Annotated in this window: 62 protein-coding genes, 1 tRNA gene and 1 pseudogene (1 of these 64 running past the window's edge); 27 read left to right on the top strand and 37 right to left on the bottom strand. The window is 39.3% G+C overall.

The features are described from left to right. Both LS74_RS05885 and LS74_RS05880 read left to right on the top strand, forming a co-directional pair. Positions 1-401, top strand: the 3' portion of a protein-coding gene (locus LS74_RS05885; protein ID WP_034584868.1) for a DUF4878 domain-containing protein. It extends 4 nt beyond the left edge of the window; the window shows 401 of its 405 coding nt (coding positions 5-405); the start codon falls outside the window, past its left edge; its stop codon occupies positions 399-401. After that, on the top strand, positions 379-1,002 hold the full coding sequence (locus tag LS74_RS05880; protein WP_052086344.1) for a C40 family peptidase: 624 nt from the start codon (positions 379-381) through the stop codon (positions 1,000-1,002). Before LS74_RS05885 ends, LS74_RS05880 begins: the two co-directional genes overlap by 23 nt. Here the strand turns inward: LS74_RS05880 and LS74_RS05875 are convergent. Further along, on the bottom strand, positions 999-2,045 hold the full coding sequence (locus LS74_RS05875) for a type I restriction endonuclease (RefSeq protein ID WP_034584865.1): 1,047 nt from the start codon (positions 2,043-2,045) through the stop codon (positions 999-1,001). The genes LS74_RS05880 and LS74_RS05875 overlap by 4 nt on opposite strands. A 98-nt stretch (positions 2,046-2,143) precedes the next feature. Between LS74_RS05875 and LS74_RS05870 the strand changes: the two genes are divergently transcribed. After that, positions 2,144-2,416, top strand: a complete 273-nt coding sequence (locus tag LS74_RS05870; protein WP_034584862.1) for a helix-turn-helix domain-containing protein — start codon at positions 2,144-2,146, stop codon at positions 2,414-2,416. On the opposite strand, the gene LS74_RS05865 is transcribed toward LS74_RS05870, so the two are convergent. Genes LS74_RS05865 through LS74_RS05850 form a run of 4 tightly spaced genes read right to left on the bottom strand, consistent with a single transcriptional unit; the run spans position 2,413 to position 6,462 of the window. Next, the gene (locus LS74_RS05865; protein WP_034584859.1) at positions 2,413-3,807 is read right to left on the bottom strand and encodes an FAD-linked oxidase C-terminal domain-containing protein; all 1,395 of its coding nucleotides are present in this window, start codon (positions 3,805-3,807) and stop codon (positions 2,413-2,415) included. The two genes, LS74_RS05870 and LS74_RS05865, sit on opposite strands and share 4 nt — an antisense overlap. 2 nt (positions 3,808-3,809) lie before the next feature. Further along, the gene (locus tag LS74_RS05860) at positions 3,810-4,559 is read right to left on the bottom strand and encodes a plasminogen-binding N-terminal domain-containing protein (RefSeq protein WP_034584856.1); all 750 of its coding nucleotides are present in this window, start codon (positions 4,557-4,559) and stop codon (positions 3,810-3,812) included. Between the two features lie 11 nt (positions 4,560-4,570). Beyond that, positions 4,571-5,206, bottom strand: coding sequence for an NUDIX domain-containing protein (locus LS74_RS05855; protein ID WP_034584854.1), 636 nt, complete (start codon positions 5,204-5,206; stop codon positions 4,571-4,573). Then, positions 5,203-6,462: a peptidoglycan DD-metalloendopeptidase family protein gene (locus LS74_RS05850; protein WP_034584852.1), complete on the bottom strand. Its 1,260-nt coding sequence runs from the start codon at positions 6,460-6,462 to the stop codon at positions 5,203-5,205. Before LS74_RS05850 ends, LS74_RS05855 begins: the two co-directional genes overlap by 4 nt. A 162-nt stretch (positions 6,463-6,624) precedes the next feature. Here LS74_RS05850 and LS74_RS05845 point away from each other — a divergent pair, with 162 nt between their 5' ends. From LS74_RS05845 to LS74_RS05825, 5 genes are all read left to right on the top strand, one after another. Next, positions 6,625-6,816 (top strand): hypothetical protein, encoded by a 192-nt coding sequence (locus LS74_RS05845; protein WP_034584849.1) that lies wholly within the window; start codon positions 6,625-6,627, stop codon positions 6,814-6,816. Between the two features lie 76 nt (positions 6,817-6,892). After that, positions 6,893-7,105, top strand: a complete 213-nt coding sequence (locus tag LS74_RS05840) for a flagellar biosynthesis anti-sigma factor FlgM (protein ID WP_034584846.1) — start codon at positions 6,893-6,895, stop codon at positions 7,103-7,105. Positions 7,106-7,175: 70 nt separating this feature from the next. Then, a complete protein-coding gene (locus tag LS74_RS05835; protein ID WP_034584843.1) occupies positions 7,176-7,601 on the top strand; it encodes a hypothetical protein in 426 nt (141 codons plus the stop codon). A gap of 8 nt (positions 7,602-7,609) precedes the next feature. Beyond that, complete coding sequence (gene flgK, locus LS74_RS05830) at positions 7,610-9,430, top strand: flagellar hook-associated protein FlgK (RefSeq protein ID WP_138128912.1); 1,821 nt, start codon at positions 7,610-7,612, stop codon at positions 9,428-9,430. A gap of 30 nt (positions 9,431-9,460) precedes the next feature. Further along, positions 9,461-10,225 (top strand): EI24 domain-containing protein, encoded by a 765-nt coding sequence (locus LS74_RS05825; RefSeq protein WP_034587062.1) that lies wholly within the window; start codon positions 9,461-9,463, stop codon positions 10,223-10,225. Here LS74_RS05825 and LS74_RS05820 read toward each other — a convergent pair. From LS74_RS05820 to LS74_RS05770, 11 genes are all read right to left on the bottom strand, one after another. Continuing rightward, positions 10,209-11,927 carry a lipoprotein N-acyltransferase Lnb domain-containing protein gene (locus tag LS74_RS05820; RefSeq protein WP_034587059.1) on the bottom strand — a complete coding sequence of 573 codons (1,719 nt, stop codon included), beginning with the start codon at positions 11,925-11,927 and terminating at the stop codon, positions 10,209-10,211. The genes LS74_RS05825 and LS74_RS05820 overlap by 17 nt on opposite strands. A gap of 2 nt (positions 11,928-11,929) precedes the next feature. Continuing rightward, the gene (locus tag LS74_RS05815; RefSeq protein ID WP_034587057.1) at positions 11,930-12,337 is read right to left on the bottom strand and encodes a hypothetical protein; all 408 of its coding nucleotides are present in this window, start codon (positions 12,335-12,337) and stop codon (positions 11,930-11,932) included. A 116-nt stretch (positions 12,338-12,453) separates the two neighbouring features. Beyond that, on the bottom strand, positions 12,454-12,849 hold the full coding sequence (locus tag LS74_RS05810; RefSeq protein WP_034587055.1) for a hypothetical protein: 396 nt from the start codon (positions 12,847-12,849) through the stop codon (positions 12,454-12,456). Then, positions 12,833-14,515, bottom strand: a complete 1,683-nt coding sequence (locus LS74_RS05805) for an AAA family ATPase (protein WP_034587053.1) — start codon at positions 14,513-14,515, stop codon at positions 12,833-12,835. Before LS74_RS05805 ends, LS74_RS05810 begins: the two co-directional genes overlap by 17 nt. After that, a complete protein-coding gene (locus LS74_RS05800; RefSeq protein WP_407920974.1) occupies positions 14,502-15,785 on the bottom strand; it encodes a MiaB/RimO family radical SAM methylthiotransferase in 1,284 nt (427 codons plus the stop codon). The genes LS74_RS05805 and LS74_RS05800 overlap by 14 nt, the downstream gene beginning before the upstream one ends. Before the next feature lie 66 nt (positions 15,786-15,851). After that, a complete protein-coding gene (locus LS74_RS05795) occupies positions 15,852-17,498 on the bottom strand; it encodes a mechanosensitive ion channel domain-containing protein (RefSeq protein ID WP_034587050.1) in 1,647 nt (548 codons plus the stop codon). Continuing rightward, positions 17,495-18,541, bottom strand: coding sequence for a 3-dehydroquinate synthase (gene aroB / locus LS74_RS05790; RefSeq protein WP_034587049.1), 1,047 nt, complete (start codon positions 18,539-18,541; stop codon positions 17,495-17,497). The genes LS74_RS05795 and aroB overlap by 4 nt, the downstream gene beginning before the upstream one ends. Continuing rightward, positions 18,541-19,977: a COG3400 family protein gene (locus LS74_RS05785; protein ID WP_034587048.1), complete on the bottom strand. Its 1,437-nt coding sequence runs from the start codon at positions 19,975-19,977 to the stop codon at positions 18,541-18,543. Before LS74_RS05785 ends, aroB begins: the two co-directional genes overlap by 1 nt. Positions 19,978-20,060: 83 nt before the next feature. Then, positions 20,061-20,750, bottom strand: coding sequence for an MqnA/MqnD/SBP family protein (locus LS74_RS05780; RefSeq protein ID WP_034587046.1), 690 nt, complete (start codon positions 20,748-20,750; stop codon positions 20,061-20,063). Between the two features lie 9 nt (positions 20,751-20,759). Beyond that, positions 20,760-21,017 (bottom strand): HP0495 family protein, encoded by a 258-nt coding sequence (locus LS74_RS05775; protein ID WP_034587044.1) that lies wholly within the window; start codon positions 21,015-21,017, stop codon positions 20,760-20,762. 17 nt (positions 21,018-21,034) lie between these two features. Beyond that, the gene (locus tag LS74_RS05770; RefSeq protein ID WP_034587042.1) at positions 21,035-21,439 is read right to left on the bottom strand and encodes an acyl-CoA thioesterase; all 405 of its coding nucleotides are present in this window, start codon (positions 21,437-21,439) and stop codon (positions 21,035-21,037) included. 158 nt (positions 21,440-21,597) lie between these two features. Here LS74_RS05770 and LS74_RS05765 point away from each other — a divergent pair, with 158 nt between their 5' ends. Beyond that, positions 21,598-21,810 carry a hypothetical protein gene (locus tag LS74_RS05765; protein ID WP_138128908.1) on the top strand — a complete coding sequence of 71 codons (213 nt, stop codon included), beginning with the start codon at positions 21,598-21,600 and terminating at the stop codon, positions 21,808-21,810. On the opposite strand, the gene LS74_RS05760 is transcribed toward LS74_RS05765, so the two are convergent. From LS74_RS05760 to LS74_RS05730, 7 genes are all read right to left on the bottom strand, one after another. Then, on the bottom strand, positions 21,807-22,118 hold the full coding sequence (locus tag LS74_RS05760; RefSeq protein ID WP_138128906.1) for a hypothetical protein: 312 nt from the start codon (positions 22,116-22,118) through the stop codon (positions 21,807-21,809). The two genes, LS74_RS05765 and LS74_RS05760, sit on opposite strands and share 4 nt — an antisense overlap. Further along, a complete protein-coding gene (locus LS74_RS05755; protein WP_034588808.1) occupies positions 22,108-22,977 on the bottom strand; it encodes an autotransporter outer membrane beta-barrel domain-containing protein in 870 nt (289 codons plus the stop codon). Before LS74_RS05755 ends, LS74_RS05760 begins: the two co-directional genes overlap by 11 nt. A gap of 26 nt (positions 22,978-23,003) precedes the next feature. Further along, positions 23,004-25,718 carry a hypothetical protein gene (locus LS74_RS05750; protein WP_034588804.1) on the bottom strand — a complete coding sequence of 905 codons (2,715 nt, stop codon included), beginning with the start codon at positions 25,716-25,718 and terminating at the stop codon, positions 23,004-23,006. A 17-nt stretch (positions 25,719-25,735) separates the two neighbouring features. Beyond that, entirely contained in the window at positions 25,736-27,370 is a 1,635-nt protein-coding gene (locus tag LS74_RS05745) for a S6 family peptidase (RefSeq protein WP_138128904.1), read from the bottom strand. Positions 27,371-27,520: 150 nt separating this feature from the next. Continuing rightward, entirely contained in the window at positions 27,521-27,790 is a 270-nt protein-coding gene (locus tag LS74_RS05740) for a S6 family peptidase (RefSeq protein ID WP_034587346.1), read from the bottom strand. Positions 27,791-27,932: 142 nt separating this feature from the next. Further along, a complete protein-coding gene (csx20, locus tag LS74_RS05735; RefSeq protein WP_034587344.1) occupies positions 27,933-28,328 on the bottom strand; it encodes a CRISPR-associated protein Csx20 in 396 nt (131 codons plus the stop codon). After that, a complete protein-coding gene (locus LS74_RS05730; RefSeq protein WP_236096833.1) occupies positions 28,325-29,884 on the bottom strand; it encodes a CRISPR-associated DxTHG motif protein in 1,560 nt (519 codons plus the stop codon). Before LS74_RS05730 ends, csx20 begins: the two co-directional genes overlap by 4 nt. Positions 29,885-30,057: 173 nt before the next feature. Between LS74_RS05730 and LS74_RS05725 the strand changes: the two genes are divergently transcribed. The 12 genes from LS74_RS05725 (at position 30,058) to LS74_RS05680 (ending at position 40,002) form a co-directional block, all read left to right on the top strand. Beyond that, the gene (locus tag LS74_RS05725) at positions 30,058-30,399 is read left to right on the top strand and encodes a hypothetical protein (protein ID WP_236096832.1); all 342 of its coding nucleotides are present in this window, start codon (positions 30,058-30,060) and stop codon (positions 30,397-30,399) included. Next, positions 30,396-31,385, top strand: a complete 990-nt coding sequence (locus LS74_RS11345) for a hypothetical protein (protein WP_236096831.1) — start codon at positions 30,396-30,398, stop codon at positions 31,383-31,385. The genes LS74_RS05725 and LS74_RS11345 overlap by 4 nt, the downstream gene beginning before the upstream one ends. Beyond that, positions 31,351-31,644: a hypothetical protein gene (locus LS74_RS11340; protein ID WP_236096830.1), complete on the top strand. Its 294-nt coding sequence runs from the start codon at positions 31,351-31,353 to the stop codon at positions 31,642-31,644. Before LS74_RS11345 ends, LS74_RS11340 begins: the two co-directional genes overlap by 35 nt. Positions 31,645-31,699: 55 nt before the next feature. Continuing rightward, positions 31,700-32,467 (top strand): Cas10/Cmr2 second palm domain-containing protein, encoded by a 768-nt coding sequence (locus LS74_RS05715; RefSeq protein ID WP_236096829.1) that lies wholly within the window; start codon positions 31,700-31,702, stop codon positions 32,465-32,467. Between the two features lie 31 nt (positions 32,468-32,498). Then, entirely contained in the window at positions 32,499-33,017 is a 519-nt protein-coding gene (locus LS74_RS05710; RefSeq protein WP_138128900.1) for an RAMP superfamily CRISPR-associated protein, read from the top strand. Beyond that, positions 33,014-33,781 carry a hypothetical protein gene (locus LS74_RS05705; RefSeq protein WP_052086419.1) on the top strand — a complete coding sequence of 256 codons (768 nt, stop codon included), beginning with the start codon at positions 33,014-33,016 and terminating at the stop codon, positions 33,779-33,781. Before LS74_RS05710 ends, LS74_RS05705 begins: the two co-directional genes overlap by 4 nt. Continuing rightward, positions 33,726-34,448, top strand: a complete 723-nt coding sequence (locus tag LS74_RS05700) for a hypothetical protein (RefSeq protein WP_138128898.1) — start codon at positions 33,726-33,728, stop codon at positions 34,446-34,448. Before LS74_RS05705 ends, LS74_RS05700 begins: the two co-directional genes overlap by 56 nt. After that, positions 34,441-35,757 (top strand): RAMP superfamily CRISPR-associated protein, encoded by a 1,317-nt coding sequence (locus LS74_RS05695; protein WP_034587341.1) that lies wholly within the window; start codon positions 34,441-34,443, stop codon positions 35,755-35,757. Before LS74_RS05700 ends, LS74_RS05695 begins: the two co-directional genes overlap by 8 nt. Continuing rightward, entirely contained in the window at positions 35,738-36,172 is a 435-nt protein-coding gene (locus LS74_RS05690) for a TIGR04423 family type III CRISPR-associated protein (protein ID WP_034587339.1), read from the top strand. The genes LS74_RS05695 and LS74_RS05690 overlap by 20 nt, the downstream gene beginning before the upstream one ends. Then, on the top strand, positions 36,165-36,707 hold the full coding sequence (locus LS74_RS11335) for an RAMP superfamily CRISPR-associated protein (RefSeq protein ID WP_236096828.1): 543 nt from the start codon (positions 36,165-36,167) through the stop codon (positions 36,705-36,707). The genes LS74_RS05690 and LS74_RS11335 overlap by 8 nt, the downstream gene beginning before the upstream one ends. Further along, entirely contained in the window at positions 36,661-37,938 is a 1,278-nt protein-coding gene (locus LS74_RS05685) for a TIGR03986 family type III CRISPR-associated RAMP protein (RefSeq protein ID WP_236096840.1), read from the top strand. The genes LS74_RS11335 and LS74_RS05685 overlap by 47 nt, the downstream gene beginning before the upstream one ends. Positions 37,939-38,592: 654 nt before the next feature. After that, positions 38,593-40,002 (top strand): sodium-dependent transporter, encoded by a 1,410-nt coding sequence (locus LS74_RS05680; protein WP_034585945.1) that lies wholly within the window; start codon positions 38,593-38,595, stop codon positions 40,000-40,002. A gap of 8 nt (positions 40,003-40,010) precedes the next feature. Here LS74_RS05680 and carA read toward each other — a convergent pair whose 3' ends face one another. The 4 genes from carA to LS74_RS11665 all read right to left on the bottom strand — a co-directional run bounded on the left by carA (position 40,011) and on the right by LS74_RS11665 (position 45,197). After that, a complete protein-coding gene (gene carA / locus LS74_RS05675) occupies positions 40,011-41,156 on the bottom strand; it encodes a glutamine-hydrolyzing carbamoyl-phosphate synthase small subunit (protein WP_034585942.1) in 1,146 nt (381 codons plus the stop codon). After that, positions 41,153-41,704: a DUF507 family protein gene (locus tag LS74_RS05670; RefSeq protein ID WP_034585939.1), complete on the bottom strand. Its 552-nt coding sequence runs from the start codon at positions 41,702-41,704 to the stop codon at positions 41,153-41,155. The genes carA and LS74_RS05670 overlap by 4 nt, the downstream gene beginning before the upstream one ends. A 64-nt stretch (positions 41,705-41,768) precedes the next feature. Next, positions 41,769-43,781, bottom strand: coding sequence for a transglycosylase domain-containing protein (locus tag LS74_RS05665; protein ID WP_034585936.1), 2,013 nt, complete (start codon positions 43,779-43,781; stop codon positions 41,769-41,771). A 33-nt stretch (positions 43,782-43,814) separates the two neighbouring features. Continuing rightward, a complete protein-coding gene (locus LS74_RS11665; protein WP_034585933.1) occupies positions 43,815-45,197 on the bottom strand; it encodes a methyl-accepting chemotaxis protein in 1,383 nt (460 codons plus the stop codon). A 259-nt stretch (positions 45,198-45,456) separates the two neighbouring features. On the opposite strand from LS74_RS11665, the gene fur reads away from it, so the two are divergent. Both fur and LS74_RS05650 read left to right on the top strand, forming a co-directional pair. Further along, positions 45,457-45,912, top strand: a complete 456-nt coding sequence (fur, locus tag LS74_RS05655) for a ferric iron uptake transcriptional regulator (RefSeq protein ID WP_034585930.1) — start codon at positions 45,457-45,459, stop codon at positions 45,910-45,912. A gap of 110 nt (positions 45,913-46,022) precedes the next feature. Further along, positions 46,023-46,098: transfer RNA gene (locus LS74_RS05650), tRNA-Lys, on the top strand. Positions 46,099-46,113: 15 nt separating this feature from the next. Here the strand turns inward: LS74_RS05650 and LS74_RS05645 are convergent. From LS74_RS05645 to LS74_RS10890, 5 genes are all read right to left on the bottom strand, one after another. Beyond that, positions 46,114-46,791, bottom strand: coding sequence for a hypothetical protein (locus LS74_RS05645; protein ID WP_034585927.1), 678 nt, complete (start codon positions 46,789-46,791; stop codon positions 46,114-46,116). 6 nt (positions 46,792-46,797) lie between these two features. After that, on the bottom strand, positions 46,798-48,093 hold the full coding sequence (locus tag LS74_RS05640; protein WP_034585925.1) for a hypothetical protein: 1,296 nt from the start codon (positions 48,091-48,093) through the stop codon (positions 46,798-46,800). A gap of 18 nt (positions 48,094-48,111) precedes the next feature. Continuing rightward, positions 48,112-49,350 carry a threonine ammonia-lyase gene (ilvA, locus tag LS74_RS05635; protein ID WP_034585923.1) on the bottom strand — a complete coding sequence of 413 codons (1,239 nt, stop codon included), beginning with the start codon at positions 49,348-49,350 and terminating at the stop codon, positions 48,112-48,114. An 11-nt stretch (positions 49,351-49,361) separates the two neighbouring features. After that, on the bottom strand, positions 49,362-50,288 hold the full coding sequence (locus LS74_RS05630) for a DMT family transporter (protein WP_034585921.1): 927 nt from the start codon (positions 50,286-50,288) through the stop codon (positions 49,362-49,364). 199 nt (positions 50,289-50,487) lie between these two features. Beyond that, positions 50,488-50,649 (bottom strand): hypothetical protein, encoded by a 162-nt coding sequence (locus LS74_RS10890; protein ID WP_167480467.1) that lies wholly within the window; start codon positions 50,647-50,649, stop codon positions 50,488-50,490. A 42-nt stretch (positions 50,650-50,691) separates the two neighbouring features. On the opposite strand from LS74_RS10890, the gene flgH reads away from it, so the two are divergent. After that, the gene (gene flgH / locus LS74_RS05625) at positions 50,692-51,405 is read left to right on the top strand and encodes a flagellar basal body L-ring protein FlgH (protein WP_201274713.1); all 714 of its coding nucleotides are present in this window, start codon (positions 50,692-50,694) and stop codon (positions 51,403-51,405) included. Between the two features lie 100 nt (positions 51,406-51,505). Further along, positions 51,506-52,204: a pseudaminic acid cytidylyltransferase gene (gene pseF, locus LS74_RS05620; RefSeq protein WP_002955746.1), complete on the top strand. Its 699-nt coding sequence runs from the start codon at positions 51,506-51,508 to the stop codon at positions 52,202-52,204. A gap of 53 nt (positions 52,205-52,257) precedes the next feature. On the opposite strand, the gene LS74_RS05615 is transcribed toward pseF, so the two are convergent. Further along, the gene (locus LS74_RS05615; protein WP_002955747.1) at positions 52,258-52,740 is read right to left on the bottom strand and encodes a DUF4136 domain-containing protein; all 483 of its coding nucleotides are present in this window, start codon (positions 52,738-52,740) and stop codon (positions 52,258-52,260) included. Positions 52,741-52,889: 149 nt separating this feature from the next. Here LS74_RS05615 and LS74_RS05610 point away from each other — a divergent pair, with 149 nt between their 5' ends. Next, positions 52,890-53,096, top strand: coding sequence for a hypothetical protein (locus LS74_RS05610; protein ID WP_084584215.1), 207 nt, complete (start codon positions 52,890-52,892; stop codon positions 53,094-53,096). A gap of 246 nt (positions 53,097-53,342) precedes the next feature. Here the strand turns inward: LS74_RS05610 and LS74_RS05600 are convergent, their stop codons facing one another. The 4 genes from LS74_RS05600 to LS74_RS05585 all read right to left on the bottom strand — a co-directional run bounded on the left by LS74_RS05600 (position 53,343) and on the right by LS74_RS05585 (position 56,892). After that, positions 53,343-54,242: a toxin-antitoxin system YwqK family antitoxin gene (locus LS74_RS05600; protein ID WP_034585918.1), complete on the bottom strand. Its 900-nt coding sequence runs from the start codon at positions 54,240-54,242 to the stop codon at positions 53,343-53,345. A gap of 61 nt (positions 54,243-54,303) precedes the next feature. Further along, complete coding sequence (locus tag LS74_RS05595) at positions 54,304-55,890, bottom strand: UDP-glucose dehydrogenase family protein (protein ID WP_034585915.1); 1,587 nt, start codon at positions 55,888-55,890, stop codon at positions 54,304-54,306. 15 nt (positions 55,891-55,905) lie between these two features. Then, positions 55,906-56,463 (bottom strand): hypothetical protein, encoded by a 558-nt coding sequence (locus tag LS74_RS05590; RefSeq protein ID WP_034585912.1) that lies wholly within the window; start codon positions 56,461-56,463, stop codon positions 55,906-55,908. A gap of 150 nt (positions 56,464-56,613) precedes the next feature. Then, positions 56,614-56,892, bottom strand: a complete 279-nt coding sequence (locus tag LS74_RS05585) for a DUF362 domain-containing protein (RefSeq protein ID WP_002955648.1) — start codon at positions 56,890-56,892, stop codon at positions 56,614-56,616. A 280-nt stretch (positions 56,893-57,172) separates the two neighbouring features. Between LS74_RS05585 and LS74_RS05580 the strand changes: the two are divergent. Continuing rightward, positions 57,173-57,671: pseudogene (locus LS74_RS05580) on the top strand (glycosyltransferase family 4 protein); the annotation flags it as partial.

Below are 57,671 nucleotides of genomic sequence, written 5' to 3'. Positions count from 1 at the left end.
ATACACTCAAAAAATTGGCAATGACTTTGGCTTTTGGTGCAGTAGCACTTTTATTTACAGCTTGTGGAAGTAGTGAGCCTAAAGATGTGGCTGTGGAATTTGTTGAAAATGTCTATAAGGGTAAGGGTGATAACCTACTCAAATATGTCTATTTGTCCGAAAAAGATGAAAATACAACTGGTGTTAAAGAAATGGCAGAAGGCAAGCTCAAGGCTGCTGCTGGGCAAGCTGCACAAAAAGCAGAAGATGCAGGTGGGCTAAAAAGTGTGGAAGTAGTGTCTGAAGAGATTAAGGAAAATACAGCAACGATTAATTTGCGTATAAATTTTGGTAATGGCAATGAGGATTCAGAGCGTGTAAGACTCATCAAAGATAAAGATGAATGGAAAATTAAGCTCTAAATTCCTACTTTTTGGGGGCATTGGTAGCTTCTGCCTTTGTCTCTATCTTTTTTATTTATTTTATCCGCGTATTAGTCCCCCACTTACACTTTCCCAAAGGCTACTTGACAATATCCCAAAGCTTGAAGTAGGTGATGTTATTTTCCGCAAAGGCACAGGAATGGAAAGTTTTGTGATAGAAAAGCTTAGTAATCACCGCTATACGCATATTGGTTTAGTCATATCCACACAGCCCATTATCATTCTCCACGCAAGTGCTGATGATAATCCAAAAAAGCCCAACCGCGTTATTCTTAGCTCATTTGATGAGTTTCTCTCCCACGCTCAAAACATTGCTATCAAACGCTATCCTTTAAGTGAAAAAATGCGAGAGACAATTCTCCTTGAAGCTCCGCTGTGGCTTGATAGAGAGTTTATCTTAAGCACAGATTCTAATGCGTTATACTGCACAACACTTTTAGAATCTATCCTTTCTCCCCACATCACTTTAAACGCACAATATGAAGAGATTGACTTCCCCGCATTTCAAGGCAAATATCTTTTCCCAAAAGCATTTTATGAAGATCTAGAATCTACGCTTGTTTATGAAAGCGGATATTAGGCTTTTCTCATCTCATAGGCAATCAGTATCTTATCTTTCAACTCATACATTTTTTCTATATTTTCTAGCTTATGATTTGATCCATCAGGAAAGCCAATAGACTTTTTGTTGTCATTAAAGTAGAGACGACAAATCCATTTTGTTACCTTTCCTTGATAATTGACACCAAAATAACTTAAAGTATCCTTATATTGAATCTGTGTCAAATCAACACCAGCACTACCTAAAATAGATTTAATGATATAGAAACCTTGCAGTTCTTCTTCCGTAGCGATAATCTCTTTATCGTCTTTTAAGTCCAAGGTTTCTTCTTCATCGTTAGCATTTTGCAGATTATTTTTAATATTAGAAATCTTTTCATACGCCATATCACTAACAATCTCTTTCAATGATTTTTTGATATGGCTGCGAAATTCCTCTATAACCGATTTTGTCATATTGCGTTCAGTTAATTGCTTAGCAAAAAAAGTTACAAATTCATCATTTGGCTCATTAATTTGCTGCTTAAAAATATCCTGAATGCTACGATAATACTTTTTCTCTATCGCAACCCCAAATATATCATCAACATTTAATTCAGAATACATAAAGCGTTTTAAATCTTTAATGTCCCGAGGTTTCAATTTTTCAAGATTTATGATGAGAAAAGGAATCTTATCCATAAGATTTGCTTGTTCAATATCAGTAAAAAATCTATATTCTATCCCATTTGTTAAAATAGCAAACTTTATGCTAGGAGCAGTGTTAAAATATCGCAATAATTGACTATTATGATAATCCAAATTTTCAGAATGATTTTTTGCCTCTATCAAAATAAAGGGTTGTCCATCTTTAAAAATAGCATAATCCACTTTTTCACCCTTTTTAATACCTACATCAGCAGTATATTCTGGGACAACAACATTTGGGTCAAAAACATCATAACCCAATGCCTTTAAAAAAGGAATGATGAATGTCATCTTGGTGGCTTCTTCTGTCTTTACAAGAACTTTTCTTTCTGAAATTGTATCTATAATGGCATTAAGTGCATTTTCAAAATCCATCTATACTCCTTACCTTTTATACTCTATCATAATAGAGTGAAATGCAATTCTAAAACAAATAAACTTAAGAAAATCTATAATGATAGAGTTTCTTAAGTATGGAAAAACACAAAATTGATTTTTTTGAGGATATAGATAAAGAGCAGATTCAAAGCTTTTACCATCGTATCGCAAACAATGTCGCTAGAATCCGTAAAGAAAAAGGCGTTTCACAACTTGAGCTTAGCCTAGCTATAGGCTACAAATCCGTATCGCTTATAGCCGGAGCTGAAGCCAAATATAAAAATATTCATTTCAACCTTGAACATCTCTACAAAATAGCTCAAGTCTTGCAAGTAGATATAAAAGATTTTTTTGATGAGACAAACTAGCCCATACTCAAGCCCATTTTACCCGGATTAAGAATATTATTTGGATCAAATGCTTTTTTGATATTCGCAAATAAATTCATCTCCGCTTCACTAAAGGCTAAACGCATAAAAGGGGCTTTTGACAAGCCTATGCCGTGTTCCCCGCTAAGTGTGCCTTCAAGCTCAATGGCGATTTTAAAAATCTCCTCTATACACGCATAACCCCTTTGCATAGATTGTGCATCATTTGGATCGCTCACCATTACATTCACATGCACATTCCCATCGCCCGTATGCCCAAAGCAAGGAATCTTAAAGCCATATTCTTTGCTTAGAATCCCAATGCGTTTAAGTAGCTCTGGCAAGGCTGAACGCGGCACGGTAATATCTTCATTGAGCTTTTTCTTGCCATAAATCGTGATACTTTGGCTGACATTCCGCCTTGCAAACCACAAATCCGCCGCTTCATCATCGCTTTGAGCGATTTTAAACTCCACACAACCATTTGCCTTAAAGCACTCCTGCAAAACTTCAAGCTGAAAGTCTAACTGCTCTAATAAATCCCCATCAACTTGCGTAATGAGAATAGCCCCTGCTTGAGTTGGCAGCCCCTTGTGGAATCGCTCCTCAACCGCACAAATACTCAAATTATCCAAAAACTCCATTGCCACAGGTGTAATGCCACTTGCCATACTCTTATACACTGCATTCATCGCCGATTCTATATCAGCAAACACGCCCATAGCCGAGCGTGTGAGCTTTGGCTTGGCAATGAGCTTAAGTGTGATTTCTGTAATAACAGCTAAAGAGCCTTCACTTGCTATTAAGATTCCAGCAACATTGAATCCTGCTACATCTTTGATCGTCTTTTTCCCAGCGCGAATCACATCGCCATTAGGCAAAACCGCACGCAAAGCCATTACATAGTCCTTTGTGATTCCATATTTTGCCGCTCGCATACCTCCGGCATTTTCGCTTACATTCCCCCCAAGCGTGCTGTATTCTTGACTTGCAGGATCTGGCGGATAGAATAAGCCCTTTGCCTCTACCGCTTCTTGAAACGCCTTATTAACTACGCCGGGTTGCACTCTAGCGATAAGATTTTTTTCATCAATTTCTAAGATTCTATTAAAATGCTTTTCTAATGCTAAGATTATTCCGCCTTTGACCGGCAATGCCCCACCGGTAAAGCCACTCCCCGCCCCTCTAGGAATAACTGGGATCTTTTGATCATTGCAATAGGCTAAAACCGCACTGACATCTTGCTCATTTCTAGGAAACACCACCGCATCAGGCTCATAACGCTCCCTTGTCGCATCATAGCAATACGCCACCAAATGTGCCTTGTCATCATAGCAGTTCTCTTCCCCTACCATTTGCTTAATGGCTTGAATGTGTCGCTTGTGTAGCATAATCACTCCTTGTTTGTGGAATCAAAAGCTTTGATACTTGGGCTTAAAAGCTCATCATAATATTTAAAATATTGACGCGAATCTTTTGGACGCAACTTACTTGCGAGTGATCCGGTGTCAATATTGGCAATGCGTGAGAAAAATGGTGCTTGTGTTTTTTCTAGCAAAGGCTTGCTAAAGGGCTGCACTTCAAGCAAAGCAAAACTCTGGCAATCAAGCACATTTAGCCCATTTGACGCCAAAATATACACAAGCCCTATGCTATATGCGTTACAAAATTCACGCAAATGCTTGGACTTTGGGTCATTAATGCCATCTTTTGCCAAAAACGCCGCAAACAAATCAATATGCACAAAATGCGTTGGATTGACAGATAGAATCTTATTGTAACTCTCTTGGTCTGGAGCAATAGCAATGGCTTTATTATAAAATCCGCCAAAAATCACCTTATCATCTTTTGTTGGTGTAGCTTGTGGTGTGGGGAGATATTTTTGTGCGATATTTTCAAAAGGAGCAAATCTCGCATACGCATTGCCACTCTCAATCCGCTCAATCACGGCACTTGCGATAATGACATTATAATCCCCATTTTGTGCCAAAACTATCCCACTTTGCCCCACTCTCAATCCATTAGCCTCAAAGGTGAGTATTTTGCCCTTCACTTCTGCTATATTTTTTGACACAGGCTCAAGATTGAGTGCAAAGCCCATACTCACCACACACACGACACCTAACCACAATCGCCACAACATAAATGCTCCTTCTATTTATTCACACATCTTTTATTTCTTAAAAACCACATCACACCAAAGGCTAAGCCGGGTGTTTTAATCTTGCTTTCATCATATAAAAACTGCTCTAAACAATCCACCTTAACAAACACAGATTCAATCACCTCTCCATCAATACCCCCACCTGTGCTAACCCTATCATTTTCATTAATTTCAGCATAAAAAAGGCTTTGTTTTGCCCCGCTATGCCCCACCGCTGTGGCAAAAGAAGTGATATATTCTAGGTTATTTACCTTATATCCACACTCTTCTTCTATCTCTTCTTTAGCGATTTGCTCCACGCTCTTGCCCTTTTTATCCACAAGCCCAGCACATAGCTCATAAGTGTAACCAACCTCATCTTGCCCAAAAGTCTTTGAATCTGAATCTGTCCCAGATTCTAAATGTGATTCTCCAAAATGACGCACAAATACCGGCGGACGAAACTGCTTAACAAACAACAAACTTTGCTTTTGTGTGTGATAGAGCAAAACAGAAACAGAATCTAGACTATGGATAAAATCCCAACTGCGTTTTGCCCCATTTTCCACATAAAGCATACGGCGAGGTTTGACATAGGCTGAATCCACACATTCACAAAAGCTTATATCCGTAATGATAGACTTCATTGCGTTTGCTTCCCTTGTGGATTTTGCCGTGTAGATTCAGCAGAATCGGCAGAAGTGCTAGATTCGCTAGATTCAGTAGAATCTTCGTCTGCTTCACTCGGTGTAAGACTAAAGCTTTCATTTGCTACAATGCTATTGCCACCTTTTTCCAACACCTCTTGCAGAAGTGGGATAAAGCTTTCACTCACAGCCATAAATTTCTCTTTTTCCTTACCTTGTAGCTCTTTACTTACCGCCTTGACACTTGAAAGCGGATTGATAGGCACATTATTGCGATACAGCCCAAAATGTAAATGTGGTCCTGTGCTTAAGCCTGTTGAGCCAACGCGTCCTATAAGCTGCCCTCGTTTGACTTTTTTGCCACTTTTCATACCTGAAGCAAAGGAATTCATATGTGCGTAAAGGGTTTTAAGATTATTCTCGTGGCGGATTTCAATAAGATTCCCATATCCGCCCCGCTTACCTGCAAAAATCACAACCCCATCAGCAGCTGCGACAATAGGTGTGCCTTTAGGTGCGGCATAATCCACCGCATAATGCGGGCGAATCGTGCCTAAAATCGGGTGTTTTCTGCCAAGTGAAAAGCGTGAGCTAATCCTTGCTCCAGCCACCGGCGTTTGTAGCAAAAAGCCTTGAATCTCCTTGCCGTCCTTATTGTAGTAACGCCCATTATTGAATCTAAAAATGTAATGTGGCTTTTTGTTGATCTCCACAACCGCAGCTTTAATATTTGCATTTTTAAGCGGTTTGCCTAAGCGATATTTGCGATCATAAATTACTGCTAGTCTATCGGCCTTTTGGATAGAGCGAAAATTGACACTATTTTTGTATGCGTTTAAAAACTCACTCACAAGCCCATTATCGCGTGTCATCTCAAGTAAATCTTGATAGGGGGAACTTTGAATAGAAAGACTGATTGTTTGCTCTTGTTCAAAATAAATCATCGGTGTAAAATCAAGCTTAAACTCGCCATCTCGCTTAAAAATATGAATCTGCATACCATCGCCTATGGGAATAAGTGCCTGTAATAATTCCTCATTATCATCTAAAAGTGTGTAATATGTAACACCCGCATATACCTCCGAAGTCAGCTCTCTATCTTTTGGAGGGAGATTGTAATATACGCTTGTTGGAATATTATATTTTTGAAAAAAAGCAAAAAATGTATATCCACTCTCCCAAATTTGGCTATATGCAGTCGCTCCAAAGCTTAGACTGCTCCACAAACTTAACAATACAATCGCTTTTTTCACCATAGAATACCTTAATAAAATGATTTGGGGTTTTAAAATTGCTCTTTTTAAAATGCTGGATTCTAGTATAAAAATTTTAATAAAAAATGCTAGAATACGATTTTACACTTTTGGCATTCTTTTTGCTGTCTCTTTTGTAGCAGGAGTATTTTTAAGGAGTGAAATATGAGCATAGGCTTGAAAAATTGGCTATTCCCTACCATTAGCTTTGTTGCATTTTTGTATGTGATGCTACTGCTTGGGATTTGGACATATCGCGTTGATGCCAACAAGCCTTTGTTTAGCTCTGATGGAAGCTCTAAGGGTGTAACAACACTCAAAGACTTTAAGCAAGAAATGCAAGGCTATGTAAAATAAAGAGTGTCAAACAGCTAAAGTTTTTTAAACATTAGCCGATTTGGCATTAATCACACATCAATAAAAGGGGTGTCTTATGGTAAATGGTATCAATACAAGCATAAAAGCAACAGCAGCTCTCAACAGAGATTTAATCTCAAAACAAAATGAGAATAATGAAGTCAAAGAAAAAGAGCAAGTACAGCTCTCTCGTGCTGAACAAATCAAAGAGCAAATCAAAAATGGCGAATACAAGATTGATTTGCAACAAACTTCCGAAAAAATGGCATCAAATTTGCTTAACCTTTAAGAACTCTATCCATTGTGGCTTGTTTGTCTAAAAAAGCAGGTTAGACAATGGATCTTTGAAGGATTAGGCTATGCTACACACTTATATTAATGGCGCGATCGCTGATTTAGAAGCACTCATAGAATTAACACAACTTGATAACGCCGACATTCAGGTGGCAAACCACGAAGCGATTTTTGCTAGAGTAGAACAAAAGGATTCTCTTGTAAAAGAATTTGAAAACAAAAAATCGCTCTTGCAACAAGAAATGCTTTTACTTTGTGAAAAAAATCCACATAAATCACTCCAAGATCTTTTGAGCGAAGAAACTAGCATATTGCTTGATACAATGCGTGCAAAGTTAGAAGAGCTAAAAACCCTTAATGCCAATTACGCACGAAGTGTGTTTGCTGTGGCGGAGTTTTATAACTCCCTTATCCAAAGGGTTATCCCACACGAAAACAATGGCTACGGGCATAACCGCCCACAAAGCCATATTCTTAAGATTCAGGCATAGGCTAGATTATGGGCGGCATTCTCTCATCTCTCAATACTTCCTACACAGGCTTACAAGCCCATCAACTTATGGTTGATGTAACAGGTAATAACATCTCAAATGCAAGTGATGAGTTTTATAGTCGCCAACGCGTGCTTGTCCGCCCAGAAAAACCTCTATATTTTCAAGATTATAATCTCGGCAGGGGTGTGAGTGTAGAGACGATTCAAAGAATCCACGATGAATTTGTCTTTAATCGCTACCGCAAAGCCGCAGAAGAAGCACAATACTATGATACGCATTTCACAACCTTGCGTGAAGCTTCAGCCTTTTTCCCCGAAGTTGATGGTGTGGGAATCTACAATGACTTAGAAGAGTATTTTAACTCGTGGAAAGACCTAGCTAAAAACTCCACAGACCCAGCTCAAAAGCAAGTCCTTGCTAAAAACTCCCAAGTGCTTAGCACAAATATTAAAGACACAAGAGCTAGGCTTGTGCGATTACAACAAAAAGCAAGTGAAGAGCTTGAAGTAACGATTAATGAAGTTAATCGTATTGCCAAAGAAATCGCCCACATTAATGGCAAACTCAAAGAAATGGAAGACCAAAGAGAGTTAAAACAAGCCAATGAATTACGCGATAGACGCGATGAGCTAGAATACAATCTCCAAACGCTCGTAGGGGCAAATGTCTTTAAAAATCATCTAGATTCTAACGCTTCCATACACCCAAAACTTGCGGATTTTGATGATGAGTATGTGTTAAATATCGGTTTTGGTTTTAATATCGTTGATGGGGCGATGTATCACCCCATTGTGCTTAAAAAAGATGATAATCATCTCAATTTAAACCGCGTATATTTTCAAGGCGATGATTTCAAAACCGTTGAAATCACAGATAAAATCGTGCAGGGCAAAGCCGGCTCACTCATTAGCCTATATAATTCCGGGGCAGATGGCACAAGAGTAGGTAAGATTCAAGATTATATCAATCATTTGGATATTTTCGCAAAAGGCTTTATTGAAGCGACAAATAGCATTTATTCACAAAGTGCGGCAACGCAAATCCGCAGTGATAAGCTTGATGTGTGGAGCTTGAATGCCCTTGTAGATAGCAACTATAATATTAAAGAGGGAAGTTTTGATGTTGTTGTATATAGCACACAGGGTGAAGAAATTGCACGCAAAACCATCACTATTGATAGAATCACCACAATGCACGATGTGGTAAAAGCTATTAATGAAAACACCGATGATAATAATGATAATAACGCCCTAAATGATGTTGATGACTATTTTCGCGCGTATTATGATAATGGCACAAAGGAGTTTAGTATCCTATCAAAGAATCCATCGCAAGGCTTGTATGTGGCGATTCAGGATAATGGCAGTAATTTCACCGGGGCTTTTGGACTAAATAAGTTTTTTAATGGAGAAGACGCACACGATATTGCCTTAAATCAAGAATATGCTAAAGATGCCACGCTTATACGCCCTTGGCTAACCCCTGTAAATGGGAACTTTGATGTGGCAAATATGATGCAACAGCTCCAATATGATGATGTAGATTTTTATGTCAATAAGTATGAAAAAAAGCAGATGAGAATCCCAGAGTATTTTCAATTCCTAGCCGGACGCGTGGCAAACCAAACCGAAGCCGCACAACGCACAAAAGAGACTAAAGATTCTGTCCTATCCGCTGTGAAAAAGGAGCATTTAGCCATCTCGCAAGTAAGCCTTGATGAAGAAATGGTAAATCTCATTAAATTCCAAGGCGGCTATGCGGCAAATGCTAAAGTCATCACAACTATTGATCGTATGATAGAAACCCTGCTTGGTATCAAGCAATAAGCGTGAAACCTTAACTATGCGGACTGCTTTATGACACCTTCTTTATTTACACTCTTTGGCAAAAGTATCAACGACTTTTTTTTCGCTAAGATTCTAACACTCACCCTTTTCCCCGCACTCTTTGGCATTATGCTTTGGGGCGGTGTGCTTTATATTTTTGGCAATGAAATTTACACCTATCTTTCACAAATGCTTTTAGGCTTTATGCCCGATTGGCTCAATACACAAGGCACGGCACAAAGCATTTTAAATGGCATTATCCATTTTAGCCTATCCTTTGCTCTTTATACTTTGTTTGGAATCTTTTTTCTTATAGCGATTTTGCTTACAAATATGCTTTTTTCCATTTTCTACACGCCCTTTATCGTGGAATATGTGCGGGTAAAAAGCTACCCCCACTTACCAAAGGCGGAGTTTGGCTCACTGCTTGAGTGTATTCTTGTGTTTATTAAAAATTTTTTGCTTTTTGCGTTTTTAGCCCTTATCTCACTTCTGCTATATCTTGTGCCATTTATTGGCTCACTGCTTGGCTCTTTTGCATTGTTTATCGTGTGGTATTTGTTTTTTAAAAAGACAACTTTTTATGATGTGGGTAGCTCGAGTATGGAAGAATCTAAATTTCAATATATCAACCAAACGCGTTTTTTTACAAATCACGCCTACGCCCTAAGCGCTTATCTCTTAAACTATGTGCCGTTTTTTAATTTTTTCCTTATGCCATTGCAGATTCTCCTTATCACACATTACTTTTTCACAAGACTAGATGAAATGCAAAGCATTAAAAATTCACGCTAACGCCACTTTGCCAACTCACATAATCGCCGTATTTGAAAGTATCTAGCCATTGTATTTGTGCGTAAAAATCCCACTGCTTATAAACATTAAACCCCACAAAGCCGCTTGCTTGCTGTGTATAGCCCCTTTGATTGGTAATATCTATAAAATAATCATAATTGCCAATAAGCCTTAGCTTCTCAAATCTCCCCACAATCCCAAAATGTATATCTACAAATGCGTTATGATTTTTCACATAGTCATAGCCCACAAGCGGTAAAAGATACACACTCAAATTACCCACATAGCTACCAAACCCGGCTCCAAATGAAAGCTTGGGCTTTAAGCGTGTATGTGTGATTTCATCAAATGGATTTTCAAAACTCACATCAATATATTTTGATAAGCTCTTCGTGCGGTATGAATCTGCTACCGAAAACAAATGCAACGCTTCTATTTTATCAATAAAAATGGAGCTATTCTCAAGATTCACATAGCCCTTTACACTCATAAGGCGAGATTCTATCAACTCTTTGTAAGCATTGTTTGCATTTGTTATATCAGCATAAATAGGCGAAAAATACATACCCATCATTGAATGACTAGCCCTAGATTCATAGCTTAATGAGAATTTTGCACTATCACGCGCTTTTAAGATTTCATTATAACCATATTTATCGCTAAAAGCCTTTTTCCCCTGTGGAATCTCCACGCTCACATTGTCCAAAAGCCCCGCATTTTCCAAGCTCTTAAGATACTCCACAGGCGTTTGATATGGTTTTAACTTTTGTGTATCAAATGCCTCATTTGCCACACTTAACACACTTTTTAAAGCGTCATTACAATTATGTGTGATGAAAGCATACTCCACAGGAATATCTTTAAGCTCCCATAAATGTGCCAAAAGCAAAGCCTTAGATTCTAAATCTAGCTTTAGTCCTAGCTTCCACAAGCTCCGCTTTTCATTTTCAAGATATTCAAATGTATTATTATCAAGTGGTTGCAACGCATAAATACCACCAAGATTCCCCATTAATGCCCGAAAATACATAATAGGATTAAGCCCAAGCTCCGCATTAGCAAAAAAGCTTAATGAATAGCCCAAATACTGCCCTTTTTGTATGTGTAAATCACTTCTCCCCTTAAATGTTTTGTGTAAATCCGCCTTTGCTTCCCCCTCTAAAGCTAGAAAAATATGCCCCATAGCCGAGCCCGGATATATATCACTCTCCGCAGCAAAAATGAGTGAAATTCTATCGCTTGGCACAATCTCCAAGAACTCTTCATATTCCGCACAATGCGTTGTTTTAACCATCTCTTTTAATTGTGGAAAAAACCGCGATAAAAACATTGATCTTGCAGGATAAGAACATAAAAAAGATGAAGTATTTGTTGTGTTTGTATGAGCAGATTCTACATCAATGCCAAATGCCTGAAGTGTTGAAAGAAGCTCGGCTTGGGGATTTATCGCACCCAGCGGAGAGAGAAAAAATCCAGAATCCTGCCTTATAAGCGATGTTTTACCGCGATAATGTAAAAGCTTTTTCCACTGAGAAAGCGAAGCAATAGAATAAAGCGAATAAGAATCTTTGGTGTAGGTTAAATCCCCTTTAGAATTAAGCGTAGAATCTAAAGGGCTTAACCCAAAAGTATATTGCGGAACAAGAACAAGTAGCAAAAACAATAAGATTCTCGCTACCATTTTATACAAGCAAAAAAGCAAATTTAGCTTTTACAATTTGCTTTTTTCTCCACAGGCACGATAAAGTTAGGATTACTATAACTCCACATACCACCGGTAATAGCATCTGTGGTAGAGCCTGTTGTCCCACCCCAAAGAATATTGCCCCAGAACCAACCGCTCATTTTGTTTTTACCAGCAATGACGAGCTGTGTGCTTTCATAGCACGAATTATCCTGCCCACGCACTTCTACAACGGCACCTTTAGCACGGGATATTTTAACTTCACCGGGCAGATTCACCTTTGTCCCATTAATCGTAGCAACAACAACTTGACCATTACTTGTTGTAATAGCCACTCTTTGTTTTGTTTGATTTGAAATCGTTGCACACCCTCCAAATCCTAACGCCACAACCGCCACAATGGCAATCCATTTTGCACTTTTTATCATACAAACTCCTTGTAAAAATTATTTGCAAATTAGTTTGCAAAATGGCATTCTATTTTTTTTTGGTTGGCTGAATCTTAAAAGATAAAAGAAGAAAAGTAGAATTTTTCCTTAAGTTGTTACATAAATTTACAATGCTTATAATATCTCACAACACCGCAACTCGCAAAAAGCTCCATAGATTCTATACTGCTTTCACGCCCCATATATATGTCTATATCCACATTTGAATCCACTAAACTAAGCAAACTATGCAGTTCAAGCGGTGGGGCAAAAAGTATAAGATTCTGTACTCTTAGAATCTTTTGTGTCGCCCCCTTTGTTTGCCTATGCTCCCCATATTTTTCCAAACGCTCTAATGTCCGCTCCACCGCCCTTTTTGCTGAATCCACACGGGGAGACAAGCCAAACGCCCCATAGCCTATAATCACATAAGGGTTTAGCCCCGCTCTTGCTAGAATCTGCTCTAGGATTCTAGCCCCAGCCTGATTGGCACTTTCACAAACTTGCTTCATAAATGGCTTTTATCTCTTCTTTACTCAAACGCTCCTTACTCAAAAGCTCCCTTGCCACTTTTTCAAGCAAGGGCTTAGCATTTGTAAGAAACTCGCTCATTTCCTTTTGTGCTGTGTCTAAGATATACGCCACATCGCTCACATCGCCCAAAAGTCGCTCCGCCATACCATATTCCGCACACATCTGCGTAGCAATCTCTTTTGCCCTAGCCACATCATCTTTCGCATTGCTAAAACTTTGCTGATAAATAAGCTTTGTGGCAATATTCCCAGCTAATGCCACCTTAATCTTACTCATAAGCTCTTGTTTGCTAATCAATTCCTTATCCACCTGCTTAAAGCTCTCCCCCACAAGCCCAATCTTATCAAAATCAACCTCTAGCCAATACGCACTCAACGCCTTTGCCCCTTGATAAATAGCTAGAATCTCCTTTTCTTTCTCGCTCAAACTCAACGCCTTCTTTTTCCCCACAAGCACCTTATCTTTTGTCGCCAAAATATCTTCCTGTGTTATCTCTTGTCGTTTATGTCGCAGTGCATTTAACGCACTCTCATTAACCAATGCCGCTAATGCCGCCCCGCTAAAGCCCACGCACAAACGCGCAATGTGATGAATATCTAGGCTATGCTTTTTGCCACGCAAATACAGCTCCAAAATAGATTCTCGCTCCTGTAAATTAGGCAATTCCACATAAATGCGTCTATCAAACCGCCCACTCCTTAATAACGCCTCATCTAGCACTTCAATCTTGTTTGTCGCGGCAATCACAATCACCCCACTTGAATCTTCAAATCCGTCCATTTCGGTTAAAAGCTGATTGAGTGTCGCTTCACGCTCATCACTCCTAGTATTGCCCCTTGCTTTCCCCACCGCATCAATCTCATCAATAAATACAATGCTCGGTGCATTTGCCTTTGCTTTTAAAAATAGCTCTCTTACGCGTTTAGCACCCATTCCTGCATAAATCTGCACAAAGCTAGAGCCACTTTGATAGAAAAACGGCACCCCTGCTTCCCCCGCCACAGCCTTAGCAATCATCGTTTTTCCCACACCCGGCGGTCCTACAAGTAACACTCCCTTAGGCAGAGCTATGCCTAAATCCTGATAGAATCTAGGATTTTTAAGATAATCAATAATTTCTAATAACTCCTCTTTAACTTCACTAATCCCAGCAACATCTTTAAATCTCACTCCAGAATCTAAAGGCATATATGTTTGCACACCAAGAGATACAGACGATTCCACAGGTGTTTCGCTTTCACGCAAAAACTCCGCCCTTTTGTTTTCACGCATTTTTGGCTTTTTAAACAATAATCGCAATGCTTGAAACAGCACCGCTAAACCCAAAACTAGCACAATCACTATGCCAAGATCGCCCAAAATCTCACTAAAAAAATGCTGATTTTTGATTGTTACAGGTTTATCTAACGCCCATAGTTTAGAATCTAAGCCCTGCTCATAAGCCTTATACCGCTTGTTTTCAAGTGTAAAATAAATATATTGTGTATCATAGATAATATCACTCACGCTTTGATTTGTAAGCAAACGCTCCGCCTCCTTAGCACTCACAAGTTCTACATTATCTTTTAATACCAGCACCAAGCCTAGTGCGATAACAAGCACAAGCCCTATAAGCCCTATAATCAAACTTTTAGATTTTGCCATTATTCTGCTCCATTGCTATATCATAGTCCTTAAAAGTCAGCCACTGCCCGATAAGATTATCCTTTTCACTCTCAAATCGCATACGATTAAAAAATTCATCTAGCCCAGTATAGACAAAGCCCTTGCTAGATTCTGTATTACTAGATTCTATTTTGCTTTCACACAGCACATTAAGCGGAGCCTTATGGGCTTTTCTAAATGCAACATTATTTTGTGCCACAATGTCTTTAAGCGTATGCAATCTTTGCTTACTCACATCGCCTTTAATGTCATTTTTCATCTCACTAGATTTTGTGCCATCGCGTTTGCTATATACAAAGGGGTGCAAATGTGTGAGTGGAAAAAGCTTAAAATTTGCTAATGCCTCTTCCCACACCGATTCACTCTCCCCCGGATGCCCCACGATAAAATCACTCCCCAAGCAAAAGCCTTTTTGAGCGAAATAATTAAAAAGCTCCAAATCACTCTCCACACGATTATGCCTATTCATAATCTCTAGCATTGTATCGCTTGTATGTTGCAAAGCAATATGCAAATGCTTCTCCATTATAGGCAGCTCTAGCACTTCTTTGAACTCACTATCAATTTGACTAGGCTCAAGGCTACCTATACGCAAACGCCTTAACACCCCTAGATTATAAATCTCTCTTATAAGCCCTGCTAGATTAGAATCTAAATCCCTGCCATAGCTCCCCACATTTGTGCCTGTTAGCACCACTTCGCTAATGCCAGATTCAGCTAAAGTAAGAATCTGCTTTAAAATCTTATCCTTTGGGTATGATCTCGCCTTGCCTCGCACACTAGGGATAATACAATAGCTACACGCAAAATCACAGCCCTCTTGAATCTTCAAAAACGCTCTTGACTTCCCTGCAAACTCGGTTACAATCGTACTATCAATATGCTCCGGGCTATCTTCTTTATGAAAAAACCGCTCTTTATTGTGAAGTAACTCGCTGATATTTTCCTTAAAACTATGGGCAAACACCCCATAAGCAAGATTCTGTGAAAAGACTTCCTGCCCCCTTGTGCCAACGCCACAGCCTGTAAAATACACCTTTTTATTTAAATCTCGCATTTTATGCAAATAGCCACGCACACCAGCATCTGCCCCATTTGTTACCGTGCAGGAATTCACAATCACAATATCCGCTTCGCTCTCACACTCCACGCATTCAAACTGCCCTAAGTTACTTTTCATCACCTGCGTATCAAAGAAATTTGTACGACAACCAAAGGTTTTAAAATATACTTTTTTTACTTCTTTCAATGCACTCATAACGCTCCTTTAATGTCTCCTTTATGTCTCCCTAGAATCTACTTTACCCCCTAGAATCTACACATTATCTTTAGAATCCGCCACCACCCCACCAAGCAGGGCAAGATTCTCCACATTTGCTTCATCAATCTTTTTATCCTTATTGCCAATACCATCATTTGCTGAAGTGATAACCTTGCTTGTGGGGTAAGCAATGCGTATATCATCTTCTTTAAGAATCTGCTCCATTATCTCGCCTGAAATGGTGCTACGCAACGCTAAAGTCGCATAGGCGTTTGTTTGATACCACATAGAGATTCTAAGCCCATTTGGCTCAATCATACAATAGCTTCTTACTTCCAAGTTTGGATTTCTCAAAGAATATTTATCACGCATACGATGCACCTGCTGTCGCACCATTTCTGTATAGCCTTTAGCGTATTTTTTGCCCGTGTCTGTGGCGATTTTAAGGGCTTTTTTGTAATTGCTATCAAAAGTGATGGTAAAGTCTATCCCATCCCACACGGTTTTTAGCCCTCCGTGCGTGTAGTTAGCAAACATCGTTGTAAAAATATAATTATTTGGGATAAAGATAATGCGTCCAGCACGGCGATTTTCCATATAGCTTGTAAGCGTTACATCTTCAAAAATAGTAATTCTAAGCATTGAAATATCAAGCACATCGCCCACATAAATACTGCCATCTTTACATACACGCACCCTATCACCTACGTGCACACTTCCACCTAGGACAATTACAAACCACCCAAGCACACTCATAAATAAATCTTTCATAGCAATAGCCAAACCAGCCGAGGCAAAGCCCACAATCGCTACGAGATAGCTGACATTCTCCATATAGGCAAAAAGCAAAATAAGCACGATAATAGTAATATTTAAAAAGTTTATAACCTTACTTGCGGTGTAGATTCTATCCGTATCAAGGATATATTTGCGTAAAGTGAGTTTTAATAAAAAAGCTAAAAGTATCGTAATCAGCACGGCTACACCAATATATATTGTCTTTAAAAATTGTGCTTTGATTTGATTTTTAAGTTTTAAAATTGTGCTTTGGGATTCTTGATTATAAAGATCCATAGAAGTAGCTAGAATCCTTTGTGCGCCCTCTAGCTCCTCTAGCATTGTTTGAATCCGCACAATCTTATCTGCCACCGCAACAGATTTATCCACAAAAGAGAGCTGATTTAAGATTCTATATTTTTCCCTTACAAGCTCTAGCAAAGATTCTAAACTCTCTTGGTTTGCCACAAGGGCGTTTTTCTGCTCATCAATTTGTTTGATAAAAGAATAGCCCGATAGGATTAAAAAGGGATTTGTAATTTGTGGAATCTCTTCCATATTTTTGGCTTCTAGCAGTGAGCCATAAGGGTGTTTAGCATATTCTTTGAGTAAGTCCTGCTGCCTTTGCAATGTCTCAAGGCGATGGGTTAGCGAACGCGGGGGATTTGTATGAAAAGATTCTAGCTCCTTTTGAAGTGCGGTAATCTCATTTGTAATCTCATTATAATTTTCCAAGCTCACATAATGCTTTAGCCACACATTCTCACTGCTTTCAAACTTCGTATCAATAGCTTCTAGCTCTTTGTGGAGTTGTGTTATTCTAAAATCCTGTCTTTGCTCTTGCTTTGAAGTTTGCTGTTTTTCCGCTAGTAGCACCGCACAACAGCACAGCCACAGCACAAATAACACAAAGACTTTTTTCATTTTTCAAACCCACTTAGAATCTTAAGCACCTTTTGCTTTGGCACATCTTCACACAAAGCCACATCGCCAAGCCCCTTTGGCAAAATAAACATAATCTTAGAATCTGAGCTCTTTTTATCCAAATAAAATTTTTCATAAAAGTCCAGCACATCGCTGATTTCAAAAAATGTCGGTAGATTATATTTTTCAAGCAGATTTTTTATCGCTTCCATCTCATCGGCTTGTAAGAATCCTAACTCATAAGAGAGTGCATTTGCCATACACATACCAATGCTCACCGCCTCGCCGTGCAAATACCGCTTATAATCCGTAAGATTTTCAATAATATGTCCAAAGGTATGCCCGTAGTTTAACGCCGCCCTAATGCCCTTTTCCTTTTCATCGCTACTCACTACCTTTGCCTTAATACTCACTGCTTGAGTGATAGCATATACAAGGCTTTGCGTATCTTGCAGATTCAAGGTGTGATTTTGCAAATATGTAAAAAACTCCCTATCAAAGCACACCGCCATTTTTATAATCTCTGCCACTCCAGCCCCAAACTCGCGTGAAGGCAAAGTCTGTAAAAAATATGGATCAATATACACCGCCTTTGGCTGATGAAAAAGCCCTATAAGATTCTTGCCAAACTCATTATTAATGCCCGTTTTGCCACCCACAGACGCATCTACTTGAGAAAGCAAAGTCGTAGGAATCTGTATAAAGTCAATTCCGCGTTGATAGATTCCACTCACAAAGCCCACCATATCGCCTATGACACCACCACCTAAGGCAATCATCAGCGATTTTCTATCAAGCCTATGAGAAAACGCACATTCAAGGATATACTCTACACTTTGCATATTTTTATACTGCTCCCCATCAGGCACAATACACACATACACTTCTTTAGATTCAAGGCTTTGTAATACTTGAGAGAGATATAATCCCGCTACTTTGGGATTTGAGACTATCAGCACCTTGTGGGCGTGGGCGATTGTAGGGAGTTTGCCTATATGGATAGGATAGGTAGAATGCGGTGTTTGTATCTGCAATGTTGTCATTATGAGCCTTGTTTTTGGGGAAGTGGGATAAAAATTTGAGGATTTTTATTATTCATAGAGGCGATTTTATGCACATCTGTTGAAGTAAAGGCAAAAGTCTTTGTTTTTGCAATATTGCGTTCAAAAGGCACAAAACACAAATAGGGTGTAAAGCTATCTTGGATATAAGAGATAGGATTTTTAGAATCTGTTTGTATGGTGTTAAGCTTGCGTTCATAGATTCTAGAGAGTTCCTCATAGCTTTGCATAATTTCATTATGGTATGAGCCATCTGTGTCATAGTCATACACATCAACTTCTAAATTTAACTGCTTTGATATATCAAACACCACAGAAGCGACATTTTCAGTATTTGCCATATTTTCACTTAACACCACAAAGCTTTTTTTACACTCATCTATATGCTCCCAGCCTGTTTTCATTACCGGAATAGACAACTCAAACAAAGCCCTGCGGTTTCTGCGTGAAGCAAAAATATCTTGATTGATAATAACTAACCCAAAGCGTTTTTGTGAATCTTTAGCAATTCTCTCTCTAAAACTTGCATTTGTGTAATCCACACGCACTTCAACGCTTTTAGATTCTAAAGCCCTGATTTTATCAAGCAAATCAAAATTGCTAGGCTTCAAAATATGTATGAAAAGCTTGTTGTTTTTAAGCTTCTCATTAAGAAAAAGGGCATTTTGCACATCATTGTAGATTCTATGCTCATTTGATAGCGACATATCCACATACAAAAATATATCGCGTCCAAAAGGTGCGGGAAACTGCCCAATATCACTTTTAATCTGCATATACACATCGTTGAGCATTTTTGGATCACCCACAATTAGCAAACTATCATTTGGCTGAATCACCACAGAATGTGAGCTTAAAAGCAACTCCCCGCGTCTATACACGCCCACTATCCGCCATTTTCTCTGCTGGATTGAGCCTATATGCCGATAGGCAAAAATACTGCCAGAAGGCACACCCACTTCCATAATCTCCCCCTGCCCCAAGCCAAAGCTACGCGGGATAAGCGGGACATTTGGCAATCGCTCAATAAATTTGTTAGCGATAATCTGCCTTTGATTTAACACAATAAGATTTTTATCATCTTTCATCGCTTGTGTGTGCTTCTCTAACGCAAGGGAAGTAACAATGCGTGTCTTTTTATTTAACTCTCTTAAAATCTCATAAGTAGCTAGAATCTCACTCTCATCATCAAGCACAAGAAAAATATTATAAATCTCTTCATTATAAACTTGTGAAATCCTAAAGCTAGAAGTATAGTCAAAAGTATGAAATTCAAATGAGCTTGGGATTTTCTCCGGGATAAAGCACATATCTTTTGAGATGACAATATAATAATCATTGCTAAAATATTTATCCAAAATACTATCAAGGAAAATCTTTGCTATATCACCTTGTGCGATAACGAGAGTTTTTTTCACACATACCCTTTTGCTTTGGAATTTTAAAATCTTACTTTGATTAAAGCTTGGCATTATAACTAAGAAGTGATAACCAAAGCTTTTTAAAAACGGCTTGGCTTTTTTATGCCTTTCAAGCGGAGTTTAGCATAGAAACGACTAAGGGCGAGTTTTTCCTTTTTGCCTATTTTGTAATGGATATGCTCCAAATATGCCAAAATGTCCTTTTTAGCAATACCAGATTCTACTGCCCTTTGTTGCAAAATATAGTGTGGAATCTTTATGCGTTTATTGACAAAGCTTTGAGCCATTGTTGTGTAAAACTTCGCATTTTTGTTAAAACACAGCCGCCCAAAGCTAAAGCCTAGATGATGAGCCTCCCACCACTTCTGCCCCAAATCTGTATAGCTATTTTCATTATGTCCTAGCTTATAGGCTAATGCCCTATCACCGATGAGAATCTCCCCCTTCACATCTAACACCTTGGCTAAAGCATTTGATGAAGCGGATTGATAGTCATCTTTTTGCCCTTTATGTATAGCTATTACGCTCCACACCGCACCCCTAGCGATAATCCCCGCATTTGTAGCCTTATTTAAACGCATAGATTCATATCCAGCAATAGATGAGATAAACCCCGCATCAATACGCTTTCTCAAAAAATCCTTATTCAATCTCGCAGGATAGGACTTCCTAAGCCCCAAAAAAGTCTTAAAATAACAAGGTGTGGGATATTTTTTAATAAACACATCAAAAGGCAAAAGATTCAAATAAGAAATCTTACCAAATCTCACTTTAGTCCCTTATAGCACCATTTTGACTTCTTGGCTTTTTTGTAACGCACTAAAAATCTCATTGCGTTCATTTTCGCTTTGCACCACAAGCTCTACATACAAGCTCACATAATGTCCTTGTGCGGAGTTCTTACCAAACTTTATCTCATATTCACGCGGCATAATCTCAAAAATAATCTCCCGTAGCTTTTTCTCATCTTTCCCTATAATGCGATACTCCCACTTACACGGATAAGTAATATTTGGCTTTTGTAAATCAAGATTCATTCTTACTCCCCTTAAGCTTAAACAAGCACTTCACGCATTTGCTTTGGAATCTTGGTAATCTTCCCATTTTTCACATCAACAAACGCAAGTGTAATCTCGCCCTTAAACACAAGCTCATCACATTGCCTATTCTCTAAGGCATTGTAGATTCTATAAATATCTTGTTGCATTATCACAGAAGCATTTTTCATCTCTTTTAGCTCACTTCTTACCTCTAGCAAATCCCCAAGCCTAGCACTAGAGCAAAAATCCGCCTTAAGACTTTTTAGCACAAAGCCACTTTTCCCCACAAATGGCTTTAACCCTTGAGAAAAAAATAGCTCACTCCTTGCCCGCTCGCAATATTTTATATAGTTTGTATGATAGACAATCTGCCCACAATCCGTATCTTCAAAGTAGATTCTTACCTGATAGTTCTGCATTCCCTATCCTTTATCATCTTAGCTTTTCCACTTTTTAAGCACCTTATTCTACGCCATTTTTACAATCTTAAAGTTATTATTGTGAGTTTTTCTTAAAAAATTGCAGTGAAATGTTTTATTTTTTGTTTGTTTTTTTTATTCTTATAAGGGGGAGGGGCTTGAATTTACAAGTGTGGATTAGTGCTTACGCACGAATGCGAAGTCGGCTCGTGGTCGTGCCACTCGCTCCCCCTTATATATCGTTCGCAATCGTGTCGCTCACCCCCTACAACGCTTTTATAGGTTTGCGTTTCACGCGATTTAATTTTACACGCTTAAAGATATACTTTAAGCGTAAGTCGCTCCACTCCCTTGCTCCCCAAAATCCCTAAAATTTATACTCAAGCCTTATATCGCCCTTACCGCCAAATCCGCCTTGTATATCACTCATACCCGTAAGCCCATATTGCAACGCAAAGCCTTTATCAAACTGCTTTGTCCCCACAAAGCCAAGCTGAAAGGTCAAAGCTGTGGGGTTAATCTCATAGCCGATAAAGTTTTGGGCGTTACTCAAAGTTACAAAGATTTGATTAGCCGAGCTATACACATTTTGCTTAGCCAAAAGTGAAAAAGTATAGGAAGTTTTCTTACCCACAAGGGCATATTCCACCCCAGCACCCAAGCCCACATTAAAAGGCATTAAACGCCTGTTGTGCGTAGTTTGTCCCCCTATACTCGCCAATGCCATTATAGCCGATACTAAAAAGCCCCACCGGTTTAAGCATAGATTCAAAACTATCTGTCTCTTTTAGCAAAAAGCGGTATTTATAATAGCTATGCGAGAGTAGCCCTAGAGAATCTGCCTTTGCCTTTTCACCACCTAGAATCCCTTGCACACTCCTATCCCCGCTAATAGAGCTAACAGATAGGTTACTTTGTATCTCGTGTTTGCCTGTTTGATACAGCCCATAAAGCCCAAGATTCATAACCATCGCATTATCACTCAAAGATGACGCACTATAATTTGACCCGCCAAACCCAGCCATAACGCCAAATATCAGCTCATCATCGCCTATATTAAACAACCTATCATAGCCAACATTTGTGCTATAAAAGCTCAAATTTGCCTTATTATCTCCCCCTTGCATAAACGCCCCAGCTCCCATACTAAGCCACGCACTATTTTTCTCTCTCATACTTTTAATCGCCCCAAGTGCCAAAGCCACATCTTTTTCATCATTACTTGCAAGTTTTATCGGGCTTAAAGCAAAGCGGCTTTGTGCATATCGTGCTTGAGCAATACGGGTATTGATACTTTGATCATTCGCTAAAAGCACCTTTTCACTGATATTCATTTCAGTATTTTTAGCAATATGCTCCATATCTTTATTAATCACGCCAAGATAAGTATCTAGCTCTTTGTGCTGATTTGCGCTCCCTGCCATTTGCACGAAGTCGTTTTTAGGATTATGCTGTATAAGAATCTCTAGCAGTTTATCATCATCAATGTATTTTGACAGCTCATTATAGCTACTTGGATCTTCTTTGGTAAATTTCACTTTCACTTCGCCATTTTCTACAATCGTTACCCAATATAGTGGCGTGTTACCATCAGCAAAAGTAAAGTAGATTCTCTTATCTGTGCGATTATCAGTAATGCTTCCAGCAGAAATAAGCGTGTAGTATTTATTGAGCTGAAAATCTCGGGTTTGCCACCGCCATTGCTAGATTCTGCTTTTATACTGCTATCAAGCTTTACTTCAATGCGTGTGCCATCACCCAAAGTAAGGTTTTTCCCTGTGTTTTGCACCTCTCCATTTGAACCCATAGTGTTGCCCTCTAGTTTCAAAGCGTGGAATCTATCATCATTTGTCCCTGCTTGTGCTTGGAGTTTTAGTGAATCAGATTGCGAGTGCGTTTGATTTGTAGGCGTTGTGGCAATCTCACTTGTAATCATCTTTGAAGCCGCTCCCGGATTCACACCATTTTGAGCGACTTTATTTCCGCTACTTGCCATTGCCTTACCCACATTCTCTAAAGTCAAGCTTTGCGAGATAGAGAGATTTGCCTTGATGGGTGAAGTTATATGATTTGTCTTTGCCATATCGTGCTTTAAGATTCCAAAGTGGATTCTAGAATCTGTGTCAGTTTTTAAGCTTGTATTGCCACCATCAAAGCCCGTGCGGTTCATATCCCAAACATTCACATACACATTGCTTCCAGCCTTTGCGTCAATGTTGAAATTCTTTTGTTGACTGACAGGCTTTTTATCGACAGAATCTGCCTTTTCCACTTCCACCTTATCCAAATCTAGGCTTACATACACCTTGCTACCCTTTTGTGCTAAAAGCTTGTTAATCTCTAGCTTTGAGCCTATCTCGGTTTGGATTATGGTTTCTCCGCTCTCATTCACGCTTAAAGTCCCATTGCCACTACCGACTTTAAAAGTAGATTCTCCACCGATTGAGAGCTTTTTGCCACCGCCTAGCAGAACATCATTTGGGTTTGTGCTAAAGCTAGATTTCCCATCAATGTAGAGATTATGTGCGATTGTGCCACCGCCACTTAGCGTTACACTTGCTCCCTCTTGTAGCCATACATTTTGCCCATAGAATTTTTGAGCTTCCACACTCCCACTTTTAAACACAAAGTTTGTAACATTAAACTTTGCATTGTCAGTTACATTAAGCGTGAGATTCTGTAACTTTTCCGCTACAATCGTGCCGACATTTAACGCCGTATTAGCCCCACTCAAATTTATGCTATTCAAACTATCCTTAAGCGTTAGGATTCCACCATTTGCGACATTGAGTTTAGCTCCACCTTTCAAATCCACACTTGCGGTAATATTGCTAAGATTTGAATCTATTTTAGAGCCATTATCCGCTGTGATTTTGCCTTTATACTGCGAAGATTCTAGTGCCTTTTCAAACGCCGCAGTATCTTTGGCTAGAGCTTCTTTAGCATGGGCGGTGAGCGTGATATGGCTTTTTTGCTTTGCAGTAATGTTAAACTCCTGCTCTTTCTCCCCGCCTAGCTCAAAGTTTAATGCCACGCTTGAAGCATTAGATTCTAAAGTTTTGCCACTCCCCAAAAAGCTAGAATCTTTATCTACATTGACATTGAGTTGTAAATTTGTCGCTTTTAGGTTAGATTCTATCTTGCCCCCAGTTGTTAGCACGATATTGCTAATTTTGCCTTGCATAGATTCATCATCAAAGCAACCTACACCGCTTCTAGAATCTCCGCATTTTGTCTCTAGTCCGCGTTTCTCTGTGCCGGTGAGTTCAATGCCACCTGTTGTGCTAAGAGTTGCTGAATGCACGACTTCTTGCCTTTGCCCCTGCACCACATCGCGTGTCCCACCGCCTGTTGTCTCTCTAAATCCATTCACAACAATCAGCGTATTATCTTGGGCTTGTGAGCTAATCTTGCCGCTCACACTTAGGCTAGAGTTTTTGCCATCTACCAAAATAGAGTTTTTGATACTGCTAGTTTCTGTTGTTGTAGAATCTTTTGTTGTGCCAACATCTTTTAGCGTTATGGATTGTAGAGTTAGAGTAGATTCGTTCATTACGCCGACATTGCCGGTGATTGCTGTGTTTGTGCCGGTAATATTTGATTTATCTTTTACAAAAAGATCATAATTTGTGGGCTTTGTGAAGTTGTTTCCATTACCGCCGCCGATAGAGTTAAGCTTATCTAAATCAAAAGTAGAGCTTTCAAAGCCTAGAGATTCTGTAACATTGAGTTTTGAGCCACCATCAATTTTAACAATATCATTTGCTGTGCCACTAAGCCCTTTAAAGATAAGATTCTTAACTTCCGCAGTGCTATTATTCATCGCTAGAATCGCCCCGGTTTTGTGCGTTTCTCTATCAAGCGTTAAAAAGTCGGCGTTAAGTTTCGCATTATTTTTCAAATCAAGCTTGGCGTTAAAGTCATAAATGCTTGAGTTGATTGTTGTGCCTGTGGCGTCAATCTCGCCTTTAAAGTGGATTGTTTGATTTGCGATTTTCTGCGTTTCTGCTTCTAGTTTTGCCTTTTCTGCTTCTTGCTGATACTCAAAGCCATTGCCAGTGGTGTTTTCGCCGTCTTTTTTATCAATATAATGCTCTATATCCCCGCCAAAGTTAATCGCCGAGCCATTATGTGCGACAATTTTGCCCTCCAAAGTCGCCTCACGCCCCACATCAAGCCTTGAATTTTGCAAATCAATCGTGCCGATTTTAAACACTCTATGATCCCAGTCGGGCTGCTCTAGTGTGCTAGGGCGACTTAGATCCATCCATTTTGGCAAAGCACCGCCCTCGGCTTTTATAACAAGCTATAAAAAATTATTTTTCCAAGGCTTGTTGTTATGTCTTGATTTCTTATATACGCGTGAGTTGTAGGGTGTCCTTGCAGCACGACTTTGCCATTATCCACTTCTAGCCCCTTAGCATTGACATTCCCATCAAAGACTAATGCGGCTTTGTCTGTGCTATCTATGGAAGTTTTATCATCGCCTTTATAAATAAGATTCAGATTCCCATTTGTCTTTGAGTTATCATTTTTAGAATCTGTGCTTTGTCCAAAACTCGCGTGGATAATAGTATCCGCTTTATCTTGTGTTTTACTTTTATCCTTATAGCCTAAACCCTCAATAATCATATTGCTTGTATCTTTGGTGTCAGTATTAATAATATTTGCACGAGAATCATTGCTTGAGATAGTATTAAGCGTGAGACTATTGCCTTTTAAGTCTAAGTTCCCACCGCCATTGCCAAAGTAGATTCCCAAACTATCCTTGTTATTTTGCTCCAGCTTAAAATGATGTGGCAATTTAGAATCTAACTGTGGATCCACTTTCACCGCTCCAAAGGCTTGAGCCTTATCCTTTGTCAGCTCCAAAGTCCCACGCCCACTTGTAAAATACACGCCTTTAAACACTTGATGTTCTGTATTGAAAATCACCTTGCCATCGCCTACGCGGAGATAACCCTGAATAGAATCTTTTGGTGTAACAATCTCTAAAGTCCCCTTACCGACTTTATGCAGAGCGTCATTTACACCATTTTTCTTTTCAATAAAGCCAAGTCCCCATTCCACCTTGACATTTTCATCTATATCAAGCCCCGCTCCATCAAAGCCAAAAGGTTTGCCATTGCTTTGTGTGCTGCTTGTGATTTTATAAGTTGTGGGCTTATCTGCACTTGCACCCTCTTTTGCTTTAAACACAAAGCCCCCAACCTGTCCGCTGATATTACGATATAAGTTAGACTGCACCATAATACTTCCGCCATTTTTAAAAACAATATCTTTATTAGCTTGCAAGGTTACATTGCTCAAAGTATTTCCATTTGCCGATAAAGTCCAGTTATCAGCTCCTTTTAGATCTACTTCTTGTTCACTTTTTTTATACTCTTCAAAATCCTTTTTAGTCGCCACAGCAATGGCAGAAGTCCCGCCACCCATAAAATCCGCCTGAGCAGTTACGCCAAGTAGCAGCCACTTGCCCTTAGTTTTATCATAGATATAGAATCCGCTCCCACTATCACCCGGACTTATAGCATTAACCCAAGTGAGATCGGTGCGTTCTGCTATTTGGAGACCCCTAGCATCTACATTTTGATTAGCCTTTGAATTTTGATAGGTGATTTTACTAAAGTCAATCGCACCGCTCAAGCTTCCTCCACGCGTCCCGGTAATAGTGGCTATCCCTGCATCTTTAAAGCCACCGCCCGGAGCGTTAAAAAGGCTCAATCTCCCTGACCCTGCTTGAAAAACGATAAGATTGCCCTTGGAGTCTGTCGCGTTTTGCTCCAAATATTCTTTTAACTTTTTTAGATTCTCTGCTTCTCGCTCTGTATCGGGACGGCTAGCGGTGATACCTTGATCTGAATCTAACCCTACATCAAAGATTTCTGTCTCGCCCTCTACAATATATTTATTAAATCGTGCAAAAGACACATCAAAGCCATAATTTTTAGATCTATCGTTTGCACCTGTGCTATAAGTTGTTTGTCCCCAGCGTCTTACCTCTGCATTTGCCGAATTAGTAAGTGAATTATTGCTACTGCCACTACTCCCTACTACGTGCGTAGCAGTAATGACAAAGTTTCACCCCAAAGCTGTGGAATTGCCATTATTGCTTCTAGCGGATTGATCAATAATAGGGGCTTCAAAGCTCATAGAAACACCCGGAGTTTTGCTAGAGTGGATAACGACATTCTCCGCCCCAGCACTAAAAGCCCCCTTATTCTGCCCTAAATCTAAAAAATCGCGGTAGAAAAACTTGTCGGCATAAATAATTTGTGCGTTTAGCCCACTTATCAATGTAGCTGATAGCACAATCGCAACGCCAAATTTTCCGCTATTTGCATATCTCATAATGATTAAATTCCTTAAAAAAATCTTAGTGTTATAGAAAATAAATCGTATATTTTAGCATTTTTTTTTTTTTTGTTACAAATAAAATGTGGCAAACTGCTGAATCTACGCAGATTCCGCAACTCTAAAGAAAGCAGTTAGCTTAATATTTTCTAAAAATACAATGCTTAAAGATATTTTGCTTTGTTATAGAGCCATCTTTGTTTAATATTTCCTTGGATTCTCGCAAAGTCGTGGCATAAATGGCAATAAGCCCTAGTGATTTAGCGTATTCCACCATTGCATAAGTCGCCCCAAAATCCCCTTGCACGAGTAGATAATCGCCCTTGCTAGATTGAGCTTGTAGGGCTTGTTTATAAGGCTGAAGTAGTGGGGATATGTCTGCCATCTCTGGTGGAATCTGCCCCCATAAATCCCCGCTACTAGAATCTAGCGTGGATTCTGTGTTGAGACTTATTATCTCTGTAATGTTAAGGGTGTGAATCTGTGCGCGTTGCTCTTGGGCTAGGCTGTGATTAAGCAGGGTAAAAAGCTTCATTTATCTATCCTTGTGCCTTTGAAGTGCTGATTAAGCTTTTGGGCGGAGGTTTGGGAATCTTGCTGTATGGGCTTTTGTGTTGGGCTGTATTTTGGACTATGTGTTTGTGTGGGCTTTTGTGGAGCTTTGTTTAGAATCTCATCAAATGCCCTGCCTTGCTCTAGGCTCAAGTATTCTGTATTATCATCAAAACTCGCAAGTAATGCGATAAGAGCTTGGGCTTTTTTGGAGTTTTGAAACTTTGAAAGGCTTGTTTTGGGAATGGAGAAGTTTTTCTTTTTCATCGCATCTATTTGCTTAAAAAAGATTTTAGAGAGTTCAAGCCCAAAGGCGTTATGAAAATAATCATAGATTCTTGATCCTAGCTTATCTATATCATACACAACAATATCTATTTGCGTAAAGCTATCCTGCTTAATACATAAATCATAGAATCTTGCGTAATTCTCTTGCAGGTCTTTTGCTATGTTAAGCCCCTTGTCGCTTAGCTCTTTGTCATTGATATGAACGAGATTGTTGCGTATGTCTTTGAGTTTGCTTAAAATTTCTCTCAAATTCTCAAACTCGGCTTTATGCTTATCATAGTAAAAACACGCCTTGTCATAGGCAAATACCTTGTAATTTGCTATTTTTTCTAGCACAAATTGATTTATGGCTTGGGCTTTATCATATTGGCTTAAACTCTCATCATCTTTCATAATGCCACACTGCTGGAACTTGTCTATGATGTATTTTGGCAGGGCTTCAAAGGCATAAGTTACAGAGATAAGGTAATAATGCTTTTCAAACATAATATGTGAGATTTCATAATACTGCTGATACTCTGGCAAGTCTTGTATCCTATCAAATCTATGGAGAATCTTAGCTATTTCTTGGGTAAGAGAGCTTAGGGCTTGATAGTCTTTTTGAAAATCTTGTAAGGATTCTAGGGCTTTTTTGCTTGTTTGAAAGAGAAGGGAAAAGGCATTGGTATGCAAGTCATTGCTAAATTTTTGTAAATCTTGGATAAATGCTGGACTATGGGGGAGCTTTGGCATACTGAGTGTGCTGATAAAGCCATTTAGCAAAATCGCATTAATCCCTAAATCGCTGTATTTATCTAAAAATATATACTCATATTCCTTGTTTGGCTTTATCTCTTTAGCATAGAGAATCTGTATATCCGCTTTCATATCAACACGCGCAAGTGTCGCACCAAAGGCAGCCATAAGCGGCTGATGACGCATTCCGTGTGTGATGTCTAGCAAAATCTTTTGGTGAGAATCTTTGCTTGTTTGGATTATCTCTAGCACTTTTCTTAGCACTAAATCTATATCATTATTGCTTTTTAACTCGTGGGCATTGGATTCTAGCTTGTGTAAATGCCCTTGCTTATCATCAAAAACAAGCTTTTGTCGCTCAAGGGCTTCTTTTGTGGTGATGAATTCAAGCTTGGCATTTGGAAAGTTAGTGAGTAGCACATCTGTGGAGTTGCTATACTCTTTATCTATGATGTTAAAGTCTTGGCTTGTATATTTGGCAAAGCTCTTTTGCCCATCTTTATTTATCCCAACCATACCTAAAATCATATCATAATAATAAGCATTGCAATTCCTTTTTGTATGTGCTTGACTTGTAAATTGTAGAGTGAAATCTTAACGAATCTTTGCCACAAAGCATAAACATTAAAATCCTATATTAAAATCTTTGCCTTATGTTTTATGTTTAAAAGATTCTAAAGGAGTTGTATTTGGGATTTATAGATGTTTTAAATATTATAAGCACTTTGATCTCTCTTGGGACTTTTGGTATTGTGGCGTATAGGTTTGGGAGAGATAATCACAAAATCAGTATTATTATCCATAGAGATAATTTAGAGCAAGAAATTCCCATTAAGATTCTAAGAAAGCAGGTTACGCGTTCAGAAATTTTAGGAATCTTAGGCACACTTGATAGGGAGAGTAATTTTTCAATCGCTTATACGGGGCAGAAAGCATTTTTTGATAATATAGTCGCCGTGCAAAGTGGGTGGAGGGCAAACAAGATTCATATTTACATACAACCCGGAGATAAGTTTAACTACGCCATATGATATATACAAAACTCAGCATTTCTTTTAAACATAAGCCACCATATTTTATCGGCTCACAGCTTCGCGGGGCTTTGGGCTATGCGCTAAAACATATCGTATGCATTAACCAAAGGAGAATCTGCCATAACTGCTATGCCGCTTCGCAATGTGTGTATTATGACTTTTATGAAAATAAAAACACTTATCACGCATACCGCTTTGACTATGAGCTTGGCAAAGCGTATTATGACTTTAACTTTTATCTCTTTAATGAAGCCACACAATCGCTCCCGCTTATTATCTCTGCCTTTCACTTTATGCTAACAGAGCAGGGGCTAGGCAAGGAACACGCACTTATCAAAGATTTTGATTTATTTGTGAATGACATTAACTGCTATAAGGACAAGAGCCTATCTCTGCCTGAATCTTACACAAAGCGTATAGATATACAAGATTTTCATCAAAATGTGATGTTACATTTTCACACACCACTAAGAATGAAGCAAAATAATACCTTTATAAAGAGTGAAAATCTAACCTTACGCGATATAGTCAATTCCATATATCAAAGGCAAATGCGGATTTTGGGGCGTGAATATGAGAAATTCCCCTATCAAATAAGTGGTGAGATAGTAGAGAGAGACTTATATTTTAAAGAGCTTACCCGCCTAAGCAATCGCCAAAAAACTACAATGAATCTAGGAGGCATAATGGGACAATACTTATATGGAGCAAGCTTGCAGGGGCTGCAAGAATTTATTTTTAAAACAAATAAGCTAAGAGAGATTGTAGGGGGCAGTGAGATTATCAAAACTTTTGATGAGATAGATTTAAAAGCGGAGTTTCATCTTAGCACAGAGCCAGATGTTATTCTCAAGGCTGCTGGGAATCTGCGAGTGATTTTTGATAATGAATCTGATGCAAAAAAGGTCGTCAAATATCTGCCAAAAAAGATTCTTCAAAGTGCCTATGGTGAATCTCTCCCAAAGTGTCGTTGTGATGAGTGAGTATAAAAGTGCAAGTGCGAAGCTAGAAAAAAATCTAAAAATTGCAAGAAATAAGGTCTGCTTGCCTTTAGATACTCATCTTAGCATTTGTGCGATAAATCCACGCACGGGCTTAAGTGCGATTGAAAAAGATGGTAAAGAAATGCTTGATACAAGCGTAAAACAAAAACTTCAAGCCTTTAATGAAGCTGTAAATAAAAACAAAGCCCTAGCCCAAGACATCAATGCTATAAAAAATAAAAAAATAAAATTGCTGTGATACATATTGATGGCAATGGGCTAGGTGGCATTGTAAGGGGATTAGAAAAGATGAGATGAAGGCATTTTCACAAAAGCTTGATAGCGCGACAAAGGAAGCCTACAAGCAAACCTTGGAATCCATCATAGATTCTAATCCCGCATATCAAAATGCCTTGCGTGATATTATCCTAGGGGGCGATGATGTAACGCTTATTTGCAATGCCAATATCGCTTTAGACTTGAGTGAAAAATTTTTAGAAAATTTTGAATTAAAAACGCAAAATATACATAAGCAAAACTCCTTAACTGCGTGTGCGGGCATTGCCTATTGCAATGAAAAATTCCCTTTTTTCTATGCGGTGAAACTAGCAGAAGATTTATGTGCTTATGCTAAAAAAGATGCTAAAGAAATAAATCCCAAGCTCCCGCCCTCTTGCCTTATGTTTCATAATATTCAAGGCTCGTATGTGGAGGGCTTCTCACAATTCCTTGATGAAGAGCTGAGTATCAATGATGTGCGTTGTGATTTTGGACCTTATTATCTTAGGAATATTAAAAATCAACCTAGCATTAGGGCTTTTAAATCTCTTATACAAGATTTTAAAAAGGATAATTCGCCTAAGGGGCGGCTGCGTGATTGGCTTAGCTCACTACAATTTAATAAAGAATACGCTAAGGCGGAAAGCATAAGAATAGCAGAGATTTTTAAAGACAAATGGGAAAGCAAGAATCTTGCTACACTCCATAGAGAGCTAAGTTTAGCTAATCTCATTCTTATGATAGATAATGTAGAAAAAACGCCCATTTATGATATTTTACAAATTCTATCCGTGCAAGACTAAAAAAAGGGGATAAAATGAGCCACAATATCACATTAAAATCACATTTTTAGACTATTGGCATTTAGGCAGTGGGCAAAGTGGCGGAGCAAAATATGATAGCTCTGTTATTAAGGATAGGCAAGACTTCCCTTATGTGCCGGGTAAAACGCTTAAGGGCTTATTGCGTGAGTATGCGGAGGGAGAGTTTGCAAAAGTATGCTTTGGGGAGCAGGGGGAAACTCGCGGAATGTGCTACTTTAGCAATGCTTATATAGAATCTAGCACAAGAGCAGAGCTTTTAAAGCATAATTATCAATTTTTGCTTGTAGATTCTATATCCGCCACCAAGATAAATGATAAAGGTGTAGCTGAAAGTGGAAGTTTGCGAGAGATTGAAGTAGTTATCCCCCTAAGTCTTTATGGCAGCATTGAAAATGTCCCTAATGAGTTTGTGTCATTGATGAGTGCTACTCTTAAAAAGATTAAAAGAATGGGGCTTAATCGCACAAGGGGTTTAGGACGATGTGAGATTGACATTTTAGAATCCGCACAAAAGGGGGAAGTTAAGTGAAAAAGGTATATTTTGAACTGACATTGTTAGATGATATTGTTTTAAGTAAAAACTCCAACACAGAGGGCGGTATTGAGCCATTAGATTATATCAATGGAGCGTGTTTTCTAGGTATTGTCGCAAGGGAGTATGAAAACTTTAGCGATCCTTTTTTGATTTTTCATAGTGGTAAGGTGCGTTTTAGCGATGCTTATCCATTATATCAAGGACATAAGACTTACAAGATACCCCTAAGCTTTTTTACTCCAAAAGTAGATACACAATATAAAGAAGTTTATAATCATCATTTTGTTGATTTTAATGATGAAAACATTCTCAATAAACAGCTCAAGCAACTACGCAGTGGCTTTATCTCAAAAGATTTTGGTTTGCTTCATATTCATTATAACTACACGCAAAAATCTGCCTATGATTCTAGCAAGGCAAAGAGTAAAGATTCTGCTATGTTTGGCTACAACGCATTTGAAAAAGGCAGTGTTTGGGGCTTTTGTGTGAGTTTTGAAGATGAGATACAAGAGCAGGATAAAATCATACAAACCATAAGTGGCACACATTTTATCGGTAAGTCAAAAAATGCACAATACGGCAAGGTGTTGATTAAACCCATTGAAAAAAGCAATGTGTGGCAAAATGTAGAAAATCTAACCCCCCCCCCTGCCAACAACTTATGTCTATGTGGATTCTCCCCTAGCCCTTTTTCATCAAGGAATGCCAACCTTACTGCCAACGCAAGAAAATCTCAAACTGCAACAAGGCAGGATTGACTGGGAAAAGTCCCAAATCAAAACGCGTAAATTTTCGCCCTTCAACTTCAAGCGACAATGCAGAGAAAATGCGAGATTATTAATTGACAAGGGCAGTGTGATTGCCATTAACAACGCTTCAAGCGATGATATTACCACGCTTAAAAATGGGCTTGGTGGATATTTAAGCGAGGGCTATGGCGAAGTGCTTATAAACCCTAGTTTTTTATTTAAACAAGAGCGTTTTTCACTAAGCAAAGTTACCCAAGATAATCAAAACGATAGCCAAAGCTCCCATATAGACGCCACACAACAAACTAAGCAAGAGCAGAATCTGCTCTCTTTTATTCAAGCAAAAGCGGAAACTCAAAGCTCTGTTTTGACACTAGGCGAGAAAGTCAGCGAGTTTATCAGCAAACACAAGGAGCTATTCCAAGATGTCTCAAACTCGCAATGGGGAGAAATCCGTATGTATCTGCAATGCCACAAAGATGAGTATAAGCAAAAAATACACGATTATGTTAGACGCAATAATAAAAATGCAAAAACACACAAAGATGATGTCTTAAAAAAGCAGTGGGAAGATGGCTGGGAGATATTCAAAAAAGAGCTAGAGAAAGAAAACAATATAGAGTTTCTTAAACTTCTCGCTATGAGAATGCCAAAAGAAAGGAGAGAAAATGACTAGACATATCGCCCATATCACTTTTGAAAGCACCACGCCCTTGAAAGTTGGCTCAAATAACAGAGACTTTTTACAAGATAGCCCCATTCAGCGAGATTGGAACGGGTTGCCTATGATTCTAGGCACTTCACTTGCTGGAGTCTTACGCAAAGCCTTTTCACACATTGCTTCCGCACAAGCGGTTGATGAGATTTTTGGCGGTGAATGTGGCTCAAAGATTATCCTATCAAATGCCCTTTTACTTGATGAAAATAACCAAGTCTGCGAAACTCTCCTTACTTACAAATCAAACTTTTTGGAATACTTTTCCGCCCTGCCTATACGAGAACACACAGCCCTAACGCACAAAGGCGTGGTAAAAGAGCATAGCAAGTTTGATGAAGAGATAGTCTATAAGGGGGCAAGATTCAAATTTAGACTTGAGATGAAAGCTCAAATGCAAGAGCACACACAGAGCTTTTTTCAAATCCTAGACCTACTCTACCTTGATACATTCCGCATAGGTGGCGGTAGCACAAAAGGTAGGGGCAAGATTAAGATTCTTAATATTGCCTATGACACTTTTAGTGAAAATGATGAAGCCTATATAACTCTCTCAAGCTCACTCAATCAGTCCTTAGCCCAAACTTACAGCCCACAGCAAAGCTTAAAACAAAGCACCCACGACATATACGAGCTAACTTTAATACCCGAATCTTTCTTTATCTTTGGGAGTGGTGGGGGCGATGATGATGCTGACCATATCGGGCTAGAAGAGTATGTCATTGACTATACAAAGCAAGGCATTACCGAGCATAAGCTTGTTATCCCAGCAAGTGCGGTAAAAGGAGCATTATCCCATAGGACGACTTTCTACTACAATGCCCTAAAGCAAAATTTTATTGACACGCAGAGTGAGCAGCCAGAATCCCAAAATGGCGAAATAGCCCCGCAACAAAGTGTTGCAGAGATTTTTGGAAACAAAAAGGGAGATAAAGGAGAGATAGAATCTAAGGGTAAGATTCTGCTTGTAGATATGTATTACGACAAAGCAAAGGGTAAAACATTCCCGCATATAAAGATTGACAACTTCACCGGTGGCGGGATAGATGGTGCGCTTTTCCAAGAAAAAGTAGATACCCTAGAATCTTTCAAACTCAAAATTTGGCTAGAAAAGGGTATAGACAAAACCGCCCTAGAAGCCTTTGAACACGCCTTATGCGACATAGCCAACGGGCTTTTAGCCCTAGGTGGGGCAAGCACCAAAGGACACGGCTATTTCCAAGGGAGCATTACAAAAAATGGAGAGAACTATGACACAAGCAGATTTTAAAGCATTCTACACGAATTTAATAGAATCTTTTGAAGGCTATATCCAGCTATCAGATTCTAAAGACTTTATCATTTTAGATAATGAGCCTCTGCCACAATGGGAAGCCCTGCATAATGGCAGGAACTTTATTCATCAAATGTACCTATACAGCCCCACCACACAGCGAAGCATTAATGCTACACAAATCAATAATGGCTTTAATGTGCTAGATAAGAATCTAGCAGACTTTGAAAAGAGTGCTAAAAATGAGATAGAGTTTCTCACCAACACACAGGCCCATAAACACAACATCAGCCAAATCAAAATCACGCAAATATGGCAGGAAGTCGCAGATGAGCTTTGCTGCGATTTTGATGTGCTAATGCCTACTTTCACACTCTTTAGCGGATTCACAAAAGGAGAGAATAATGATTGATATAACAGCACCTTATCGCTTTGTGCGAACACACAATAAAATTTTTTATCCATCGTGGGGGCAGAAGCAGGGCAAGGACATAAGCTTTGATATGCCATATATAGATTCACAAAGTGGGCAAATCAATATTACCATTACGGCTAAAAGCCCCATTTTTGTAGGTAATGGCACAAATAAAAACAAAGATGATGCAAAGAACAATAAGAACGACAAACCCCAAGAGTTTTTTAACCACAACGGCACTTATTATATCCCCGGCTCATCTATCAAGGGTATGATACGCACCATCGCTACGATTCTAAGCTTTTCAAAAATGAGCCTAGATGATAAGACACTCTCTTACAGGGACATTAACAATCCAGCCTATAAGAAAAAAGCAATGAAGCAAAATCAAACTTTTATAGGTTGGCTTTATGTCAAATCAAAAAAAATGGTATATAGACGAGATTGGCGAACTTACCAAAGAACACAAAATATCTTACGAGAAATTGGAGCAATTATTTGGCAAATCACTCATTGCAAATTTCAAAAATAAACAAGCCCACGCAAAATACGAGCTACTTCAACATAAAAATCTACATCTAAAAGAAGGCACGATAGTCCTTACAGGCTTTTTTGGTAAGAAAAAAAATGAGTTTATATTCCCGCACACCATTACCCAAACCCACAATCTCACAAACGAGCAAGTCAAAACTTTCCAAGAAGCCTACTACATTGGCACACCAAATGAAAGCAAGGATTGGACAAAAAGGTGGAAGCAAGAAATCAAGCAAGGCAAAAAAGTGCCTATCTTTTTTCAAAAAACACAAAATAATCAAATCCGCCATTTTGGACTTTCTATGCTCTATAAGCTCCCTTATGATAACTCCACACAAGCCCTTTACACAAGAAGCCTTACAAACTATAACAAAAGCTACCTTGACTGCGTGGATAGAATCTTTGGCTTTGTGAGAGATGATACACAAAGCCACGAAAATAAAGCCCTAAAAGGACGCATTAGCTTTTCACATTTTAAAGCCCAAGGCAGCCCAAAGTCCTTTGCTAAACAATCTCTCATTCTCTCCACACCACGACCGACATTCTATCCCTACTACATAGACCAAACCCCAAACACACTCTTTAAAACCTATGATGAAAAGGATTCAAAGCTAAGCGGCTTTAAATTCTATGTCCCAAGGCACAATATTATGAATCACAAGGGCAATGGCAATAGTAATATACTTTCACACATTATCCCCCTAGATGAAGGCACGACTTTCACAGGCACGCTCCGCTATTTTAATCTCAAAAAAGAAGAGTTAGGCTTACTGCTCCTTACCCTTACATTCCTGCAAGATAAGCATTATTATAAAATCGGCGGGGCAAAGCCTTATGGCTTTGGCGACTGCCATATCAAACTCCACACAAGCCTAAATACACAAGAGTATATAAACGCCTACATTGACTTTGTGAAAAGAGAATTTGGCGATGATCCTATCAATTCTCAAAGTGCTAAAGACCTTTTAAGATTCTCTCAAAGAATGCCGAATGATCAATATTTAGACTATATGGAGCTACAAAAATTTACAGAGTTGAAAAGGGAGAAACAAGGCAAATTTGGCAAACGCCATAGTCATAATGGGGGCAACAACCCCCATCGCAACCCCCATAACCCCAAAGCCCCAAAGCCTAATCACAATGAGCCAAGAGAGCATAAAGACAAAGATGACACATTTAAAAACACTATAAGAATTTCACAAAAAGGGCAAAAAAACACCAAATCTTAAAAAAACAAACCTTACAATATGCTCTCTCACCATAGAATCTAGCCTTTTTCTAGCCCATCTTTAAAACTTTTTTGGCTAGATTCTACTTTTCCCATATCACTTACTTTAAAATTTATCCGCTTTGTTTTTGTGCTTTTACCTGTTTTTCAACACAGCAAACCACTCCAAATACATAAACATTACACAAAAATGTGTAAAATCCTAAAGCCTAAAATAAGATTCTCTATAAAATACCAAGACGATTTACTCTATTTTAACACCTTTTATCTATCATAAAACCATTAAAAGCCCTTGTGGCATTCCCTAGAAATAGGCGTTTTTTGACATTTTGATATGACTTGTTTGGCTAGAGTTGCGTGTTTTAGGATATTTCAAGCTTTGAAAACGCTCAAAGCACATACTAGAGCCGACTTGGGAGAGTCGGTTCTAGTGGGACCCGATTTGTGAGGGGATTTGTATCACTCTAATGCTTTTACTTGTTATATCAAAGCTTGTCTATCTTATGTCATTACTCGGGCTTTGCCAAAGTATCTTTTTTTGGGATTCTAGAATCTGTCTTTTATAATCCACATAAACAAAAAAATCCTGTTAATTTTTGATTCTTAAATTTGGTTAGAATGCTGTGTAAAAAATGACATATTTAAAAGGAAATAGATGAATAATTTTAGCAAAATCGGCTTTGTTTTGGCGACTTTGGGTAGCTCCATAGGCTTGGGGCATATTTGGCGGTTTCCCTATATGGCGGGGGAAAATGGCGGCGGAGCGTTTGTAATATTTTATCTTATCTTAGCCATTCTCATTGGTGCGTCTATGCTAATGGCGGAAATGCTCCTTGGCAATAAGGCTAGAAGTAATCCTTTGGATAATTTTACTATCCTTAATAATCTTAATAAACTTCTACCAAACACACCCATACAAGATCACAATACCACAGATTCTAAGTCTGGCTCTTCACTTATGTGGCTTGGCTTTTCTACTATTGCCGCACCGCTTATTCTTAGCTTTTATGCGGTTGTTATGGGCTGGATTATGTATTATCTCTTTTATGTGAGCTTTCATCTGCCAACCAACATCAATGAAGCTGATGTGATATTTAATGAGATTACCTCGCACTCCCTTTTGTGGCAAAGTGTGTGCTTTTTTGGGGTTATTGCGATTACGGGTATTATCGTGGGCTTTGGGGTGAAACGCGGGATTGAGAGCTTAAATCTTATCCTTATGCCGCTTTTGTTTATTATCTTTGTTGGGCTTTTAGTCTATGCGATGAATCTACCGGAATTTAGCAATGCGTGGGCGTTTATGTTTCACTTTGAACCAAGCAATATCACCACAAAAACGATTATAGAATCTTTGGGGCAAGTCTTTTTCTCACTCTCACTTGGTGTTGGGGCTATTGCCGTATATGCGGCAAGTGCCAAACAAAATGAAAATCTATTTCAAAGCTCTGTGTGGGTGGTGGTAAGCGGGATTGTCGTCTCACTCGTTGCTGGGCTTATGATTTTTACCTTTATCTATCATTTTAAGGGTGTGCCAAGCGATGGCGTTGGGCTGCTGTTTAAATCCCTGCCTTTAGCGTTTAATGCGTTGGGGAGCAGTGGAGCTATTATCAGTATGTTCTTTTTTGTCGCGGTGCTGTTTGCTGGGATTACTTCAACGGTGTCTATGCTTGAACCCGGCGTGAGTATCCTGCGTGATAAATGTGGCTTTTCACAAATCAAAGCGACTTTTGTCCTAAGCCTAGCGATTTTAGTGCTTGGCTTTTTAGTCATTCTTTGGGCAAATGCGGAAATGGAGCTACCTTTAATCTTTGGGCAATCACTCTTTGGCGTGCTAGATTCTATCACTTCTTCATTTTTAATGCCTATTGGTATGCTTATTATTTTAACCTTTGTGGGCTGGAAGATAAGAGCAAATCACTTGCGGGCTTGGACGCCTTATCTGCCACAATGGCTTTTTGTGATGTGGCTGTGGATACTCCGCATTGTCGCACCTGCGATTATTCTTATTGTCTTGGCTTCAAAGTATTTTGATATTGTGGGCTTTATTAATAGCTTACTCGCTTAGAATCTCTCTCAACTTTGTGGCTTCAGGCAGAGAGTTGCAAAATCTTGGAATAAGATTCTAGCTTCCTTTGGACCCGGACTTGCCTCTGGGTGATGCTGAACGGAGAATATAGGCTTATTCTTATACCGCACACCCTCAATGGTATTATCAAATAAATTCCTATGCGTAATTGTAGCGATTTCACTGATAGATTCTGGCACACAATAGTTGTGGTTTTGAGCGGTAATTTCTACTGCTCCACTTTGAAGATTCTTGATAGGGTGATTGCCGCCGTGATGTCCAAACTTTAGCTTGTGCGTAGGATAGCCGTGTGCAATAGATAAAAGCTGATGTCCAAGGCAGATACCAAAAATGGGGATATTTGCTTCTATGAGTAACTTTATCTGCTCCACTTCATTACATAGCACAAGCGGATCGCCCGGACCATTAGATAAAAACACACCTTGAATCTCGCCCTTTTGAAAACGCTCCACGATCTCATCTGCCTTAAAAGTATGAGGCATTACCTCCACTTCCAAGCCCACAGATGTAAGTTCATTTAAAATATTAGCTTTCGCACCAAAATCAATGGCGATGATTTTTGCCTTAGGGCTTTTGGGCTTGGCAAAGCTAAAACTCGCAAAATCAAATACAGAATCCGTGTGTGTATAGGGCGTTTTGGTAGAAACCTGCTCTATAAAATTAATCTGGCTTATATCTGGGGCAGATTCTAGGGCTTCACGCAACTCGTCAATCTGGCTCATTTGCGTGGAAGCTATCATATTCATCGCCCCTTGTTTTGTAAGAAGCTTGATAAGCCCACGCGTATCAACATTGCAAATCCCCATAATATTGCGTGATTTTAAAAAATCTGCCAAACTCCCTTGAGAGCGGAAGTTTGAGACATAGTCATTATATGAAGAGACGATCACGCCAACGCACGATGCACTTTTAGATTCATTATCATATTCATTCACGCCCACAATGCCTATCTCTGGCATACTGAAGATGACAAACTGCCCCGCATAGCTTGGATCGGTGATGATTTCTTGGTAGCCTGTCATTGAAGTGTTAAACACCACTTCGCCTACAAATGTGCCCTCCGCCCCAAAACTCTTTGCCTTGAGACTTAAGCCATTAGCAAAATATAAGCTCACATCTTTTAGCTCACTCATAAAAGCCCTTTCTTACGCAACTCTTCTTCATAGAGTTTGCTAAAGACAATCTCATATTCTTCCGTGCCATAGGTAAGCTTTCGCTTGTATTTTTTAAGCTTTTCAAATACGGCATCTTCAGCCTTATCATAGATTCTGGAATAGTCATTGATGGCTTTAAAAATGATATTTTTTATAATGGTTTCTGATACGCTAAATGCGATTAAGCCCTTAGTTTCTAAAGTGGATAGAATCTTATGCGAAACATCACTGCACCTATCCTCCCACGAAAGATAGAAGTTTCTCTCTTTTGCCACTTGACGCTTACACATTCTAAAAAGCTCACGCTCGTCCATATGAAAATCTTCAATCTCATCACTTCGCTCTTCTAGAATCTCACGCACCTTTTCATCAATGGCGAGTTCTTTTTGGATATTCTCCTGCAAGCATTCAAGAGCTATTTGAGCGATATTGGCAATGGGTGCTAAAGGCTTGATATGGGGAGAATTGCCTAGGTCAATACTGATTTTATTTGCGATATAAGGAGCGTGCTGTAATTTTAATCTCATATAGAATCCTTTGTAATTTTTTAAGGTATTGTAGCTAGTTTTAGGTAAAAAATGGATTTAATCCCTAAAACAAAAGCTCCTCTTCAATATCAACTGCCATTGGCTTTTTACTTGGCAATGGAGAGTTTTCAGTGTAGTAAAAATCCCCATAATCAAGGGTTTTTAGCTTTACTCCTTCTGGCACTTTAAACTTCCTTGAAGTGCCCGGATCAAATGTTAGCACCTTAGAGAAAAAGTAAGCAAAAGCTGGGGGAGAGACGATACCGCCAGATTCTGTTGGACCAATAGGTGTGTTATCATCGCGTCCATACCACACAATAGCTTGAACATCGGGGGTAAATCCACAAAACCACCCATCAATATTACGATTTGAAGTGCCGGTTTTCCCAGCAACTTCAATACCTTTAACTCTCGCTCTAAAGCCCGTGCCACGATTGACCACATCACGCAAAATATCAATAGTCAAAAACGCTTGCTGTGCGGTAGTGATATGGCGAGATTGTGTAGGTGAGCTATAAATACTCTCTCCGCTTTTATTAATCACAGATTCTATGAGTGTGGGCTTTAAAATCGTGCCATAGTTTGAAAACATTGAATACTGCTCTGCCACTTCAACCAAAGACAACTCAAAGCTCCCAAGCACAATAGACATATTTTCAGGGAGATCGTCAAAACCATCGCGTTTTAAGGCTTGATAGAGTTTGCTAAAACCAAGATTTTGATCCACAAGATTAATCGTAGCAAGGTTGCTTGAAGTCCGCAAAGCATCTTTAAGCGTCATAAATCCATTAAACTTACTTGAATAATTGCTCGGTCGCCACTCTTCAGATTCTGTCTCTTTTGTCCCTTCAGCTGCTGCTTCAGCCGCACCTTTTGTGGCAAATTTACGCGGCACATCAGGGATAAAAGTTGCTGGAGAATCTCCTTTATCAAAAGCCGCTTGGTAGATAAAAGGCTTTACAGAACTACCAATTTGCCTTTTAGCTTGTGTGGCACGATTAAACTTTTGCTTCGCATAATTCACCCCGCCAACCATCGCCAAAATATCGCCTGTGTGCGTATCTGTAACCACCATCGCCCCATTAAGCGTATCGTTTTCGTCCATTGTTTCATCATTGTAAATTTTAGGATATCGCTCCTTCAAGCGTTTATTGATCTCTTCATACCCATACGCAACTGCTTCTTGTGCAGCTAACTGATAATCCAAATCAACTTTAAGCTTAATATAATATCCACCCGTTTTTAAATCCTCAATATGGCCTAGCTCACGCAACACTTCATCAACAACATAAGGAGCAACATTTTGTGTAAGCGTTTCATTATACACATCTGGCACTTCATTTATGGCGTTGTCGTGCTCTTCTTTTGAAATCCAACCAATGTCATATAATCTATCAATAATATCATTCGCCCTTGACATAGAATAATCTTTATTTTTTGTGGGATCATAAAAGCTTGGGGCTTTTGGCAGTCCCACAAGCATACAAATTTCTTTTAAACTTAGTTCGTGCAGAGTCTTGTGAAAATACCCCAAAGCCGCCGTTTTAATGCCGTGATAGCCGTGTCCAAATGAAATGCGATTAAGATAAAGCTCTAGAATTTTCTCCTTGCTCAAATGTCGCTCAATATGGATAGCAAGCATTGCTTCTGTAAGCTTTCTCTTAAGCGTTTTTTCCGGACTTAAAGCAATATTTTTAATAAGCTGCTGGGTGAGTGTGCTTCCCCCCTCAACATAACGCATACTTTTAATATTCTTAAGCATAGCACGAGAAATTGCATCGGGATTAATGCCGATATGCTCAAAGAATAATGTATCCTCCACTGCAAGAAGAGATTCTATAACGCGTGGGGGAATCTCATCAAATGTAGCATAGAATCTAAAATTTTCATCAGTGAAAATATTCGCAATAAGCCTATCTTTGCGATCAACAATCTGTGAAGCAAGGGCAAAGCGGTATTCCTTAATCTTACTTACTTCAGTTTCCACCTCATAAAAAAGCTTGATAAGATACGCACCTATACCCACTCCCAATACAATAGATACGACAAAAGCCCCAACTTTGATTCTACGCCACATCAACTTCTACACTCTCTAGGAATCTCAAAAATCTTAAGCCTCTTGTGCTTGTGGCTCAACAGAAGATTCTGTGCCTGACAAAGCAGCACGAGGGCGTTCAGCCTGTATCATTTCACTTTCTAAGCGTTTTATATCGCCTAGCACTTCTTCGCGTTTTTCATTATACATATCCACAATAGATTTCATAACGCCATCAGAGCTTTGCTCCATCGCTAGAATCTTAGTATCAATAAGCTTTTTAGGGCAAGATTGTTTTTCATCGGCGAAAGCTTGTGCTAATGTAATCGCCTCCGTATGCACGCCTGCGTGGAAAGCATCAAGAGCCTTGTAACCTTGCGTATTAGCAAATACAGCCTTACCATCGCCTTCAAAATACCATTTACCCAAGCGGCAATTGTGGTGATCCACACAATTAAAGCTATCTGCCAAGCCAAAGATATAAGAGTAAAGATTATTTTTAAATACAACGTGATCAAGCTTAGCTAGAACGCAGAAGATTCTATTGCTTAGATTAAATGTGCTGTGTTTTGTGATGAGACTGCCAAGTTTTAGGTTATTCACAATGCCGTGAAGTTTCATTATCCCTTCTCGCACATTGCTTGTGGCTTCATTTGTTTCTTCTGTGCTTGTTTGAATATCATTTGCCTCTTGTTGCATTGATTTAACAACAACGGCAATTTCTTTTGTCGCTTTTTGTGTTTTTTCAGCGAGTTTTCTCACCTCATCAGCCACAACCGCAAAGCCTCTTCCGTGTTCTCCAGCACGAGCCGCTTCAATAGCAGCATTGAGTGCCAAAAGGTTTGTTTGCTCTGCTATGTCATCAATCAGTGAGATAACACTTGTAATCTCATTGCTTCTTTGTGTGAGAGAATCTACAAGCCCAGAAGCCACTTGCATTTTTTCATACAATATTTCAATTTGATCTAGTGCTTGTGCACTCATACCCAAGCCATCTTCAGCAGATTCAGCTGCCTTGATAGAATATTCAGCCACACCATTTGATTCTGTAAGGACATTTTGCAATGAAGTTTGTGTTTCGGTTACACCCGTTTTCAAGCTTTTTGTATAGACTTCAAAAAGATTAGTGCCTGTGGTATTGTTTGTAAGATGATCAAGCGGAACGATAGAATAATACACCACATCTTCCACGCGTGTGCTTGTTACGCTGTAGTCGTGGCGGACACAGCTAACACTACTCACACTTTCATTAAGTTGCGGAATAAGACCTTCTATACGCTCCAACTTTTTGGCGACATCATTTTGATAGATGATCTCACCCCCTTTAAGTCCAATAATAGCCTCCACTTGAGAAAATCCAACGAGTGTCTTATAAATCTCAAGCTCCTTTGTAAGATGTGCAATATGTGCATCTTTCTCCATTATTTGTCGCTGTAATGCCTTGCTAGAACCAAACATTCAATGCTCCTTTGCTTGTTTTTTAATAAAATCGGCAAGTATTGTGCCATTTTTCACATAAATTTAATATCAAATTCATAGAAGTTATGGATTCAAAATTCCATTCGCTTATCATTTTGTTAAAAAAATGCACAAATTTGAATTTAATGAGAAGATTTCTCATTTGCATTTTTATGCATTTTATTGCTATAATACCAAGCAAAATAAGAATCTCATCAAACAATGATCTTGAGATAAAACCAAATCAAGGAGCAATGATATGAATGCCAATCACCGCGTGGAAACACTAGATTCTATCCTTGAGCGACTGCGAAGCTCTATTAAAAAAAATGGCTTGAAAAACTCCAAGCAACGCGAAGAAATCATCGCTGTTTTATACAAAAGTGGCACACACCTAAGCCCAGAAGAAATTACAAACATCATTAAAACTACAGATAAAAATGCAAGTATCTCATCTGTGTATAGAATCCTAAGCTTTCTTGAAAAGGAAAACTTCATCACCGCACTTGAAGCGGATAAAAGTGGCAGACGCTATGAAATCGCCGCAAAGGAACATCACGATCATATCATTTGCCTTACTTGTGGGGATATTGTGGAGTTTGTTGATGATGAGATTGAACGCTTACAGCTTGACATTGCTAAACAATTTGGTGCAAAGCTCATTAGCCACGATATGCGACTTTTTGTTAAATGCTCAAAATGTCAGGGGTTGTGAGCCTAGATTCAAACCAAATTCAAAGCTCTGTTTCAAAACTTTAATCAAAAACTAAAATTCATTTTTGTATAATCCCCACTTCCAAAAATTTGGAAGCACTTTTTTTATAAGGACGCGTAGCTCAGCTGGTAGAGCAACTGACTCTTAATCAGTGGGTCCAGAGTTCGATCCTCTGCGCGTCCACCACCTTTTCACATTGCTTTAGCACTCCCTAATAATTCCATTTTTTGGCATAACACAAAGACTTTTGGTATATTTGCCCTTTTGTAGTGTGATTTTAAATGGCTGTTGCAAAGGCGTTGGAATCTTGCCGCAATATGGCACACCTAACCTGTCAAAGTAGATTCTCCCTCCACCATTTTCCTTACAAAACCTATCAGATTCTAAAAACATCTGCTCTATTCCAAAATACTCACCCAAACGCACCTCTGCTTGTGCGTTATTCTTACATTCCTGTGCGGTATTTGTATTATTATACGCACTCAAGCATTTTCTATCCATATTTTTTAAAATCATATCTCCCGCCATTGGACGGCTATCAAAGTTTGTGTTTATAGCGTGTCGTGGCGTGTCAGCATATATGCTATAACTGAAAGTTGTGTAGATTCTGCCTAGATGAAATTGTATCTGCCACATCGCATTATGATGTTGCTGCATTAATGCCAAGGCGTTGATAGAAGGATAGAATTTGAGCAAATCTCTAGCAGATTCAAGCTGTGTCAAAACAACATCATCACTCAAAGCGGTAAGCTGCGTGGCTCTAATATGTGTAGCAAGGCTTTTATATGCACTCTCAAGGCTATGATTTGCCTTGATAGAAGGGAATGAAAAGAGCATAAGCATAAGTGATAGAGCGATAAGAAATTCAAAAAGCTTCATTGTAGTCTATGGTGTTTTGGGATTTTTAGCTTTATCTATCTGCTTATTTTTATGAGCTTGTGTTGTGCTTAAAGGTTTGCTAGAAGGAGTTGGCACAATCACAAAGCCCACCACCTTTTTACCCAAATATACAATATCAATCTCATCTACATAGCTTTCATTCAAATCAGTAATAGGCAGCAAATAGGGGCTTTCCCCACTTTTGATACCATAAAATCGCAATGCCAACTCTAGCCTAGAATCACTCACTTTGATAGATTCTATTCCACGAGATTGAAGCGCATTTGCCACATCTTTGCTTATGTAATATGAACTTGCAAAGTGATTTTTCACCCCAAAAAGATACAACACCTTGTTGCCATACAACACCAAACTTTGCATACACAATAATGCAAAAATCACCAAAAACCGCCGCACATACACTGCCCTAAAATTTGGCAAACGCACTCTCATATCAGCAAAAAAGTGTCGTATCGCCACAGGCAATGCCACCACACTCATAGGAAACAAACTCTCCAAATCCACATCTTGCCGCAATGAAAGCAACATCACAAAAAACATAGAAGTCGCTCCAATATCCACAAGAATATTGTTTTGCTTTTTTAACGCATTAACAATCGTGTAAAAATAATACACTAAAAGCAATGGCGAAAAATACAACGCCATTTTGCCAAGATTCTGCAGAAAATAATTGCGTGGTGAGCCTGAAACATCAAGCCCAAATATATACATATTTAATGCAAAAAATACAAGTGTGATAAACATACCAAGCGTATTTTTATTCCTTAATGTATAAAAAAACAAAGCAAAAAATAAAACCGCAAAACTGCCATCTAAAAATACCGCTACAAACATCATCACATAAGGCATTCTCTTAAAACGCATTTGATAATAACAGCACAAAAGCGTTACAAAGATGATAAACCCGCTCTTTAGCATAAGCAAAGCACTCAACATTACCCCGGGCAATAAAGCATACACAAGCACTACAATCAAGCTATCGCGTGGCTTTTTAAGATAAAGCCTTGAGATTCTATACAACAAAAACATATTACCTATATGTAAAAGTATCAAAGGCAAACGCAAGGCATAGTCATTCCACCCAAAAGTATCAAGGAAAAACCGCACCACCACAAAAAGTAAATCTTGTGAGTAAAACACTCCTGCAGCTTCCCTATGATGAATACTCAAATCCCCACAAACAAACAGCAACAGCCCAACATTAATTCCTAGAATCAAGCAAAACAGCACATTTGTGCGGAGATTTGAAGTCCTATATATATCCCACATATCTTTTAGCATAGTCTATCTAAATGCCTTTTAGTTAATCTCATTAAAAAAATATCCATAGTTTGTAAGGCTTTGACGGATTTGCTCCTTATGCTCTTGCCCCTTTGTTTCTAACGCCATTGTTACCAATGCATCGCCATATTTTAGCATTACTGAAGTCCTATCGTATTCAATCTGCACGATATTTGCCCCAACCTTGCTTAAAATATCCGTTAGCCCCTGCAAACTCCCGGGCTTATCAATCAGCACGACTTCAAGCTTCATTTTGCGATTTGATTTAAGCAAACCTTTTTCAATGATGACATTGAGCATTGTAATATCAATATTCCCTCCACTTAGCACTAAAGCAATTTTATCGCTTTGACTAAAACTAAATTTCTTATGTAAGACACTCGCTACACTTGCCGCCCCAGCCCCCTCCACGACAAGCTTTTGCTTTTCAAGCAAAAATAAAATCGCATTAGCAATCTCTTCATCATCTACGCTCACTATCTCATCTACGCATTGCTGTAATAACGCAAAATTCTCCGCATTCACATCACGCACAGCTATCCCATCAGCAATACTCCGCACAGATTCTACTCTCTCAATTTTCCCACTTGCAAATGACCTTTTCATCGCGTCCGCTCCACTTGCCACCACGCCAATAACTCGCACACTAGGCTTTAGTGTCTTTATCACACTGCCAATACCCCCAAGAAGCCCACCTCCGCCAATAGGCACAACAACCACATCTATGTCATCTTTCTCTTCTAATATCTCAAGCCCTATGCTGCCTTGCCCAGCAATCACAAGCTCATCGGCAAAAGGGTGGATAAACACCAAATCCCGCTCTTTTGCTATCTGCAACGCCCTTTCAAACGCCTCATCATAGTTATCCCCACACAGCACCACTTCCGCCCCCAATGCCTTAGTCGCACTCACTTTGAGTAATGGTGTAGCCTCAGGCATTACAATCACAGATTGAATCCCAAAATGCCTAGCACTATATGCCACGCCTTGAGCGTGATTCCCAGCACTTGCGGCAATCACACCTTGAATCTGCCCTTCCTTATAAGATACTGCCTTGCTAGATTCCACTAATGAAGCGATTTTATTAAACGCCCCGCGAATCTTAAATGCACCAGTAAGCTGGAGATTCTCTTTTTTGAGATAAATCTCGCTTAAAGATAGCTGTGAAAGCACAGGTGCGTAACTTAGCGGAGTGTGAGCTATCACGCCTTGCAGCCTTTGCCTTGCTTCTAAGACCTTATCATAAATATGTTGCATTACTTCCCCTTTTATTGAATGTTTTTAGTGTTTTTAGAACGCAAAAGCCTTTTCATATCCGCAAGCAATGGAGGCAGTCCAACACCAATGCCAGAGAGTATAATAAGCATTATGCCAAAGCTTGTAGCAAGATTTGGTAAATTATCCCCTAGCAACACACCAAGAATCACGCTAAAAACCAAACGCATATAATCAATAGGTGCGACAATACCAGCAGGAGCGGACATATACGCCTTTGTGAGATAATGCTGCCCTAGTGTCCCAAACAGCCCAAGTAGAATAATATGTAGCCAATCTATCCCTTGTGGCATAGCCCAAGATTGCGCAAAAAGCGGGATTTGAGCCACACTTACAATAAGTGTAATGACACTCATCGCCACGCCTGTGGCAAATACAGGCACCCACGAGCTAAAATAATCCTTTAATGCCCTAAGATTTAAAAACGCCACTGCCATAAATAACGCACTTGAGATACCAAAAATAACATTTTCTAGCCCCATTGCATTAAAATTTGGATTGCAAATCAGCAAGATTCCACAAAAGCCTATAATCGTAGAAAACACCACGCCTAAATGAAACTTTTCCCCCAAAAATAAAAAAGACAGCAACACCACATATAAAGGCATACTTTGACTAAAGGCTGTGGCATTGCCAAGTGAAATAGTCGCAATATTATAAAAAAGTGCCACAAAGCTTAAACCCCCAGCGATTGAGCGGGAGAGCAAAAACACATAGCCGCCTTTTTTATGACTAGGCTTTTTCATAGGCTTACTCAAACACAGCGGCAGCAAAAACAGCACCATTAAAAATGAGCGGAAAAACGCCACTTCCATAGATGGCAGAGTAAGAGAGAGAATCTTAGCCTCCGCACCCATTAACGCAAAAAGCAAAGATGAAAACAGCATAGCCAAAATGCCCTGTGTGAGATTTGCACTCATAAAATCACACTCCTTTAAATGTGGCATTATAGCAGTTTAGATTCTTAAAAGCCTAGAATCTCAAATAGATTCTACCACCTTATCATACTCAACACAGCAAGCATCTCTATTTTTTAGAATCTTTGAGTGCTTCTTATTTTTTCTTTAAGGGGGAGGGGTTTGAATTTGCAAGTGTGGATTTGCTTCGCTACACGCGAAATCACCCCTCCCCCTTAAAAATCCCCCACCCGATGACGCTTTCAAGGTTATGCTTCGCACTTACATTGATTTTATGTGTGGCAAAGTCGTGCTTTGCCACTGCTTGAGATTCTACAAATGCAGATTCTATTTTTAGGAATGCCCTTTGCTTAAAACCCCGCAAAGACACTACAAAGGATTGTAAATGCTTACACGAAGTTTAGGAATGTCGCTCCTTGGAATCTTAATTCTTTCCATCGCCCTTTTTTCAAATAAAGCCTTAGCCTTTGAGCCTAGCATTGACTTTAACGCGCCAGACTGGGTAGAAGAGCGAGAATCTGCGGATAATGATGTCCCAGAATTACCCAAAGCAGGAAGCCTTTTTGGCAGTGGGGATAGACCGCTATTTTCTGATAGACGCGCAATGAAGCCAGATGATCTCATTACGATTGTGATTAATGAAAATGCTAATGCCAACTTCACTACAAACAAAAACTATAATGGTGCAAGTGGCGGGAATGTAAAACCCCCAGCCATTGAATACACAGGCAATAACGAAGAGCAAAAGCAAATAGTCCAAGAGCTAAACGACCAAGCTGCCTACAATCTCACAAAGGCAAACAACACTTCAAACTTCCAAGGTGGAGGCGCACAAACGCGTAATGAAGCCCTAAATGCCACACTCACAGCAAGAATCATCAAAGTCTTAGATAATAACACCTACTTTATCCATGGCAGACGCGAAGTGCTAGTAGATGGCGAAAAGCAGATTCTAGAATTAAGCGGCGTAGTGCGATCATTTGATATAAGCAAAGATAATGTCGTGCAAAGCAAACACATCGCCAATGCCAAAATCGCCTACACATCAGCAGGACCCATCAGCGATACCAACCGCAAAAAGCCCATTAGCGATGGTATAGAATCGTTATATCCATTTTGAGTAAAGCATTCTAAGCGAAGCGAAGCCCTGTTAGAATCTAAGCTTTAAAATCTTATCCCTTTTCACAAGGGCAACACCACAAAAAGGAAAGGTAGTGAAAATGAGAAAAGTAGCCCTTATCCCCGCACGAGGCGGGAGTAAAAGAATCCCAAATAAAAATATCAAAGATTTTTGTGGCAAACCTATCATCGCCTACCCCATAGCCACCGCATTAGAATCTAAGCTTTTTGATGAAGTCATTGTCAGTACAGATTCTCACATTATCGCTCAAATTGCCCTTGATTATGGAGCAAAAGTCCCCTTTATGCGTCCAACGCATTTAAGCGATGACTTCACGCCAACTGCTGATGTGGCAAATCACGCCATAGATATGCTAAATCTTAGCCAAGATGACCTGCTTTGTGTCATCTACCCTACCGCCCCACTGCTAAGTGCTAAGAGTCTGAATCTAGGCTATCTCGCCCTGCAGGATTCTGCCTATCTTTTTAGTTTCGCTGCTGTGGCGTATGACTACACGCCATATCGTAGCTTTTGCTTTAAAAACGGCGAGATTGCTATGCTTTTTCCAGCCCATTATGCTAAACGCTCCCAAGACTTGGAGCAAGTCTATCACGATGCGGGGCAGTTCTACTTTGGCAGAGTGGGGGCGTGGCAGGAAGCTCTGCCTATCTTTGCCCCGCATTCTTATGCTATTATCCTAAAAAGCTATCAAGTCCAAGACATTGATACGCTAGATGATTGGCAAATGGCGGAGATAAAGTATAAGTTGCAGGAAAGTTTAAGTGATGAAAAAGCTTAGAATCTAATCAATTTACTTAATAAAACATCAAAAACCAAATAAAATTATAAACTTTAAAAATCTTTAAGACATCGTTCTATGGCTTGACGCACATCATCAGCTTCAGTATCCCCCTGCCCCTCTGCACTACAAGTAAAAACTAAATCGTGTGTTTTTGAATCTAACATTTGAATAGTAACACTCAAAGTATATCCTCCTAGCCCTCCCAATACATTTCGCTTATCACCCTGCCCATACTGAACAAGAAGTGTCGGTTTGTCATTAGGACTACTTAAAATAACAAAGCCTTTTTTCATTAAGATTCCAGAAATCACATCTGCAGGATTTATACTTTTTGAACTAGAAGCACCAAAACCTCCACCTGTGCCATACCCCATATAAACAGCTCCACTTCCTGAAGTCAATGTTTGTGTTTGTCCCACAATGGCATACCTATACATACTTGTATCTTGCAATTTATTTACCTGTGTTGGCTTTAAAATCGCACAGCCATTCATAATAAAAACTAAGAGTCCAGTAATAAATACCTTTTTCATTTTTTCCCCCTTGTTTTGAAAATTAAAAATACAACTATACGATATATTTTCTTAATTTTTTATATATAAACGACTTATTGTCATAATTGTATATCAAGTCAAAGTAGTGTGTAATTCCCCTAAAAAGCTTAATTTTGCGAGAAACCTAAATGAAATACACCCAACAAGACAAAGCTAGAATCTTGCGTATCACGACACGCACATTGCAGCGGTGGAGGACAACAAAGCCGGAGTTATACGCGATTATAGAAGCGGGATTTAAAATGCGTGAGAATCTCGCTCAACAGGAGCTATATCACAAGGAGATTTTAGAGCTTATTAAGTCCATAGACCCAAACTCCACGCATTCAGCCTAGAACTTACACTTTCAGCAAAGCTAAAGCCTTTTATAAATCTCTTTTTGTAAATCTTGTTTAGGTAAAAGTGTGATTTTAGGGAATTGTGTGCGGTTGAAGGTAGCTTGGCGTTTGGCTAATTGACAGGTGTGGAAAAACAGCTCTTGTTTTAGAGATTCAAGGCTTGTAAGTTTGCCTTGTAAAAATGCTAGGCTAGACAGTCCTTAAAGCTTCAAAGTAATGTAATGTGAAAATAGAATCTAAAAACTAATCCCCCTGTGTCCTTGCTTCGCTCAAGCCCGGGAGACAATTTTGTGCTTGGCAGTCTAGCTTTGAGGTGATTTCGCCTTTTTGGTTGTATTCTTTCTGCCATATAGCTTGATTATTTTCATAGAGCATTTCAAGCTTGAGTTTGCCATTGGGATAAAACCAGCTGACTTCCACTTTTTTGGGAGAGCCTGTGCTGTAAATACGCTGCGTTACAAGACTGCCATTTTCATCAAAGGTTCGCTCTTTGCCGACTTTCTCATCATTTTCAAAACTCGCCTCTGCACGCACCAGCCCATTCTCATCATACTGCTTCATATCGCCATTTTTCTTTCCATCTCGGTAATTTACCATCTCGGCAATTTTACCACTTTTAAAAAATCCACGACTTACCCCCTCAATCTTGCCCTGCTTATAGGCATATTGCCGAGAGACCTTGCCATTATCATAGTATTCTACGACTTTGCCCTCTAAGATTCCATCATTATAATCTGCTTCTTTAGCAAGCACTCCATTTGGGTGATACCACTTTGCCTTGCCGATGATTTTACCCTCATCATAGGTCATTTCTGATTTCAAAATACTTTGCGGATAAAACTCTTGGGCTAATCCATCTAGCTTATTGTTTTTGTAGTTCGCATCATACAGCACCTCTCCATCTTCGGAATACTGCATTTCTCGCCCTTCTTTGCGTCCATTAACATAGTGCATTTGATGAAGCAAATGCCCACTCTCATCATACCACGCCTCACGCCCGTGCTTAATATCTGTGCCTTTAATGTAACTCACACGAATCTGCTTGACCTCGCCCACCGTTCCCATTGTCGTGGTGCGTATCTCAAGCTCCACCCCCATAAGAAAGCCTATCATACCCATAAAAATTACAATACTTCTTAGCATACACGCTCCTTTTTATAGAATCCTAACTTTACAATCGGCTTTTTTATTAAATGGGTATGTTTTAAGCCATCTGTGCAACCCCTATTTGATAATACTTAAAGCCCTTAGATTCTAAGCCACAATGCTGGTAAATATTTCGCCCATCAAAGATAATAGGCTCTTTTAACAGCTTTGCTATTTCGCCAAAATCAGGACTTCTAAACTCCCGCCATTCAGTCAGCAGCACTAACGCTACACAGCCCTGCAACGCACTATATTTACTCTCCATAAATGTAATAGAATCTAGCCTATCTTTGAGATAGAATCTCGCTTGTTCGTATGCCTTTGGGTCATAGGCTTGTATCGTTGCCCCACGCTTAGTTAGCTCATCTATTAACACCAAAGAGCTTGCCTCACGCATATCATCAGTCTCTGGCTTAAAGCTAAGCCCCCACACACAAAAGCTAAGCCCTTGTAAGTTCTCCCCAAAATGCCTAACAATCTTTTCTACCAACAGCATTTTTTGCTTTTCATTGACTTCTTGCACTGCGTTTAGAATTTTAGCCGTGTAGCCGACATCTTTTGCACTCTTTTCTAACGCCCTTACATCTTTAGGGAAACAGCTCCCACCATACCCACAGCCCGGGTAAATAAAGCTATATCCTATGCGTGAGTCGCTGCCTATGCCCTGCCGCACATCATTGATATTTGCTCCCACACGCTCACAGATTTGACTCATCTCATTGATAAAGCTAATCTTTGTAGCAAGCATCGCATTTGCCGCATATTTTGTCATCTCCGCAGATTCTATCCCCATAGCAATGAGCCTATCACTTTTCAATAAAAATGGTGCATACAAGGCTTTCATCACTTCTAATGCCCTTGTAGAATCTGTGCCGATAACCACTCTATCTGGACTCATAAAGTCTTTAATCGCAACGCCTTCCTTAAGAAACTCAGGGTTGCTTACGACATCAAAGGTTATGTCTTGTGTTTTAGTTGAGTGATGAATGTTAGATTCTAAAAAATCATCGTTGTTTTCATTATTTTCTTTTCGCAAAAAGGGATTTTGTTCTGCTTCTTTTTTTTGAGCTAAGGGGGAGAGGCTTGAATTAGGCGAGGTCGCTCCCTCCCCCTTAGCAATCCCCCACCCCGACAACACCTCTAAAGTGGGCGTTTCACTTTGTGAATCGCTACTATGATTACCCAAAGACGAATTGCCTTGACAAACTGAATGCCTGCCCCTTTTAATTAACACAGATTCTATGATTCTTCTCACCTCTCTAGCCGTTCCCACCGGCACCGTGCTTTTATCCACCACCACGACATATTCTCGCTCTATATGACTGCCAATGTCCTGTGCCACAGCTTTAACAAAGCTTAAATCAGCACTGCCATCTTCACCCATCGGTGTGCCAACAGCGATAAAAATCACTTCCGCATTTGAGATAGCCTCCTTTTTATCCGTGCTAAAACGCAAAGTTTTAAGCCTTGCATTCTCACGCACCATTTCTTCTAAGCCCGGCTCATAGATAGGGATTTTTCCTTGCTTTAAAGATTCTATCTTTTTAGAATCTACATCAAGGCAAATCACTTCATTTCCCATTTGAGCAAAACACGCCCCAGCCACAAGCCCTACATACCCACTACCAATAATCGTAACCTGCATTTGTATCCTTAAAGCTTATTTGCTAGGCATATTTGAAAGGTTACTAAAAATCGTGCGGAGTGAGCGTCTAATGACATTTTGCTTTTGATCTTGCGTGATTTCTAGCTCATCGCCAACGCCAAGATATTTTTTCTCACTCATCTTCAATGTGCTTGTTGCATTTTGCTGAATCGTGTTTGTCTTATTTGTCATCGTGAAGCTTACATCGCTTTTTAAAGTCGCACTATCCTTGGTGCTAATGGCACTTGTATCTTCTTTTGTCTCTTGAATCTCAAAGCCATATTTGATGTTAAGCGTATAGCTTGTTGGGCTTATTTTAGATTCAATCTTAAAGCAACCACTTTTTGCAAGGCTCTCATCTAAGATTGCTTGAAAATCTTTTTTTGAAAGGATATTTTCCTTTGTTGTCTCAATCTTACCAAGGGCAATGGTGTATTTTGGCTCGTTGCAAATTTGTGTAATCTCTCCATTATCCTGTGGTGTGCTAGGCTCACCAGAAAAGCACCCTGCTAACAATAGCCCTAAACCAAAAGCTCCAAATGCAAAAGTCCCAAATGTGTGTAATGACCTCATTATGTCTCCTTGAAAGTGAAATTTAAAAACGGATTTATTCTAGCTTAAGAATCTAAATTAGCAAAAACAAGTTAAATTTAAAGATAAAAAAGTGAAAGTTTAAAAGAAGATTTGTAAAGCAAGAATCCCACAAGTGTGAGATTCTATATTTTAAGATACCACAGGGTGTGTGCCATCTCTCATATCAGCACCGATATTGTCACGATTGCTACTTCCTAGTTCGCTCCACACGATGCAGCCATCAGTTGGGCAAGCACTTGCACAAGCAGGTTGCTCATTATGCCCAACGCACTCTACGCATTTGTCTGAATACACATAGTAAATGCCTTCGCCTGTTGGATTATCATCATCATCAACGATAGCACTTACAGGACATTCATCAATACAAGAACCACAAGCGATACAAATATCTGTAATCTTAACAGCCATAGCTCTGCTCCCTTATTTGTTGTTTGTTTGGGTCAAAACCCGGGCTGAAGTATAATCATACTTATCTTAAAAAACGCATAAAATAAGAATGAAAGTTTTATTTTACTTTTTGTGTAACGATTTTTAGCTTTTTGAAAAGGCTGATAGCTTTTGCTTAGAATCTGCCCTTATTGTAGATTCTAGATTTGCAGTAGAGATTCAGCAAAGCTTATGTAGAATCCGCGATTTTGTTGTATAAAATTTATCTAAAGATAGAATGTGGGGAGATATGGAGACAGGTATGCTTCTTTGGGCTTTGAGTAGCTTTCTTATAAGCTTTGTGTTGTGCGTTGGTATTATCATCGGCTCTAGGCGGTTTGGAATCTTTATAGATAGTGGCACTTCGCATAAACCTCAAAGATTCCACACTCAAGCCACGCCTCGTGCCGGTGGGATTGGAATCTTTAGTGCTTTTACCCTGCTTGTGGGGTATGCGTATTTTGCCCAAATGAGCTGGGCTATAAACACGCAAACGCTCATCATTCTGCTTGGTTGTGGTATTGTCTTTACAAGTGGGCTAATAGAAGACTTTAGTGGGAATCTTTCTCCAAAAGTGCGTCTCATTATGCAGTGTGTGGCGGCATTTGGCGTGTGTGCGTGGATTGATGTGTATTTGAAGGATTTATCGCTTGGATTCACATTGCCCTACCTTATCGGTCTATTTTTTACCACATTTGCACTTGTTGGGGTGAGTAATGCGATTAATATTATTGATGGGTTTAATGGCTTAGCAAGTGGTG

The organism is Helicobacter magdeburgensis (assembly GCF_000765825.2).
GTDB classification, from domain to species: domain Bacteria; phylum Campylobacterota; class Campylobacteria; order Campylobacterales; family Helicobacteraceae; genus Helicobacter_C; species Helicobacter_C magdeburgensis.
The sequence above is the reverse complement of the archived record's forward strand: the minus strand, read 5'-3'. Positions and strand labels throughout refer to the sequence as shown.

Bases quoted from the DNA above. Each gene is read 5' to 3' on its own strand.
- LS74_RS05825 (WP_034587062.1), top strand. From the start codon at position 9,461: ATGACACCTTCTTTATTTACACTCTTTGGCAAAAGTATCAACGACTTT.
- LS74_RS11345 (WP_236096831.1), top strand. From the start codon at position 30,396: ATGATATATACAAAACTCAGCATTTCTTTTAAACATAAGCCACCATAT.
- LS74_RS05715 (WP_236096829.1), top strand. From the start codon at position 31,700: ATGAAGGCATTTTCACAAAAGCTTGATAGCGCGACAAAGGAAGCCTAC.
- ilvA (WP_034585923.1), bottom strand. From the start codon at position 49,350: ATGCAACATATTTATGATAAGGTCTTAGAAGCAAGGCAAAGGCTGCAA.
- flgK (WP_138128912.1), top strand. From the start codon at position 7,610: ATGGGCGGCATTCTCTCATCTCTCAATACTTCCTACACAGGCTTACAA.
- LS74_RS05835 (WP_034584843.1), top strand. From the start codon at position 7,176: ATGCTACACACTTATATTAATGGCGCGATCGCTGATTTAGAAGCACTC.
- LS74_RS05730 (WP_236096833.1), bottom strand. From the start codon at position 29,884: ATGGTTGGGATAAATAAAGATGGGCAAAAGAGCTTTGCCAAATATACA.
- LS74_RS05795 (WP_034587050.1), bottom strand. From the start codon at position 17,498: ATGAAAAAAGTCTTTGTGTTATTTGTGCTGTGGCTGTGCTGTTGTGCG.
- fur (WP_034585930.1), top strand. From the start codon at position 45,457: ATGAATGCCAATCACCGCGTGGAAACACTAGATTCTATCCTTGAGCGA.
- flgH (WP_201274713.1), top strand. From the start codon at position 50,692: ATGTCGCTCCTTGGAATCTTAATTCTTTCCATCGCCCTTTTTTCAAAT.
- LS74_RS05590 (WP_034585912.1), bottom strand. From the start codon at position 56,463: ATGAGGTCATTACACACATTTGGGACTTTTGCATTTGGAGCTTTTGGT.
- LS74_RS05610 (WP_084584215.1), top strand. From the start codon at position 52,890: ATGAAATACACCCAACAAGACAAAGCTAGAATCTTGCGTATCACGACA.
- LS74_RS05680 (WP_034585945.1), top strand. From the start codon at position 38,593: ATGAATAATTTTAGCAAAATCGGCTTTGTTTTGGCGACTTTGGGTAGC.
- LS74_RS05665 (WP_034585936.1), bottom strand. From the start codon at position 43,781: ATGTGGCGTAGAATCAAAGTTGGGGCTTTTGTCGTATCTATTGTATTG.
- LS74_RS05775 (WP_034587044.1), bottom strand. From the start codon at position 21,017: ATGAATCTTGATTTACAAAAGCCAAATATTACTTATCCGTGTAAGTGG.
- LS74_RS11665 (WP_034585933.1), bottom strand. From the start codon at position 45,197: ATGTTTGGTTCTAGCAAGGCATTACAGCGACAAATAATGGAGAAAGAT.
- LS74_RS05865 (WP_034584859.1), bottom strand. From the start codon at position 3,807: ATGCTACACAAGCGACACATTCAAGCCATTAAGCAAATGGTAGGGGAA.
- LS74_RS05670 (WP_034585939.1), bottom strand. From the start codon at position 41,704: ATGAGATTAAAATTACAGCACGCTCCTTATATCGCAAATAAAATCAGT.
- LS74_RS05855 (WP_034584854.1), bottom strand. From the start codon at position 5,206: ATGAAGTCTATCATTACGGATATAAGCTTTTGTGAATGTGTGGATTCA.
- LS74_RS05770 (WP_034587042.1), bottom strand. From the start codon at position 21,439: ATGCAGAACTATCAGGTAAGAATCTACTTTGAAGATACGGATTGTGGG.
- LS74_RS05845 (WP_034584849.1), top strand. From the start codon at position 6,625: ATGAGCATAGGCTTGAAAAATTGGCTATTCCCTACCATTAGCTTTGTT.
- pseF (WP_002955746.1), top strand. From the start codon at position 51,506: ATGAGAAAAGTAGCCCTTATCCCCGCACGAGGCGGGAGTAAAAGAATC.
- LS74_RS05585 (WP_002955648.1), bottom strand. From the start codon at position 56,892: ATGGCTGTTAAGATTACAGATATTTGTATCGCTTGTGGTTCTTGTATT.
- LS74_RS05805 (WP_034587053.1), bottom strand. From the start codon at position 14,515: ATGGCAAAATCTAAAAGTTTGATTATAGGGCTTATAGGGCTTGTGCTT.
- LS74_RS05630 (WP_034585921.1), bottom strand. From the start codon at position 50,288: ATGAGTGCAAATCTCACACAGGGCATTTTGGCTATGCTGTTTTCATCT.
- aroB (WP_034587049.1), bottom strand. From the start codon at position 18,541: ATGACAACATTGCAGATACAAACACCGCATTCTACCTATCCTATCCAT.
- LS74_RS05640 (WP_034585925.1), bottom strand. From the start codon at position 48,093: ATGCTAAAAGATATGTGGGATATATATAGGACTTCAAATCTCCGCACA.
- csx20 (WP_034587344.1), bottom strand. From the start codon at position 28,328: ATGAAGCTTTTTACCCTGCTTAATCACAGCCTAGCCCAAGAGCAACGC.
- LS74_RS05850 (WP_034584852.1), bottom strand. From the start codon at position 6,462: ATGGTGAAAAAAGCGATTGTATTGTTAAGTTTGTGGAGCAGTCTAAGC.
- LS74_RS05860 (WP_034584856.1), bottom strand. From the start codon at position 4,559: ATGTTGTGGCGATTGTGGTTAGGTGTCGTGTGTGTGGTGAGTATGGGC.
- LS74_RS05645 (WP_034585927.1), bottom strand. From the start codon at position 46,791: ATGAAGCTTTTTGAATTTCTTATCGCTCTATCACTTATGCTTATGCTC.
- LS74_RS05595 (WP_034585915.1), bottom strand. From the start codon at position 55,890: ATGCAGGTTACGATTATTGGTAGTGGGTATGTAGGGCTTGTGGCTGGG.
- LS74_RS11335 (WP_236096828.1), top strand. From the start codon at position 36,165: ATGATTGATATAACAGCACCTTATCGCTTTGTGCGAACACACAATAAA.
- LS74_RS05760 (WP_138128906.1), bottom strand. From the start codon at position 22,118: ATGCCTTTTAATGTGGGCTTGGGTGCTGGGGTGGAATATGCCCTTGTG.
- LS74_RS05880 (WP_052086344.1), top strand. From the start codon at position 379: ATGAATGGAAAATTAAGCTCTAAATTCCTACTTTTTGGGGGCATTGGT.
- LS74_RS05600 (WP_034585918.1), bottom strand. From the start codon at position 54,242: ATGCTAAGAAGTATTGTAATTTTTATGGGTATGATAGGCTTTCTTATG.
- LS74_RS05740 (WP_034587346.1), bottom strand. From the start codon at position 27,790: ATGAGATATGCAAATAGCGGAAAATTTGGCGTTGCGATTGTGCTATCA.
- LS74_RS05815 (WP_034587057.1), bottom strand. From the start codon at position 12,337: ATGATAAAAAGTGCAAAATGGATTGCCATTGTGGCGGTTGTGGCGTTA.
- LS74_RS05695 (WP_034587341.1), top strand. From the start codon at position 34,441: ATGACTAGACATATCGCCCATATCACTTTTGAAAGCACCACGCCCTTG.
- LS74_RS05690 (WP_034587339.1), top strand. From the start codon at position 35,738: ATGACACAAGCAGATTTTAAAGCATTCTACACGAATTTAATAGAATCT.
- LS74_RS05700 (WP_138128898.1), top strand. From the start codon at position 33,726: ATGCCAACCTTACTGCCAACGCAAGAAAATCTCAAACTGCAACAAGGC.
- carA (WP_034585942.1), bottom strand. From the start codon at position 41,156: ATGAGTGAGCTAAAAGATGTGAGCTTATATTTTGCTAATGGCTTAAGT.
- LS74_RS05810 (WP_034587055.1), bottom strand. From the start codon at position 12,849: ATGAAGCAAGTTTGTGAAAGTGCCAATCAGGCTGGGGCTAGAATCCTA.
- LS74_RS05840 (WP_034584846.1), top strand. From the start codon at position 6,893: ATGGTAAATGGTATCAATACAAGCATAAAAGCAACAGCAGCTCTCAAC.
- LS74_RS05870 (WP_034584862.1), top strand. From the start codon at position 2,144: ATGGAAAAACACAAAATTGATTTTTTTGAGGATATAGATAAAGAGCAG.
- LS74_RS05875 (WP_034584865.1), bottom strand. From the start codon at position 2,045: ATGGATTTTGAAAATGCACTTAATGCCATTATAGATACAATTTCAGAA.
- LS74_RS05615 (WP_002955747.1), bottom strand. From the start codon at position 52,740: ATGAAAAAGGTATTTATTACTGGACTCTTAGTTTTTATTATGAATGGC.